Below are 53,747 nucleotides of genomic sequence, written 5' to 3'. Positions count from 1 at the left end.
TCGAGCAGGCCGCCGCCCAGGCCGGCTACCCCGCCAAGGTGCTCTCCCTGATGGACGAACTGACCCTCACCCTGCCGCGCAAGATCCGCGACGAGTACCGGCACTCGGTGGAGTCCACCGGTGGCACCTGGACCCCGCACCCGGCGGACGCGGTGGTCGACCGGATGGTCGACGAGTTCGGCCGCCCGGGGCGCAGCGGCGGCGCGGGCTTCTACGAGTACGGCGAGGACGGCAAGCGCGGGCGGCTCTGGCCGGGGCTGCTGGAGCACTTCGGTGCCTCGTCCGGGGCTCCCTCGGACGTTCCCTTCGAGGACCTCAAAGAGCGGATGCTGTTCAGCGAGGCGCTGGACTCGGTGCGCTGCCTGGAGGAGGGCGTGCTGACCTCGGTCGCCGACGCCAACGTGGGCTCGATCCTCGGCATCGGCTTCCCGGCCTGGACGGGCGGCGTGTTCCAGTACATCAACGGGTACCGGGGCGGCCCGGCCGGCTTCGCGGCCCGCGCCCGGGAACTCGCCGCCGCGTACGGCGAGCGGTTCGCGCCGCCGGCGCTGCTGGAGCGGGTGGCGGCCGAGGGGCGGACCTTCACGGACTGACCGGCGGGCCCGCCCGGGGTTCCCGGAGGGGTTGCTGTCCGGGTTCCCGCCCGGGCTTCTGCCCGGGTCCCGGTGAGGCCGTGCAGCGCACGGCCTCACCGGGCTCCCGCCTCCCGCTACCGCTCCTGGCGCAGTTCCTCGCCCAGCTCCTCCCGCAGGTACCGCTGGAACGCCGTGACCAGCGCCTGCGCCACCATCGGCTGGATGTGGTCCGTCAACGCCTTCATCCGGGCCAGCTCCGCCGGGGCGGGCTCGCTCTCCCGGTACGGCTTCCACACCGTCTCGCGGAACAGCCGCTGCAACTCCCGGGCCGTCGCCCGGCTGTGCTCCAGCACCACCGACCGGGCGGCCAGCAGGGTCTCCAGCGGGATCGGCACGTCCAGGATCCGCACGCCCAGGGGCAGCAGCCCCGGATCCACCCGGAACACCTCCGGATCCGCCGTCCGCTCCAGCGCGCCCATCGCGGCGAGGCGCTCGACCTGCTCCTCCGTCAGCCCCCGCCCGGCGCGCCGCTCCAGTTGCGCCCTGGTGGCCTCCTCCGGGGTCTCCGGTGTCCAGGACGCCACCAGCGCCCGGTGGATCGCCAGGTCGAGCGGCGTGCTGTCCTCCGGCAAGCGCGCCAGGTACCGCTCGATCGCGGCCAGCGTCAGCCCCTGCCGCTGCAACTCCTCGATCAGCCCCAGCCGGTCCAGGTGCGCCTCCCCGTACAGCCCCACCCGCCGGGGGCCCAGCTCCGGCGGCGGCAGCAGGCCCTTCGTCCCGTAGAACCGCACCGTCCGCACCGTCACCCCGGCCCGCGCCGCCAACTCGTCCACCGTCAGCCGCACCCCGGCCTCCACGCCGCCGAGCTCCCCCATTCGCCGCCTCCCGCGCTGGCACACTCCCGCTGTGACAGCAGCAGTGTGACAGTGCCGGGCGCACCGGTCCACCGATGGGCGCGCCGATGGGCGCGCCGATGGGGGCGCCGATGGGGGCGCCGACGGGGGCGCCGACGGGGGTGGCGGCGGGGGTGGCGGCGGGGGTGGCGGCATGGCGACGCCCCCGCGGTCGGCCGGCCGCAGGGACGGGCTTCGGGCAGGGGCGTCGGGGCAGCAGCCGGGCTGGATGGGATCCGGGGGCTGCGCGGGGCAGCAGCCGGGCGGGGTGGGGTCAGGCGGGGGTGGGGTGGTGGAGGCGGGTGACTTCGGGATGGGCCCGGGTGTAGCCCTTCCACTCGTTGAGGCCGAAGTCGGCGAAGAGCGGGTTGTCCGGGTCCTCGGTGGCGCCGGGGGCGTGGTGGGCGAGGGGGAAGTCCAGCGGCTCGATGTGGGCGTCGAGACGGGGGTTGTAGAAGAACGGCACGGAGAAGCGCTCGCGGGCGCCGGGCGGGCTGACCACCCGGTGGCTGGTGGCCTTAAGGTAGCCGTCCGTGGCCACCTCCAGCAGCTCGCCGAGGTTGACGACGAAGGCGCCGTCGAGCGGCGGAATGTCCAGGAAGACGCCGTCCGCGCGCTCGACCTGGAGGCCGCCGACGGTGTCCTGGAGCAGCAGGGTGATGAAGCCGTAGTCCTTGTGGGCGCCGACGCCCTGACCGGCGCCGTTCGGGGCGGTGCCGGGGTAGCGGACCAGCTTGAGGCGCAGGTGGGGGTGGCCCGCGAAGGCCTCGTCGTAGAAGTCGGGGCGGGCGCCGATCGCGGTGAGGAGTTCGTGCAGCAGACGGCGGGCGACCGCCCCGAGGTGGTCGATCCAGCCGAGCGCGGCGCCGCGCAGCTCGGGGAGTGCCTCGGGCCACTGGTTGGGCCCCTCCAGCCACCAGTACGGGGGCTCCCCGGTGCCGGGGACGTGCGGGGGCAGTTCGGCGCCGATGTCCAACTGGTCGCGCCAGTCCTGGCTGCCGCCGGTGCGCTCGTCGCCGGTGCGGGTGTAGCCCCGGTAGTGGGGGGAGTTGAGGTTGCTCACGGCGAGGCGGTCCGCCTCGGGGAGCGCGAAGAAGGCGCGCATGGCCCGGGTGAGCGCGGTGGTCTCCTCCGGGGTGACCCCGTGACCGACGAGCTGGAAGAAGCCGACGCCGGTGGCGGCGGCGCGGAGCTCGTCGTGCAGTCGGCGGCGGTCGTCCGGGCTGCCGTCGGCGAGTGACAGGTCGATCACCGGGAGGGCGTCCGCAGGGGTGGAGCCGGAGCCGGTCTCGGGTACGGGCGTGTGCTGCTGCGTCATGTGTGACATCCGCTGGGTCTCGTCCCGACCGGTCCCGGTGGTCGACCGTGGACGGCCGGAGCAGCCGCCTGGTGCGGTGGGTGCTCCGGGAGTCGGGAGGCGGTGGCGGCCTGCGGGGCCGCCGTTGAGGGTGGGTGGCGCGAGGTTCAGCCGGAGCGTCGACAGGACATGGTCGTCACGCGGAGCAGGTCCACATGGCGGCGGCGAACAAGGATGAGCACCCCTCCAGCCTAATTGACCGGTTCTGCGGCAGGCGAGCCCCATGCGGTGGAGGGCCACTCGCCACTTGCCGGTGATCCAGCCCGTGGTGATCCGGCTCGTGGTGATCCAGCACACGGTGAGGTGGTGGAGGCGGGCGCGATGGCGGCTCCTTCCCCGGGGTGGCAGGGGCAGGGACAGGTCATGGGACGGGTCAGGAGTTGTTGAGGTAGGCCAGGACGGCCAGGACGCGGCGGTTGTCGTCGTCGGAGGGCTGGAGGTCGAGCCGGACGAAGATCGAGGCGGTGTGCTTGGCGACGGCCCGCTCGGTGATCACCAGCTGCTGGGCGATCGCCGCGTTGGACCTGCCCTCCGCCATCAGCCCCAGCACCTGCCGCTCGCGCGGGGAGAGGGTGGAGACCGGTCCGGCCGAGGAGTTGTGGGTGAGCAGCCGGGTGATCACCTCCGGATCCATCACGGTGCCGCCTCGGGCGACCCGCTGGACGGCGTCGATGAACTGGGTGCCGTCCATCACCCGGTCCTTGAGCAGGTAGCCGATCCCGCCGGTGCTGCCGGCCAGCAGCTCGCGCGCGTACAACTGCTCCACGAACTGCGACAGAACCAGGACGGGCAGGCCCGGGTGGGCCTGACGGGCCGCCAGGGCGGCCCGCAGCCCCTCGTCGGTGAAGCTCGGCGGCAACCGGACGTCGACCACGGCGATGTCGGGCCGGTCCGCGGCCACCGCGGCGAGCAGTTGCTCGCCGTCCTCCACCGCCGCGGTGACCTTCATGCCGTTGGCCTCCAACAGCCTGGTCAGGCCGTCCCGGAGGAGGAAGAGGTCTTCGGCGATGACAACGCGCACGGGATCTCCAGGTTCACGATGGTCGGCCCGCCGGGCGGGCTGCTGATCGCGAGCACCCCGTCGAAGGCGGCCAGTCGGCGTTCGGTTCCGCTGAGGCCGGTTCCCCGGGACGGGTCGGCGCCTCCGCGCCCGTCGTCGGTGACCGATATCCGCAGCAGCCCGTCACTGTGCCCTATCTCGATCCACACGTGCGAGGCCACGGCGTGCTTCACCACGTTGGCCAGCAGTTCCGTCACCGTAAAGTAGGCGGCCGACTCCACCGGCGCGGGTGCCCGGCCGGGCAGGCTGCCGGTGAAGCTGACCGGCAGCGGCAGGTCCAGTGCCGTCGCCCGCAACGCGTCGGCCAGGCCGCGGTCGGCGAGCACCGGTGGGTGGATGCCGCGGACCAGGTCCCGCAGTTCGCCGAGTGCCTTCACCGAGGACAGCCGGGCCTCGGCCAGCAGCGGTCCGACGGCGTTCGGGTCGTCCTTCAGCTGCTCGGCCACGGTCAGCAGCATGCCCAGTGCCACCAGCCGGGCCTGTGCTCCGTCGTGCAGGTCCCGCTCGATCCGGCGCAGTTCGGCCGCTCCGGCGTCGATGGTGTCCGCCCTGGTCCGTGCGAGGTGGTGGATCTGGCGGGCGAGCTCTGTCCGCCGGGACGGCCCGAGCAGGGCCCGGGCGGCCCCCTCGTGGATCCGCAGGGCAGGCGGGGCGGCCCACAGGGCGGCCAGCGGAGCGATGGACAGGCCCATCCCGTAGATGACGCCCAGCCCGACGAACGGCCCGTTCCGGCCGAAGACCTCGATGGTGACGGGAGCCAGCAGGACGGCCACCGCGGTGACCAGGACGGCGCCGCCGGCGAGCAGTGTCCACGCGAAGTCCCGCCAGGTCGCCGGGTCGGTGAGCCAGCCGCCGGCCCGCAGCCGCTGCCAGGGCCCGGCGCCGGGCGGCCGGCGGTAGGGCACCGGGATCGGCCGCCCGCTCCACTTCCCGACGATCCGCCTGGTCTCCGCCGCGCTCCAGCGGGCGCCGAACAGCCCGAGGAGCAGCAGCGAGGGCGCCAGCCCGGCCGAGACCGACCGGCCGCCGGGCGCGGCACCGCCGTAGAGGTGCGTCGCCATCAGCGCTATCGTGCCCGGGGCGAACAGCGCGGCGCCGACCGCCCGGCCGCCGCCCCCGGTGGCCCAGCACAGAGCCCAGAGGGCGACGGGCGCCATCGGCACCGCCAGGATCAGCGGCCCGCCCGGGTGGAAGTCGGGACGGGGATCGTCCGGGCCGAGCAGCGCGGCGGCCAGCAGGACCGGCGCGGCCAGCAGTGCGAGGAAGCCCGTCACCACCAGCGTCACCGCGTACCAGGCGCGCACCCCGTCCACGCAGGCCCGGCCGGCCCGTACGGCCGGCCCGCTCAGTGCTCCCGCGTCCATGACGTGCCTCCTGTCCCTTCCGGAGCCCCCGTCCGGAGGCTCGAAGCCACGGCCCGGAGCCCCCCGTGGACCCCGGTTCCGATCTTTCGATGGGTCAGTCTGCCCGCCCGGGCCGCCCGGCGCTCTAGGCCTGAACACCCAGTTCGGGGTGTATCTGGATACACCCCGCAGAGGCCGTCCAGACGGCTGTCGGCACCCCGCCGCCGATTCGTAGCGTGATGTTCCGTCAGCCGGTCCGGGGTGCCCCCGCACCGGACCTCGAACCATGGAGTGCCCGTGAACGCGCCGATCATCCGGATCCGCGGCGTCAGCAAGACGTACGACCGATCCGACGCCGCCCGCCCCGCCCTGGCCGGGCTCGACCTGGAGGTCCGGGCCGGCGAGGCGCTGGCCGTGCTCGGCCGCTCGGGCAGCGGCAAGTCCACCTTGCTGAACCTGATCGCCGGCCTCGACCGCCCGAGCGAGGGCGAGGTGGAGGTGGACGGCGTGGCCGTGCACCGGCTCGGCGAGGCCGCGCTGGCCGAGTACCGGCGGCAGCGGATCGGCATGGTGTTCCAGTTCTTCAACCTGCTGGACGACCTGAACGCGGAGGACAACGTGCTGCTCCCCGCCCAGCTGGCCGGGATGCGGCGGGAGCAGGCCCGCGCCCGGGCGGGGGAGCTGTTGGAGCGGCTGGGGGTGGCGCGGCACGCCAAGGCCTTCCCCGGCAGGCTCTCCGGCGGTGAGCGCCAACGGGTCGCGGTGGCGCGGGCGTTGATGAACCGCCCGCCATTGCTGCTGGCCGACGAGCCCACCGGGGCGCTGGACACCGCCTCGGCCGCCGACGTCCGCGACCTGCTGCGCGGGCTCAACGCCGAGGGCCAGACGATCCTGCTGGTCACCCATGACACCGCGCTCGCCGAGGCCTGCGCCGGCCGGACGATCGAACTGCTCGACGGCCGACTGGTCCGGGACACGGCGGCCGTGCCGGCGCCGGGCGGTGGCCGATGAGCGCGCTCGGCAAGGTGGTGCGCGCCGGGGTCGGCCGCCGGCGGGTGCAGACCCTGGTCATGGTGCTCACCACGATGATGTCCGTGACGGCGTGCATCCTCGCGCTCGGGCTGCTGGTCGCCGCCCAGGGCCCGTACCAGCGGTCCTTCGCCGCCCAGCACGGCGCCCACCTCAACGTGCTGTACGACCAGGCCGAGGCGGGCCCCGCCGAGCTCGCCTCGACGGCCCGCGCGCCCGGTGTGACGGCCTCGGCCGGCCCCTACCAGGCGGTCGCCGTCCAGCCGCGCTCCGGCGACGGCACCCGGATCCCGCCGCCCGGGAGCCTGCTGCCGCCGGTGACGCTGGTGGGCCGCGCCCGGAGCGGCCCGCTGGACGACCTGCGGATCACCAAGGGCCGCTGGATCGCGGGCCCGGGAGAGGTGGTGTTCCTGGACGGGCACTCCCCGCTGGCGGTCGGCGACAGCATGGCGTTCCCGGACCTGCCGGGGCACCCGACGCTCAAGGTCGTCGGCCTGGCGGCCTCGGTCTCCTGGAGCGCGGACGGCTGGGTCGCCCCGGAGCAGGTGGCCGGGCTGACGCCCCCCGGCACCACGCCGGCCGCCCAGTACCTCTACCGCTTCGCCCACGCCGACAGCGACGCCGAGGTGGAGGCCGACCGTGCCGCGCTGGCCGCCGCGGTTCCGGGCGGAGCGCTCACCAGGGCCACCTCCTACCGGCCCGCCCAGGAGGAGGCGAACCGGACGGCCTCGACCTTCGTCCCCTTCGTCACGGCCTTCGGGGTGCTCGGTCTGGCCATGTCGGTGCTGATCATCGGCGTGGTGGTCAGCGGCGCCGTCAGCGCCGCGACCCGCCGGATCGGCATCCTCAAGTCCCTGGGCTTCACCCCGGCCCAGGTGGCACGCGCCTACGTCGCCCAGGCGCTGATCCCCGCCGGGGTCGGTACGGGGCTGGGCGTGCTCCTCGGCAACCTGCTGTCGGTGCCGGTCCTCGGGCTGGCCCACAAGGCGCTGCGCGGCGGGCTGCTCGGGATACCGCTCTGGGTGGACGTCGTGGTCGCGGTGGCGGCCCTGGGGGCGGTGGCGGCCACCGCGCTGGTACCGGCGCTGCGGGCCGGGCGGCTGCGGACGGTGGAGGCGCTCGCGGTCGGCCGGACGGCGCCCGGCGCCAAACGGGCGGCCGCCCGCGCCGGGGCCGCCGGGGCCGGGCTCGCCGGCCTGCTGTCCCGGGCACAGGATCTGATCGGGCGGCTGCCGCTGCCCCGGGCCCTCGGCCTCGGGCTGGCCTCCCCGCTCAACCGGCCGGGCCGCTCGGCGACCACCCGTGCCGCCGTGGTGCTCGGTACGGTCGGGGCCACCCTCTGCGTCGGTCTGACGCTCTCGCTGAGCTCCCTCCAGGACGGCCTGGCAGCCGACCGGGCGGGCAAGGTGGTGGTCCAGCTCCCGATCGAGGGCGCCACGCAGCCCGTCGACCACGTGGACGAGACGGCCGTGGCCAAGGCGATCGACTCCCGCCCGGGCACCCGGGCCTGGTACAGCAGCGTCCCGACCCCGGTCGCCCTCGCGGGCAACACCGGACGCTCCGAGGTGGTGGCGTTCAGCGGCGACGCCTCGTGGAGCGGGTTCCAGCTGGTCTCCGGCCGCTGGTTCCACGGCCCCGGCGAGGTCGTGGTGGCCGCCGCCTACCTGCGGGCCAACCAGGCGAAGGTCGGTGACACCGTCACCCTCACCGACCACGGGCGCGGCACCCCGGCGAAGATCACCGGAGAGGTGCTGACCACCAAGGACCTGGTGTTCACGGACCGGTCCACGCTGGAGCCGCTCGGCGGTGCGGTCCACCCCGAGGCGCTCTCCTTCCACATCGACCTCACCCCCGGCACCGACGTGCAGGCCTACGCCGACGGGCTGGACCAGGCCGTGAAGCCGTTGGGCCTGGGCGCCGAACCCGGTGAGGAGCACATCAACATCGTGGTGCTGGCGATGAACACCCTGGCGGGCGTGCTCACGCTGCTGCTCTCGGTGGTGGCGGGGCTCGGGGTGCTCAACACCGTGCTGCTGGACACCCGGGAACGGGTGCACGACCTCGGAGTGTTCAAGGCGCTCGGGATGTCGCCCCGGCAGACCGTCGGCATGGTGCTCACCTCGGTCTGCGGCAGCGGGCTGGTGGCCGGACTGATCGGAGTCCCGATAGGCATCCTGGTGCACCACCAGGTGATGCCCGCGATGGCCCGGGCCGCCGGGATCGGAGTGCCGGACGCCGACCTCACCGTGTTCGGCCCGTCGGTGGCGGGGCCGCTGATACTCGGCGGCTTGGTGCTGGGCCTGCTCGGTGCCGTCCTCCCGGCCACCTGGGCGGCCCGCACCCGGACGGTCACGGCGCTGCGGACGGAGTGACGGCGGGGAGGGAGAGCCGGGAGAGGAGCACGGCGGACGCCTGAGGTCCTGCTTGGGAGCCCCCCGTAAGGCTCCCAAGCAGGACCAGTCCAGGAAGGCTCGGTCCAGGCCTGGTCGGGCCACCTCGGTCGACCTGACCTGACCTGACCTGATCCGGCCTGGTTTGGCCCAGGCCGCCGGCCAGGGGTGACTCAGGACAGCCGCGCCGCCGCGTACGCCTCCATGGCGGCACGCTGGAACGCGGCCAGGCCCGGGGCTATGGCCTCGTACGCGGCGCTCCACTGCTCGTTCTCGGTGCAGGAGCGGGCGATCGCCAGGTACTCCTCGGTCGGGACCGGCCGGATGGTGCCGAGCAGGCGGTACTCCTCGTCGATCGTGCTCTGTACGGTCTCGGCGTCGGCCGGGTGGCCGGCCGCCATCAGCTCCGCCAGGCGGATCATGCGGGCGGTCCGCTCGCGCTGTCCGGCCTCGATCTCGGCCGGGGTCATCGCGGCGGTCGCCAGCCTGGCGGCCTCGGCGTGCTCGGGGAAGTCGCGCAGGCTCGTGTCGACGTCCTCGGGCTGGATGCCCTCGAACAGGTTCTCGGGGCGGTTGATGGTCATGGGCGTGCCGTCCTTCCGGGCGCGTTCCAGGTCGGCGATCGTGCGGGACACGGTGGCGGCCAGGGCATCGAGCCGGTCGCGCTCGGCGACCAGCTGCCGGCGGTGGCCCCGCAGGGCCTCCAGCTCGTCCACCTGATCACCCAGAATCCGGGCGATCTCGGTCAGCCCCACACCCAGGGCCCGCAGCACCAGGATCTGTTGCAGCTGGAGCAACTGCCGTTCCTCGTAGTAGCGGTGGCCGTTGGAGCCGACCCAGGCCGGGGGCAGAAGACCGATCTCGTCGTAGTGCCGCAGGGTTCGGGCGGTCACGCCCGACATCCGGGCGACCTCCGCGATCGGCCAGGCCATGCGCTGCCTCCCTCGTTCCCGCGTCAGGATGTCCTGACGTCCTGACGTCCTGACGTTCGCTTGGACCGGGGCCGGTTCTCCGGCCCTGGTCACGACGGTAGAAGTTGCCGCTGCGGCAGCTTCAAGCCCGAGGCTCGTCGCGACCGTCGTCCGTTCCGCTGGCTCTGCTCCACCCCATTCCACCCCACCCCGCCCCACCTCACCTCACCCCGTTTCGCCCTGCCCGCGGCCTACCCCTCGCCGAACCAGTCCAGGGACTGCCCGTGCGGCCCGGTGAAGGCGACCGGTCACTCGTCCAGGGCGAGCGCGAACAGCCCGGAGTCGGCCGGGGCCGGGCCGGCCGCACCCACCTCGTTCCGATGCGGCTCGGTGTCGAGCGGCCGACGGTGGCCGGCGTCGTGAAGCTTGCTCAACGCCGAATGGTCATTGGCCACCAGCACCTGGGCCAGCCGCGCCGCCTCGGCGACCACGGCGGACCAGCCCGGCGCGTCCAGGTAGACCTCGTCGCGGGCGGCAGCCCCGACCGAGTCCTGCACCGCGCCGTAGGCGGCACCAAGGCGCGCCATCAGTTCGACCTCCTCCTCGCTGCGAAGGCACTGTCCGAGCCAGGGCGGAGGGCCGTCCGCATCGCAGAAGTCGTCGAAGAGCACGTGCACGGTGTAGCCGAGGTCCTCGAACCGATCCGGATCGAGCCACACCTCTCGCTGCCAGGTCGGGCTGGTCAGTGCCACGACCGCAGGTACGACATGGAGGCGGTAGTGGGGGAGGGCAACGCCGTGATCGACCACGAGCCCAGGGTGCGTACGTAGGGTGGGGGAATGAAGTGCTACCTGCTGACCGGCACTCCGGGGGCCGGCAAGACGGCGATCCTGCGCCGGCTGGAGTACGAGGGCTACCCGGTGGTCGAGGAGGCCGCCACGGACGTCATAGCGCTGCGGCAGGCCCAGGGCGAGCCCGAGCCGTGGACGGACCCGTCGTTCGTGGACGCGGTGGTCGCCCTGCAGCGGCGGCGGCAGGAATGGGCCGTCGGCCCGCCGGGGGAGGTGCGGTTCTTCGACCGCTCGCCGGTGTGCACGTACGCCCTGGCGGTGTACCTCGGCCATCCGGTGACTCCGGCCCTCGCCCGGGAACTCGACCGCGTCCGGGCGGAGGAGGTCTACGAGCGCCGGGTGTTCTTCGTGGAGAGCCCGGGCTTCGTCACCCCGACCGAGGCGCGGCGCATCTCGTACGAGGAGTCGCTGCGGTTCGAGCGGATCCACCGGGAGGCCTACGCCCGGTTCGGGTACGAGTGCGTCCCGATCGCCCCGGGCCCGCTCGCTGGCCGGGCCGCGGCCGTCGTGCGACACCTCGGCGCGGTCACTCCGTAAACGCGGCCACCCTGCAACACAGGCCCCCGTGCCGCAGCCGTCTTGGGCCGAGGCCGTCCCGTACCACAGCCGTCCCGTGCCGCGGCGCCCGCACCCGCCCCGGCACAGAGCCCGCCCCGGCACAGCGCCCGCCCCCGCTGCGCCGCACGCCCGGTCGGATGGCTGAGGTCCGCGGCTCGGGACGTGGGCTCAGGTGAGTCCGCCGGCTTCCAGCGCCGCCTGTTCCACGCGGTCGTGGTGGGCCCGCCACCAATCGGCGTCGCCGGGGGCGGTGTTGGCGCCGTCGGAGCGCTGGCCGGTGGCGCCGTCCACGAGTTCGCGGACCAGGTCGGCGTGGCCGACGTGGCGGTGGGTCTCGGCGATCATGTGGACGAGGACCCGGTGCAGGGTCTGCTCGTGGCGGGCGCCGAACGGCACCTTGCCGACGGCGTCCAGCGGCAGGGCCTCGATGGTGGCGTCGGAGTGCGCCCAGACCCGCCGGTAGCGCCCGGCGATCTCCTCGGTGCTCTCGTCCGCCCGCGCCCACATGTCGCCGTTCGGCTCGGTCTGGCCGGTGATCCACACCGGGGCCGGCTCGGGGAAGGGGCGGCCGAAGGTGTCGCCGAAGTACAGCGCTTCGGCGCCGGTGACGTGTTTGACCAGGCCCAGCAGGTTGGTTCCGGTGGGTGTGAGCGGGCGGCGCAGGTCGTACTCGGAGAGGCCTTCGAGCTTCCAGAGCAGGGCGTCGCGGGCGTCCTGGATGTAGATCCGCAGATCGTTCTTGTCATCTGTAGCTGTCATGGGATCAGTCTGTTGATCACAGGACGCCTGTCCATCGATTTCCGATCCGATCAAGCCGCGACAAGGCGTCAAGTCGTGACAAGGTGTCAATGAGTGCCACGATCAGGAGCTTTCATCAGCGAACGGAACCTGGCAGAAGATAGGGGAGTGGCGATGACCGGCGACACCTGGTCCTGGGACGAGACGCTGTTCGCCGGAACGGCCGCCCACTACACGCGCGGCAGACCCCCGTACGCCCCCGGGCTGGCGCGGGCACTGGCCGAGGCGTTGGGGCTCGACGGGCGGGGGCGGCTGCTTGACGTGGGGTGCGGGCCGGGGACGCTGGCGCTGGGGCTGGCGCACCTGTTCGCCGAGGTCGTCGGGGTGGACCCGGACGCGGGGATGATCGCCGAGGCGCGGCGGGCGGGTGCGGGCGAGCCCAAGGCCACCTGGGTGCGGGCCCGGGCCGAGGAACTGCCGCCGGGCCTCGGCACCTTCACCCTGGCGACCTTCGGTCAGTCCTTCCACTGGATGGACCGCGACCTGGTGGCGGCGACCGTACGGGGCCTGCTGCGGCCCGGCGGGGCCCTGGCGCACATCTCGGACCTGAAGGGCGAAGCGCGGCCCACCGAGGGGTTGCCGCACCCGCCGGTGCCGCACGCCGAGATCGGCGAGCTGGTCCGGCGCTACCTCGGCCCGGTGCGCCGCGCCGGGCAGGGACTGCTGCCGCACGGCACGCCGGACGGCGAGGCCGCCGTCCTCGCCCGGGCGGGCTTCAACGGCCCGCAACGGATCGTCGTCCCGGGCGGGCGACCGCTGGAGCGTACGGCCGACGACGCGGTCGCGGGCGTCTTCTCGCTCTCCTTCTCGGCCCCGCACCTCTTCGCGGAGCGCGGCCCGGCCTTCGAGGCGGACCTCCGCCGCCTCCTCGCCCGGGCCTCGCCGTCGGGCCTCTTCTCGGAGCGTCAGCCGAGCAGCGAAGTGTTCGTCTGGCGCACCACGCGGGAGCGTTGACGGGCCGGACCGCATCGGGTCGCGCCGCTCCCGCTGAACCTCATGGGCTGCGCCGCACCGGACCGCGCCGCGCCGCATCGGACCGTACTGGACCGGACCGCGCTGGACCGCATCGGGCCGAGTCAGGCCGACCGCACGACGGTACCGGCTCGGCCGGGCGGTCAGCGGACGACGTCGAAGACCTGCTTCTGGAGGCCGTTCCCGTACGTCTCGTGCTCGACCAGCTTCAGCTTCTGGGTGTCCTTGTCCGTGGTGCTGAACAGGCGCTTGCCGGCGCCCAGCAGCAGCGGGAAGACGAGCAGGTGGTAGCGGTCGATCAGGCCGGCGTCCGAGAGGGCGCGGTTCAGGGCGGCACTGCCGTGGACGATGATCGGGCCGCCCTCGGTCTCCTTCAGCGCGGCAACCTCGTCGAGCGAGCGCAGGATGGTGGTCTCGCCCCAGTTCGACACCAGGTCGTCCTCGGTGAGGGTGGTCGAGACGACGTACTTCGGCAGCGTCTTGTAGCGGGCGAACTCGGGCATGTCCGGCCAGACCGGGCTGAACGCCTGGTAGCTGACCCGGCCCAGCAGCATCGCCGCGGCCTCCTCCTGCTCCCGCCCCTTGATCTCGAACGCCTCGGGAAGGAAGTCGATGTCCTTGAAGGTCCAACCGGAGTTGCGGTAGCCGGGTTCGCCGCCGGGGCCCTCGACGACGCCGTCGAGCGAGATGAAGGCGGTGCTGATCAGGGTGCGCATGGGTGGTTCCTCGGTTCTCGTGCGGGTCTGTGACGCTCTGAAGGGTCTGAAGGGGCTGGAAGGTCTGCCGGGTCGTCGGGTCGTCGGGTCGTCGGGTCGCCGAGTGGCCGGGGTCCGGAAGGTCAGCCGAGGACTTCGGCCAGCCACCCCTGCCAGGCGGCCTCCGCCCCCTCCGGAGCCGGGTCGCCGAAGAGGTGGTGGAACATCAGCACCAGGCCGGAGCCGTGGTGGAAGGTGTGGAGCCCGTCGGCGCCGCGGACCCCGAAGCGCTCGTCGTCCGCCCAGACCACCTCGCCGTCCAGTGGTGGCAGGCCCGCCGGTCCGCCGTGCACCCGCGCGCCCACGGCGATCGGCAGCGGCAGCGACAGGGCGCGGGCGAGGACGGCCCGGACCTCCGGTTCCGGCCGGCCGGCGGACGGTGCGGCGGCGAAGACGGGGACGGCGGTGCGCCCGGGGAAGTGGGCGAGGTACTCGCGGAGCGTGTGGAGGTGGAAGGGCCAGCCACGGCGCAGCGCGTCGTACTCGTCCTGCCAGTCGTCGCCGAGCAGGCCGCTGTGGACGACCCGGAGCACGGTGGCGGCGCCGTCCCGGCCCTCGATCAGGTACTCGAAGGCCATGAACCGGCCGTCCTCGCCGGTGGCGGTGCGGGTGGCCAGGCGCTTGCCGGGTTCGTAGGCGGTGACGACCGCCTCCGTGCGGTGGCCCCCGGTCTCCATGACGGCGGTGCCGCCCTCGCGCGGGTCCAGCTCGTTGCGGCCCATGAACCAGGAGTCGATGCCCGGCCCGGTGGCGATCGCCTCCCAGACCTGGTCCGGGCTCGCCGGCAGGGAGGTCTCCAGCTCGATCTCGAACGGATGGGTCATCGCGGGTTCTCCTGGTTCGGCGCGGCCCCTGCTTCGGTTCCGGCCCCGGCCCCGGCCCTTGCTTCGGCCCCTGCCCCGGCCCTTGCTTCGGCTCCTGCCCTGTCCTCCGCTCCGGCTTCCTCCGCCCCTGATCCGGCCTGCGCGGCGGGGATCTGGTGGAGTCCGACGACCACCCGGTGGCTGCGGCCGCCGGGGGCGGACTCGTCGTGGTAGCGGCTGACGAGGGTGGCCACCGACTGGGCCAACTCCTCGGCGAAGGCGGCCCGGTCGGCCGCGGAGGCGAACCGCACCTGCGCGTCGATGCCGAAGGTGGCGACCCGCCGCCGGGCCCGGGAGGCGCCAGTCAGCAGGGCCCCGACCTCCTGCACCAGCCGGGAGCCGAGTGCCAGCAGCCAGCGGGCGGAGAGCTGGTCGGGGGAGCGGGTGGGGTCCGGGCTCACGGCGGCCAGGACGCTGGGGGAGATCACGTACGAGGCTGCGGTGGAGCGGTAGACGCGTTCGGTGACGTTGCCCTTGCGGCGTTCCTCGGCGAGTTCGACGAGGCCGTGCCGCTCCAGTTCCTTCAGGTGGTAGTTGACCTTCTGCCGGGGCAGCCCCAGCCTGGCGGCCAGCATGGCGGCCGAGGCGGGCTCGGTCAGGGCGGCGAGGAGGCGGGACCGCATCGGGTCCAGCGAGGCCTCGGCCGCGGCGGGTTCTTCGATCACGGCGACTTCCAGCACCGTTCCAGCCTGCAGCCGACAAAAAAATTTGTCAAGGAAAAAACACTTGTCGGTAGTCCGTCCGGGCGAGTGCCGGCGCCCGCCCGGACGAGCGCCGTCACCCGTTCGGGGGTGCCGCCACGGCGGGCGCGGCCTCGCCCTGTGGCCAGGTCCGCACGTGAACCGGCCTTGCGGCGATGACGTGTACGGAGAGTGGCGAAGGGGGTGGATGGGTCGGACTTGAATCTTTACGAACGAATGTTCGATCCTGGGGTTGTGCCCGTTTTCGAATCTGTTTTCGAATCCACCGCCGAGCAGCCCGCACGCCCCGTGCTCCGCCCGGTGGCGCCCCCGGCTGCCGCGCCGGGGGAGCGGGGGGAGCGGGGGGAGCGAGAAGGGCGGTCGGCGGAGCCCAGGGGCCTGCTGCCGGTGCCGTCCGCACTGCGGGAGGTGCTGCCCGAGGCCGGTCTGCGCCGGGGGACGGCGGTGTCGGTGGCGGGCGGGGACACCGGGCTGCTGCTGGCGCTCGCCGCCGGGGTGAAGGAGACCGAGGGCGGCTGGGCTGCGGCGGTCGGACTGCCGGACCTGGGACTGGCCGCCGCCGAGGGGTACGGGCTGGACCTGCGGCGGCTGCTGGTCGCGGACGACCCGGGACCGCACTGGGCCGAGGTGGTGTCGGTGCTGGCCGGCGCGGTCGAGCTGATCATGCTGCGTCCGTCCGGGCCGGTGCCGCCGAAGCTGGCGGCCCGACTGGTGGCGGTGCTGCGGCGCAGTGGCTGTGTCCTGCTGGTCGCCGGTCCGTGGCCGGGCGCGGCGCTGCGGCTGGGGGTGCGCTCCGGGCGCTGGTTCGGGCTGGGCGACGGCCACGGGCAACTCGTCGGGCGGCAGGTGGAGGTGGTGGCCGAGGGGCGCGGCTCGGCGGTGCGCGGCCGGACGGCCCGGCTCTGGCTGCCGGACGAGAACGGCGCGGTGCGCCTGCTCCAGGAGCAGCCGTTCGAGGAGCGGCCGCTCCAGGAGTTGCCGTTCCGGGAACAGCCACAGCCAGGAGCGGAACCGGCGGCGCGGACGGCACCCCGAGTACCTCAAGTTCCTCAAATACCCCAAGTGCCCCAAATGCCCAGAGTGGCGGCGGTGGTCTGAGATGGCGGACGACAGAACCCCTCGGGTGCTGGTGGTCTGGTGCCCGGACTGGCCGGTGGTGGCCGTCACCGGCGACGACCCGGTGGCGGTGACCGAAGGCGGGCGGATCCTCGCCTGTTCGGCGGGCGCCCGGGCGGCCGGGGTCCGGCAGGGGCAGCGGCTCAAGCTGGCCCAGCGGCTCTGCCCGGAGCTGGAGCTGCGCGACCGCGACCCGGAGGCGGAGGCCCGCCGCTTCGAGCCGGTGGTCGCGGCGGTGGAGGCGTTCACGCCCCGGGTGGAGGTGATCCGCCCGGGCCTGTGCGCGATCCCGGTGAAGGGCCCGGGCCGCTACTTCGGCGGGGAGGAGGCGTTGGCCGGCAAGGTCGGCCGGGCGGTGGCGGACGCGCTCGGGCAGCCGCTCCTCCCGGACGCCTCCCCGGGCGCGGTGGCCGTCCCGGACACGGACACCACCCAGGCCCCGAACACGGACACGGACACCACCCAGGCCCAGCACCCGGACACCGCTACAGCCGAGGCCACAGCCACAGCCGCAAGCGCAGTCCAGGAACAGCGGGCGCCCGCTCCGCAGGCCCAGGTCGGCGTCGCCGACGGCCTGTTCGCCGCCGTGCTCGCCGCGCGGGCCGGGGTGCTGGTCCCGGCCGGCCGGACGGCGGAGTTCCTCGCCCCGTACCCGGTGAGCGTGCTGGGCGACGAGGCGCCGGCCGAACTGCTCGGGCGGCTCGGCCTGCCCACCGTCGGGGCCTTCGCCGCGCTGCCGGCCGAGTCGGTCGCGGACCGCTTCGGCCCGTCCGGGACGGTCGCGCACCGGCTGGCCCGCGGCTTGCAGCCGCGCCCGTTGGTGCCGCGCGACGAGGAGCCGGACCTCGCCGTCGAACAGCGCTTCGACCCGCCGGAGCCGCTGGCCGAACCGCTGGTGTTCGTCGCCCGCGCGCTGGCCGAGCAGTTGCACCAGCGGCTGGCCGGGGCCGGGCTGACCTGCCACCGGGTGGCCGTCGAAGTGGCTTGCGCGGACGGCCGGGCGGCTTCCCGGCTGTGGCGGCACGAGGGCGGGCTGTCCGCGACGGCGCTGGCCGAGCGGGTCCGCTGGCAGCTCCAGGCCTGGCAGGGCGCGGGCACCTTCGCGGACGGTGGCCGGGCGGGTGGCCAGTCGGGTTTCACCCTGCTCCGGCTGGTCCCCGACGGCCTCTCCCCGGATCAGGGCCGTCAGCTCGCGCTGTGGGGCCAGGCCGTCGCGGACGACCGGGTGGAGCGCGCGGTGGCCAGGGTGCAGGCGGTGCTCGGGCACGCAGGGCTGCGCCGGATCGAGCCGGCCGGCGGGCGCGGTCCGGGCGAGCAGGTGGTCAAGGTGCCGTGGGGCGAGCCGTACGAGGCGGCGGTGCCGGCCGACGCGCCCTGGCCCGGTCGGCTGCCCGAGGTGTGGCCCGCTGTGGTGCTGCGGGAGCCGGCGCCGGTGCGGGTGCTGGACGGGGCCGGGCAGCCGGTGACGGTGGACGGCCGGGCGGGGGTGTCGGCCCGGCCGGCCCTGGTGGTGGCCCGGGGGCAGGAGGAGCGGGTGGACGGCTGGACCGGGCCCTGGCCGGCGGTCGAGTACTGGTGGGACCAGTCCTCGGCCCGCCGGCGGGCGCGGTTCCAGGTCGTGGTGGGCGGCGGCCGGGCGCTGCTGCTCACCGTGGAGGGGGGTGCCTGGTACCTGGAGGCCGGCTACGACTAGCGGTCCCACAACCCGGAACGCAGGGCCCGGAACGCGGGGCCCGGAGAACGGGACCCGGCACCCAGGGGGAGCAGGACGAGCACGAGAACGACGAAGGCACCCCCCGATGGGCTTCACCAGCCACCCCACCCTCCCCTGGAGCGAACTGCACCGCCGGCTGACCGGCGCGGCGTCGGACCGTACGGTCGTCCCGCTGCGCGGCCCGGCTCCGGAGCAGGAGCGGCCCCCGGCCCGGGAACGCACCCCGAAGGACTCCCCGCAGGCCCCTGCCGAACCCGAACCCCACCCCGGGTCCGTGCCCTGGGCCGAACTGCACGTCCACTCCGCCTTCAGCTTCCTGGACGGCGCCAGCGACCCGGAGGACCTGGTCGCCGAGGCGCTCCGGCTGGGCGTGGAGACCCTCGCGATCACCGATCACGACGGCTTGTACGGCGCCGTCCGGCTCGCCGAGGCGGCCCGGGGAACGGGCCTGGCCACCGCGTTCGGCACCGAACTGACGGTCCGTCATGAAAACTCGGTGGAGCACCTGTTGGTCCTCGCCCGCGGCCCGGCGGGCTACCGCCGCCTGTCCGCCGCGATCGCCGCCGCCCAGTTGGCCGGCGGCGCCAAAGGCAATCCGGTGTACGACCTCGCGGCGCTCGCCGAGGCGCACCGGGGTCACTGGGCGGTGCTCACCGGCTGCCGGCTCGGCCGGGTCCCGGCGGCCCTGCCCGACAGCGCCGAAGCGGAGCGCCGGCTCCACACCCTCGCCGAGGCGTTCGGCCGCGAGAACGTGTACGTCGAGCTGATCGACCAGTGGCTGCCCGGCGACGACCGGCGCAACGACGCCCTCGCCGCCCTCGCGGCGACGGCGCGGCTCCCCGTCGTCGCCTCCACCAACGCCCACCACGCCGGCCCGGCCCAGGGCCGCCTCGCCCAGAGCCTCGCCGCCCTGCGCGAGCGCCGCACCCTCCAGGAGGCGGTCGGCTGGACCAGGGCGGCCGGCACCGCGCACCTGCGCTCGGGCCGCGAGATGGACGCCCGGCTGGCCCGCTTCCCCGGGGTGCGGCGGGCCACCGTCGACCTCGGCCGGGCCTGCGCCTTCGACTTCGCCAAGCTGGACCCGGAACTGCCCGGCTTCCCCGTCCCCGCGGGCGAGACCGAGATCGGCCACCTGCGCGCCCTGGTCGCGGCCGGCGGCCCGGCCCGCTTCGGCCCGGGCAACGCCGCCGCCCGCCGTCAGCTCGCCAAGGAGCTGGACGTGATCGAGGACCTCGACCTGGCCGGCTACTTCCTGATCGTCCACGACATCGTGGACTTCTGCCGGAGCCGGGAGATCTGGTGCCAGGGCCGCGGCTCGGCCGCCAACTCGGCGGTCTGCTACGCCCTCGGGATCACCGCCGTCGACCCGATCCACTACCGGCTGCTGTTCGAACGCTTCCTCTCCACCGCCCGGGACGGTCCGCCCGACATCGACCTGGACATCGAGAACCGCCGCCGCGAGGAGGTCATCCAGTACGTCTACGGCCGGTACGGGCGCGAGCACGCCGCCCAGGTCGCCAACGTGATCACCTACCGGCCCCGGCTGGCGATCCGCGACGCCGCCCGGGCGCTCGGCTACCCCCAGGGGCAGGTGGACGCGTTCAGCCGGCAGACCGATTTCCGCTCCGCCCCCGGCGCGGACGCCGTCATCCCCGCCGACGTGCTCCAGCTCGCCACCCAGCTCCACGGCCTGCCCCGCCACCTGGGCATCCACTCGGGCGGCATGGTGCTCACCCGGGAGCCGATCGGCGAGATCTGCCCCACCGAGTGGGCCCGGATGCCGGGGCGCTCGGTGCTCCAGTGGGACAAGGAGTCCACCGCCGGCGCCGGGCTGGTGAAGATCGACCTGCTCGGCCTCGGCATGCTCGCCGCCCTGCACGACGCCTGCGACCTGGTCGCGGAGCACCACGGCCTGCGCTACGACCTGGCCACCATCCCGGACGACGACGCGGGCGTGTACGGGATGCTGCGCCGGGCCGACACGGTCGGCGTGTTCCAGGTGGAGTCCCGGGCCCAGATGGCGACCCTGCCCCGGCTCAGACCGGACCACTTCTACGACCTGGTGGTCGAGGTGGCGCTGATCCGCCCCGGCCCGATCCAGGGCGGCTCCGTCCACCCGTACCTGCGCCGCCGTGCCGGGGCGGAGCCGCCGGGCTGCCCGCACCCGCTGATGGAGAACGCGCTCGGCAAGACCCTGGGGGTGCCGCTGTTCCAGGAGCAGATGATGCAACTCGCCATCGACTGCGCCGGGTTCACCCCCGCCGAGGCCGACCGGCTGCGCCAGGCGATGGGGGCCAAGCGCTCGCACGAGCGGGTCGCCCGGCTGCGCGAGCGGCTGCTCACCGGGATGGCCGAGCGTGGCATCCCGCCGGAGGTGGCCGATGACGTCTACGGCAAGATCGAGGCCTTCTCCAGCTACGGCTTCCCGGAGAGCCACGCGATCAGCTTCGCCTACCTGGTGTACGCCAGCGCCTGGCTCAAGTACCACTTCCCGGCGGCCTTCACCTGCGCGCTGCTGGCCAACCAGCCGATGGGCTTCTACTCGCCGCTCAGCCTGGTCGCGGACGTCCGGCGGCACGGCGTGCGGGTGCGCGGGGTGGACGTCAACGCCAGCGGGGCCAGGCCCACCCTGGAGCCGTACCGGGGGCCGACCCCGAAGCCGCCGCTGACCGCCGGGCGCCCGCAGCCGGCGATCCGGCTCGGCCTGGAGACGGTGCGCGGCATCCGTACCCCGCAGGCCGAGGCGATCGTGGCCGGGCAGCCGTACGCCGATCTGGAGGACTTCGCCCGTCGCACCGGCCTGCCCGGGCCCGTCCTGGAGGCGCTGGCGACGGCGGGCGCCTTCGACTGCTTCGGACTGACGAGACGTCAAGCCCTGTGGACAGCCGGTGCGTTCGCGGGGATATCGGCGGACCTGATCCCCGGCACCACCCCCGGAACCGAGGCGCCGGAGCTGCCCGGGATGAGCCCGGTCGAGGAGACCATCGCCGACCTGTGGGCCACCGGCACCTCCGCCACCGGCCACCCGCTCCGGCACCTGCGCGGCCACCTGGAGCGCGGCGGCGCCCTCTCGGCCGCCCAACTCCCGGACGTGCCACCGGGAACGGCGGTGGTGGTCGGCGGCCTGGTCACCCACCGGCAGCGGCCGCCGACGGCCGGAGGGGTGCTCTTCCTCAGCCTGGAGGACGAAACCGGGCTGATCAACGTGATCTGCGACCGCCCGGTCTGGGAGTCCCAGCGCCGCACCGCCCTGGACCGGGCCGGTCTGCTGGTCCACGGCCACATCGAGCGCGACCGGGGCGCCACCAACCTGATCGCCACCCGGCTCACCCCGCTGCGGATCGGCCTCTGAGCGGGGTGGGAGCTCATCGGCCTCCGAGCGGGGTGGGCGCGGGCCGGGTCAGTTCGGGTAGCCGATCTCCGCGAGGTCCTCGGCGAGCTCGTCGAGGCCGGTGTCCGGGTTGAGCGCCGCCACCACGGCCGGGGTGAGGGGGTGCAGCGCCAGGACGTGCTCGACCGCGCCGAGGTCCAGCTCGTGCTCCGGCTCGAAGTAGTCCTGGGCCCAGGCCCGGTAGGCCTCGGCCGGGCCGTCGGGCAGCATGGCGAAGTCCAGCATGGCGAACAGGTGCTCGCCGCCGCGCTCGGCGGCCACGCCCCGCCAGCCGTCGTCCCCGGGGGCGCGCCAGAAGCAGCGGGTGACCGTCGGGCCGTCCTCGTCCCCGAAGGCGGGCTCCTCGGCGAAGCGGCGGAACTCCTCGGGCACGGACCCGAGCAGCTCCGGGGCGTTGGGTGCCTCGTGGTCGAAGCCGCGCCCGTAGGCGCCGACGGGGGAGAACACCACGAACCAGTCGTCTCCCTGGCCGTTGCGCATCGAGGCCAGCTCCTCGCCCTCGCCCCAGCCGGAGTCGAAGGAGTGGTAGCGCGAGTCCCAGTCGTCCGGGCAGAGGATCGCGTCGAGGGTGGCCAGGGCGCGGCAGCGGTCGCGCAGGTCGGAGATCGGGGGCAGGGCGCTGAGCAGGGCGTTCATGCCGCCATTCAACCCCGGCGGTCGGACGGCGCATCCCCCGGGCCGGTTCGGGCCCCTGGCTGCCGCCCCTTGCCCGGCGCCCCGGCGAAGGCCTGGGCGATCGGCAGCCAGGCGGTGGCGACCGGGCCGGTGGTGGTGAGGGCGAGGTCGTCCCGGTGGCGGCGCTGGGTCACCAGCAGGCAGAAGTCCAGGGCCGGGCCGGCCACCACGTCCTCGGCTCCGTCCGGGCCGATGGACCAGGTCCCGCCGTCGGGCGCGGTCAGTTCGAGCCGGACCGGGTGCTCGGGCGCGGGCAGGCCGCGCAGGGTGAAGGCGAAGCCCAGGGTGCGCAGCCCCAGGTGGGCGATGTGCCGCAGCCGGTCGGTGGGCTCGCGGGTGGCGCCGAGCGCGTCCGCGACGTCCTGGCCGTGCGCCCAGGTCTCCATCAGCCGGGCGGTCGCCATCGAGGCGGGCTTCATCGGCGGGCCGAACCAGGGCAGCCGGGTGCCGGCCGGGGCGGCGGCCAGCGCGGCCCGTACCTCGGCCCGCCCGGTCCGCCAGCGGGCGAGCAGTGCCGCGGGCTCGGCGGTCGCGCCTTCGCGGGCGCCCTCCTCGACGGGATCGGCGCCGGCCGCCGACAGTTCGGTGAAGCGCCCGCCGAGCGAGGCGCCGAAACCCGCGGGGTCGCGCGCGGCCAGCGTGGTCCAGTGGTCGGTCCAGGCGAGGTGGGCGATCTGGTGCGCCACCGTCCAGCCCTCGGCGGGGGTCGGGCGGGCCCAGTCCTCGGCCGGCAGTGTGGCGACCAGCCCGTCCAGCACCGCGCTCTCGGCCCGCAGGTCCGCCAGCAGCCCGCCCAGGACGTCGTCCGCGGCGTTCGGGCCGGCCATCGGCTCTCCCCCCGACCCCGGTTCTCCCCCCGACCCCGGCTCTTCCTTCGGCATCGGATCCCCTTCCGGTCACGGCAGTTGCTACCAGCCGGTAGTGTTCGGCGTACCCTACGCCCGGCCGGGCGCCGGCGTCCGCCACTCCACGAAACACGCACGTCAGGACTCTCGCCACCGGCCCCACCGCGTGTGACAATTCCGCGATGACAAGGGCTGCGGACCCCCACCTTGCGCAACCCCCCGGCGACGCTGCGCAACCCGATGATCCCGAACTCACCGCCCGCGCCGCCGAGCTGGTGCGGGACGCCGTGCTGGGCGACCTCGCCCGCCGGGTGGTGGCCGAGTGCGGCGCCGACGTCGGCCTGGTCGGAGTGCCGGAGCCGCTGCCCGGGAGCCGCCCCGGCAGCGAGGGCATGGTGCTGCGCCACTGGGCCGGCACCCGGACCGACCTGCTGCACGACGTGCCCGTCCCGGCCGGACTCGGCCTCGGCGGCCGGGCGCTCGCCGAGCGGGCGCCCACCTGGGTGCCCGACTACCGCGCGGCGACGACCATTTCGCACCACTACGACGCGGCCGTGGCCGCCGATGACCTGTACGCGATGCTCACCGTCCCGCTGATGGACGGCGACACCGTGCACGGCGTGGTGTACGCCTCGCTGCGCGCCGTCGTCCCGTTCGGCGACGTGCGGATCTCCGCGGTCGGCAAGCTGGCCCGAACCGCGACCAGGGCGCTCGCCGGGACGGCCTCCTGGAGCCGCGCCCAGGCCCGACAGGCCGCCCCCGTACCGCCGTTGACCCCGCGCGAGCACGAGGTGCTGCGATGGGCGGCGACCGGCCGGACCAACCCGGAGATCGCCGCCCACCTGGGCCTGACCTGCAACACGGTGACGGGCTACCTCAAGTCCGCGATGCACAAGCTCGGTGTCCGCAACCGGACCGAACTCGCCCTCGCGGCACGGGAGTCGGGGCTCGTCAGTTGACCTGTCGGTCCCGCCCTGCCCAGTACGGCTCGCGCAGCCGGAACTTCTGCAGCTTCCCGGTGGCGGTGCGCGGCAGGACGTCCCGGAACTCCACCGTGGTCGGCGACTTGTAGCCGGCCAGCCGCTGCTTGCAGTGCGCGATCAACTCGGCCTCGGTGACCGCCCCGTGGCCCTCCCGGAGCACCACCAGCGCCTTCACCGTCTCGCCCCACTTCTCGTGCGGCACACCGATCACCGCGACCTCGGCGACCGCCGGGTGGTCGTACAGGCAGTCCTCCACCTCGATCGAGGAGACGTTCTCCCCGCCGCTGATGATGACGTCCTTCTTGCGGTCCGAGATGGTCAGCTGGCCGTCGGTGAGGCTGCCGCCGTCGCCGGTGTGGAACCAGCCGTCCCGCAGCGCCTCCGCGCTCGCCTCCGGCTGCTGCCAGTAGCCCTCCAGCACGGTGTTGGAGCGCACCAGCACCTCCCCGGAGGGGTCGATCCGCAGCTGGGTGCCGAGCGCCGGAGCCCCGGCCCGCACCAGTTTCTCGGCCCGCTCGGCGGCCGGCAGCGCGTCCCACTCGGCCCGCGAGCGGTTGACCGTGACCACCGGGGAGGTCTCGGTCAGGCCGTAGAGCTGCATGAACTCCCAGCCGAGCTGCTCCTCGACCTGCTGGATCACCGAGGTCGGCGGCGGGGCGCCGGCCACCACCATCCGCACCCGGTCCCGGCCGGGCACCGGGCCGTCCCAGTCGGCGGCCGCGTCCAGCACCATCTGGACCACGGCGGGCGCGCCGGACAGGAAGGTCACCCCGTGCCGCTCGACCCGGCGCAGGATCTCCGCGCCGTCCACCTTGCGCAGCACGATGTGCCGGCCGCCCACGCCGGTGATCGCGAACGGCATGCCCCAGCCGTTGGCGTGGAACATCGGCAGGGTGTGCAGGTAGACGTCCCGGTCGCCGGCGCCGTAGTGCAGGGCCATCAGCGTCGCGTTCAGCCAGGCGTTGCGGTGGGTGACCTGAACGCCCTTGGGGCGTGCGGTCGTTCCGCTGGTGTAGTTGATGGTGGCGGTGTCGTTCTCGTCCACCGCGTAGCGCCGCGGGGTGCCGTCGAAGTCGTAGAGCACGGCGTCGCTGTCGGCGCCAAGCACGAACTTGTGCTTGGCCACCACCCCGCTCAGGGAATCGGCCACCTCGGGGTCGACCAGCAGCACGGACGCGCCGCTCTGCTCGACGATGTACGACACCTCCTCGGCCCGCAGCCGGAAGTTGACCGGCACCAGCACCCGGCCGTGCCCGCTCACCCCGAAGAAAGAGGTCAGCAGCCGGGCCGAGTTGTGGGAGACGACCGCGACCCGCTCGCCCGGCCCGACACCGAGCCGGTCCAGCCCGGCCGCCTGGGCCCGGGCCAGTTCGGCGACCCGCCGGTAGCTCAGCTCGCCCCAGGATTCGGCCGGCTGTACCGGCTCGTCGACGATGCCGACCCGGTCGCCGTAGACCAGCTCGGCCCGGTCGAGGAAGTCCATCACGGAGAGTGGAATCTGCATGCGGCCCACTGTCCTCTCCCACCAGCCCCCTGCACACCCCCGATCGGGGGTGTCACCCCTCCGCGCCCACCCCGGCCGCCGCCAGCGCCGCCACCAGCCGGTCCCGGCGCGAGCGGCGGGCCCGAGACGAAAGCCCCGGGCGTCCGCCTGCTGGGAAGATCACGACACACGATCACCACCTGCGGGGGAGTGCGCCCATGAACGACCAGCCGACAGCCGACGGCCTGCTGCTGCGCCCCTTCGAGGACGCCGACGCGCCCGCCCTGATCGAGGCCTACCGGGACGAGGCGCTGCGCCACTTCACCCGCACCCCGGTGAACGACCCCGAGCAGGCCGCGCACTGGCTGCGCCTCCAGTACGAGGGCCGGGCGGCCGGCACCCGCTACGGCTTCGCCGTCCTGGAGGGCGGCGAACTCGTCGCCAACGTCGCGCTCAAGTACCCCACCCCCGGTGGCGAGGCGGCCGAGGTGGGGTACTGGACGGCGGCCCCGGCCCGCGGCCGGGGGGTGGCCCCGCGCGTGGTGGAGGCCCTCACCGCCTGGGCCTTCGCCACTTTCGCCGCCGACGGCCTGCGCCGGATCGACCTGCTGCACCAGGTGGACAACCCCGCCTCCTGCCGGGTCGCGGAGAAGGCCGGCTACTCCTTCGAGGAACTGCTCCCGGCCCATCCGCCGTATCCGCTGGACGGCCACCGGCACTCCCGTAAATGGCTGGACGGATCCCGATGACGTCGGTCACAGTGACCGAATGGCTTCTCTGGTACGACATGTGACGATCGACTGCGCCGACCCGTACGCCCTGGCCGGCTTCTGGGCCCAGGCCCTGGACGGCACCCGGGGCGAGGACGACCACCCGGAGGACCCGGTGGCCGTGGTGGAGTCCGCCGGGGCCTCGCTGCTCTTCATCCGGGTGCCCGACACCAAGTCGGTGAAGAACCGGGCCCACCTCGACCTCCAGCCGCAGGACCGCGGCCGGGAGGAGGAGGTGGAGCGCTTGGTCGCCCTCGGCGCCACCGTGCTGGCGGACCACCGTCTGCCGGACGGCAAGGGCTGGGTCACCCTGGCGGATCCGGAGGGCAACGAGTTCTGCGTCGAGCGCAGTCAGGCCGAGCGGGCCGTCACCGGCGACGCCTGAGCGCTGCTCGACCCGGCTCACTCGGGCCACTCACCCCTGGCCGCCCGCCAGATCCACGAGGACTCGCGCGGGCGGCCGTTCAGTTCCCCGCGCCCGGTGCACCAGAGCAGCACCTCCGCCGGGTGGGCGTCCGGCTCCTCCGGCGCGTGCGGGAAGAGCCGGTCGAGGACGAGGCGGCACAGCTCGGCGGGCGGCTGCCAGGGCAGGCCGAGGCCGCGGGTGATGTCGTGGGTGTGCAGCAGGGTCTCGGCGACCCCCATCGCGGCGAAGCCCGGGGGGTCGCAGGGCCCGTGGTGGTAGGCGCGCAGCCCGGGCGGGGCGGCGTCCAGGGCGGTGGCCAGCAGCTGCCCGGCGGCGTTGACCACGGTGAGCACCTGGGCCGGGCCGGCCTCGGGCCGGACGGTGAGGTCCAGCGGCAGGTAGCGGTCCCGGGGGCGGGCGGCGAGCTGGCCGGCGTAGGCGAGCAGGTCGTGGGCGATGTGGGCGGCCGTGTCGCGGCAGCTCCACTCCAGGGGCCCGGCGGGCGCGTCCCAGCCGCGGTCCCCGGTGTGCGGGGTGAGGACGGCCAGCGAGACGTCCAGGGCGGTTCGTACGGCGTCGCCGGTGCGCATGATCACTCCTTGGGAGGGGTGTCACACGATAGGCCCAACGCCGGGGCCCCGTGCCGGGAGTCCGTCCGATAATCGACCCTGTCCGACGCGTCTGCCGTCCCGTCCGCGAGCACCCAGGCAGGTACCCATGGCCAGAATCGCCGTGATCGGCGCCAACGGCACCATCGGCGGCGCCCTCGTCACGGAGGCGGCGGCGCGCGGGCACGAGGTCACCGCCGTGGTCCGTGACCCGGACCGCTACCGGGGCGGGGCCGCCGCCGTGGAGCGTGCGGACGTTCTGGAGCCGACGGACGTGGCCCGGGTGGCGGCCGGCCGGGACGTCGTGGTGAGCGCCGTCGGCGGCGGCGACGGCCCGGGCCACCTGGCACTGATCGAGCCCGCCGCCCGCTCCCTGGTCGAGGGCCTGCGCCGGCTGGGCGGGGCGGCGCCCCGGCTGATCGCGGTCGGCGGGGCGGGCAGCCTGGAGACCGCGCCGGGGGTGCGGGTCTGGGACGCCCCGGGCCTGCCGGAGCCGGTCCTCCAGATCATGCACGCGCACGGCGCGGCGCTGGACTACTACCGGACGGTCTCCGACCTGCCCTGGACGGTGCTCAGCCCGGCCGCCGAGATCGGCCCGGGGGAGCGGACCGGCCGCTACCGCACCGGCCTGGATCAGCTGCTCACCGACGCCGAGGGGCGCAGCCGGATCTCGGTGCCGGACTACGCGGTCGTTCTGGTGGACGAGATCGAGCAGCCCGAGCACATCGGCGAGCGCTTCACCTGCTGTTCCTGGTGAGGGCGCCGCTCCTGGTGAGGGCGCCGCTCCCGGTGAAGGCCCCGAGTGCGTCAGCCCAGCTGGACCGAGCGCTTGGCCAGGCCCATCCAGAACCCGTCGATGACGCTGCGCTGGCTGTCCAGGTCGGCCTCGCCGGCCCCGAGGGTGACGAACAGCGGCGCGAAGTGCTCGGTGCGCGGGTGGGCGAGGCGCCCGGCGGGGGCCTTGTGCTCGAAGTCGAGCAGGGCGTCCAGGTCGTGGGCCTCCAGGGCGCGCCGCCCCCAGTCGTCGAACTCGGCCATCACGGAGCTGATCCGCCCGTCGTTGCTGAGCGCCCGCAGGTTGTGGGTGAAGAAGCCGCTGCCGACGATCAGCACGCCCTCGTCGCGCAGCGGGGCGAGCTTGCGGCCGATCTCCATCAGCCGCCGCGGGTCGAGGGTGGGCAGCGAGATCTGGAGCACCGGGACGTCGGCGTCCGGGTACATCTCCACCAGGGGGACGTACGCGCCGTGGTCGAGTCCGCGGTCGGGGATGTCCTGGACGGGCGTGCCGGGGGCGCGCAGCAGCTTGCGCACGCGCTCGGCGAGCTCCGGTGCGCCGGGGGCGGCGTACCGGACCTGGTAGTAGTGCTCCGGGAAGCCCCAGAAGTCGTACACCAGCGGGAGGGTGGTGACGGCGCCGAGGGCGAGCGGGGCCTCCTCCCAGTGCGCGGAGACCATCAGGACGGCCTTGGGCTTCGGCAGCTCGGCGGACCAGGCGGCCAGTTCGCCCGGCCAGATCGGGTCGTCGGCCAGCGGCGGAGCGCCGTGCGACAGGTACAGGGCGGGCATGCGCTCGGGGGCCGCGGCGCTCATGGCGTCCTCCTCGGAGGTTCGGAGAGGTGGTCGGGGGTCCGGAAAGTTTGTTCAAATTTGAACGTCTATCGAGGTCGACGGTACACCTTCGTTCGAATTTGAACAACAGGAGTAGGATCCACCCCATGTCCCCACTGAGCGAACCCCGTTGGCTGGACCCGGACGAGGCGGCTGCCTGGCGGGGCTTCGTCACCGCGAGCAACCTGCTGAACCGGCGGCTGGAACGCCAGCTCAAGGAGGACTCCGGCCTCTCCCACCAGCAGTACGAGATCCTGGTGCACCTGTCCGCCGCCCCCGGCGACTCGCTGCGGATGACCGAACTGGCCGACAACCTGGTCACCTCCAAGAGCGGTCTGACCTACCAGGTCACCCAACTGGAGCGGATGGGCCTGGTCGCCCGCCGCTCCTGCCCCAGCGACGTCCGCGGCGTCATCGCCGAACTCACCGACCAGGGCCGCGAGACGCTGCGCCAGGCCGCGCCCGGACACGTCGCCCTGGTGCGGGAGCTGCTGATCGACGTGCTCAGCCGCGAGCAGCTCGCGGTGCTCGCCGAGGGCCTCGGCGCGGTCAGCGCCCGGCTGCGCCTGGAGGAGTGAGAACCGGCGGGAATGGTGAGACACGGCCTACTCCCGCAGGCCCGCCGCCCGCTCCAGCAGCAACTCCCGCTCCCGCTCGTTGCGGGTCAGCCCCGCCGCCCGCTCGAACTCCGCCCGGGCCTCCGCCGCCCGCCCCAGCCGGTCCAGCAGGTCGCCCCGCACGCTCGGCAGCAGGTGGTAGCCGCGCAGTGCTGGTTCCGCGGCCAGCTCGTCCACCAGCTCCAGCCCGGCCGCCGGACCCCGGTCCATCGAGACCGCCACCGCCCGGTTCAGCGCCACCACCGGGGACGGCGTCAACGCCAGCAGCCGCTCGTACAGCGCGGAGATCGTCGCCCAGTCGGTGTCCGCGTAGCGCCGCGCCTTGGCGTGGCAGGCGGCGATCGCGGCCTGCACCGCGTACGGACCGGCGCCCGCCCGCTGGAGGGCGTCGAAGCCGCGCCGGATCAGCAGCCAGTCCCAGCGGGCCCGGTTCTGCTCGGCCAGCAGCACCGGCCGGCCGTCCGGCCCGGTCCGGGTGGCCGTGCGCGAGGCCTGGAACTCCAGCAGCGCGGCCAGCCCGTGCGCCTCCGGCTCGGCCGGCACCAGCGCGGCCAGCACCCGGGCCAGCCGCAGGGCGTCCTCGCACAGCCGGGGGCGGAGCAGGTCGTCCCCCGCGGTCGCCGAGTAGCCCTCGTTGAAGATCAGGTAGATGACCTCCAGCACCGAGGAGAGCCGCCGCGCCCGGTCCTCCCCGTACGGCACCTCGAACGGCACCCCGGCCTTCGCCAGCGCCCGCTTCGCCCGGACGATCCGCTGCGCCACCGTCGGCTCGGGCACCAGGAAGGCCCGGGCGATCTCCGGGGTGGCCAGCCCGCCGAGCAGCCGCAGGGTGAGCGCGATCCGGGCCTCCGCCGAGAGCACCGGGTGGCAGGCGGTGAAGATCAGCCGCAGCAGGTCGTCGTCGATGTCGTCCGGCCCGGCCGGCTCCGGTGCCGGTACGTCCTCCAGCGACCGTCCCACCTCTGCGAGCTTGCGGGCGTAGACCTCCCGGCGGCGGACCAGGTCGATCGCCCGGTGCTTGGCGGCGGCCGTCAGCCAGGCGCCGGGATTGTCCGGGACGCCCTCGCGCGGCCACTGTTCCAGCGCGGCCACCAGGGCGTCCTGGGCCAGCTCCTCGGCGATGCCGACGTCCCGGACGATCCGCGCGGCCCCCGCGATGATCCGCGCGGACTCGATCCGGAACACCGTCTCGACGGCCGTCGCCGCCTCCCTCTGCGTCACGGCCACCCATCAGAGCAGCCGGGGCGGAGGGAGGCAAACGCGGGCACGGCCGTTACTTCGGCTACTTCGGCGGCTCCGGCATCTCGTCGATCTGCCGGACCTCCGCCTCCACCGGCCAGTGCACGGGGTGGGCCTGGAGGAAGCGCCGGGTCCACTCCAGGGCCTCGGCGCGGTCCTTGCACTGGAGGAGGGCGTAGCCGCCGACGACCTCCTTGGTCTCGGTGAACGGCCCGTCGGTGTAGCCGATCTTCCCGTCGTTCCAGGACAGCCGGGTGCCCTGGGAGGTCGGGGTCAGCCCGGCGGTCTCCAGCATCACCCCGGCCTTGGTGATCTCCTCGAACAGGGCTCCCATCCGCTGCTCGAAGCCCGGGTCCGGCGCCCAGCCGGTGCGGGCGTTCTCGTCGATGCGGATCAGCGTCATGAAGCGCGGCATGGTGACTCCTCGGTCGTGCGGGCGGGGCCTCTCCCCGCCTCTCACCCCTGCGTCGAACGGGTCGGCGCCGGATCGACACCCGTCGCGAAGAATTCTTCCGCCACTTTCCGATCCCCGCCCGGGGCCAGCAACTGCGAGCCGAATAGGACTCCATCCATCGCATCTGCGAATGGTGGGGCCATGGACCGGGTAGTGCTCCTGCGGGTCACGGCGCGGTGGCCCGGAGGAGGGAGCGCCCATGTCCCCGGTGAGACCGACCGTCCGCCTGCACGGCCACCTCGACCGCCCCGCCGAGCTGACGGTCGCCGAGCTGCGGGCCCTGCCCGCCCACCGGGTCGAGGCCGGCTTCGACTGCCTGACCTCGGGCGAGCAGCGTCACGGCTACGAGGGCCCGGCGCTGCTGGACGTGCTGCGCGAGGCCCGGCCCCGGATCGACTTCTCCGGCCGCAAGCAGCGGCTGCGCTTCCTGCTCTCCGTGGTCGGCGCCGACGGCCACCGGGCGGTGGTCTCCTGGGCCGAGATCGACCCGGACTTCGGAGGGCAGCGCATCCTGCTCGCCACCAGCGCGGACGGCGCCCCGCTGGACGCCGTCGGCCCGCAGCTCGTGGTGCCCGGCGACCACTGCGGCGCCCGCTACGTCAGCGCCGTCACCGAGGTCTGGCTCGGCCCCCTCGGCGACCGGGCGCACCCCACCGTCTGACGCCCGGCCGCTCGTGCGGGCCGACCCGCCCCGGTGGCCCCGCCCGCCCCGGTGGCTCGCCCGGCACGGGTCGGACGGGCTGCGAAGGCGCCGCGGGGGACGGCCGAACGGGCGTGGGCGGAAGGGCCGGACGGCAGTCCCAAATCACTCGCCGGAGCCGGATTTCCGTGCCAACATGCCCCATATGGGGACGATTCTGCACGGCACCTTGGTCACGCTCCGCCCGGCCACCGGCGAGGACATCCCGGTCCTCGCGGCCATCCGCGGCACGCCCGAGGTGTTCGCCCGCTGGCGGGGTGGCGACGACCTCGCCGACGAGGTCGCCAACGACCTGGAATCGCCCGGCACCGAGACCTTCGCGATCGACCTCGACGGCAAGGTGATCGGCGCCATCCAGTGGTACGCCAACAACGACGACGAGTACCGTCACGCCGGCATGGACCTCTACCTCGACCCGACGGTGCACGGCATGGGCCTGGGCACCGACGCGGTGCGCACGATGGCCCGGCACCTGGTGCACGACCACCACTACCACCGCCTGGTGATCGACCCGGCCGCGGACAACCTCGCCGCCATCCGCTGCTACGCCAAGGTCGGCTTCCACACCGTCGGCACCATGCGCCAGTACGAGCGCGGCCCGGACGGCACCTGGCACGACAACCTGCTGATGGACCTGCTGGCGGACGAACTGCGCGAGGAGTGACGAGCGAGGAGTGACGAGCAGGGGGCGCGGCCCCGGCCTCAGGCCGGGGTGGCGGGCGGCGGGCAGCCGCAGGAGCGGCGGACCACCAGCTTGGCCGGGAAGGTCCGGGCGCCCCGGGCCCGGCGCTCCGGCCCGCCGAGGACGAGCTCCAGCGCGGCGCGGGCCATCTCGTCCTGCGCCGTGGCGACGGTGGTCAGCGCGGGCCCGGCGATCACCGCCTCGGCGATGTCGTCGAAGCCGGCCACCGCGAGGTCCTCCGGCACCCGGATGCCGAGGTCGTCGGCGGCCCGCAGCAGGCCGATCGCCTGGTCGTCGGTCGCGCAGAACACCGCGGACGGCCGGTCCGGACGGGCGAGCAGGGCGAGCGCCTCGCGGTGCGCCCGGACCCGGTCGAACGGTGCCGGGACGAGCCGTCCCCCGGTGGGCAGCCCGGCCTCCTCCAGCGCGGCGGCCCAGCCGGCCGTGCGTCCGGTGACCGGGTCGTGCGGGCTGAGCGCCAGGGTGCCGCCGAAGCAGTGCACCTCGGAGTGCCCGTGCCCGAGCAGGTGGCGGACCACCTCGCGGGCGCCGCCCTCGTCGTCCGCGACCACGGCGACGCCGTCCTCGCTCTCCGCGCGGTGGTGCAGCAGCACCACCGGGGTGCCGTCGGCCACGTCGAAGCCGGTGAGCCCGGGGGTGGCCGGGTCCTGGGTGACCAGGATCAGACCGTCCACCTGCATCCCGAGGAAGGCCCGGATGTAGTGGGCCTCGCGCTCGTCGGCGTAGTCGGAGTTGCCGATCAGCAGCAGCCGGCCGTGCTCGGCGGCGGCCTGCTCGACGGCGTGGGCGAGCCCGGCGAAGAACGGCTGGCGGGCGTCCGGCACGACCATTCCGAGCAGGTCGGTCCGCCGCCGGGCCATCGCCTGGGCGACCCGGTTCGGCCGGTAGCCGAGCTCCTCGACCGCCGCGAGCACCCGCGCCCGGGTCGCCGGCGCCACCGGCCGCGGCCCGTCGTTGATCACATAACTCACGACCGCCGTGGACGTCCCCGCCACCCGCGCCACATCGTCCCGCGTCACCCTCGCCATGACCGTTGAGCCTACACAGCCCGTCGATCGGCTCCGATCAGCGCGTTTGCCGCCCCGGCGCGGGGGCCGCGCGAGGTCCCGGGAGTCAGTAGGCATAGTCCGCCGTGACGTCCGCGGAGAGGCCGAGGGCGCGTTCGGCGCGGGGGCCGCGCAGGGCCAGCAGGGTCTGGGCGAGCGCGTCCACGGCGGCCAGGTGGGCGAGCCGGCTGGCGGTGGTCTCCAGGCCGAAGACCAGGTCCTGCCCGCCCGCGACCAGGGTCAGGGTGGCCGTCCCGGTCAGCGGCGAGCGGGCGTAACTGGTGAGCGCCAGCACCTCGGCGCCGGCCTCGCGGGCCAGCCGGGCGGCGTCCACCACGCTGCGGGTGGCGCCGGTGTGACTGACGGCCAGGCAGACGGTGCCGGGCCCGAGCCCGGCGGCGGCCAGCTGGGCGGTGATCGGGTCGGCCGGGGCGTCCACCAGCACGCCGAGCGCGCGCAGCCGGTAGGCGAGGTCGAGCACCACCGCGCCGGACAGCCCGGCGCCGAGCAGCACCACCCGGCCCGCGCCGTCCAGCAGTTCGGCGGCGGCCCGGAGGTCGGCCGCGGGGAGGGTGGCGGTGAGGCCGTCCAGGGCGGCCCGGGCGGCGCGCAGCGTCTCGGCGAGCGCCCGGGCCGCCGGATCGCCCTCGTCGTCGGCGGGAGCGGGCGCGGCGGCGGGAGCCTGCCGGGCGGCGGCGATCTTCAGCTCCTGGTAGCCGCGGAAGCCCAGCCGCTGGCAGGCCCGGACCACCGAGGAGGGTGCGGTGCCGGCCAGCGTCGCGACGTCGCTGACGCTCAGGTGCACCAGGTCGGCGCCCCGGTCGAGCACCACCTGGGCGACCCGGGCCTCGGTGCCGCGCAGCTCGCCGAGCCGGGCCCGGATCTGCGCCGCCAGCCGGGATTCCAGGGGCGTGAAAAATTCGGAACGCTTTTCCATGGATCCAGGGTAGCGTGGAATCCTGTTCCGAGCCCGCCGGTTTCCGGCGGGCCGTTCGAGGGAGGCTCGTGATGTCCGGAGGCGTTCCGGCCGTGCCGGTGGCGGTGCTCGCGGCGGCCGTGCTGCACGCCGTCTGGAACGGGCTGGCGCACCGCCTCCCGGACAAGCTGGTCGGCTTCACGCTGATCAACCTGACGTACACCGCCTGCGCGCTCGTCCTGGTGGCGCTCAACCCGCTGCCCGCCGCCGCCTCCTGGCCGTACCTGCTGGCCTCGGTGGCGGTCCAGGTGACGTCCACGGTGCTGCTGCTGCGGGCCTACCAGCTGGGGGACTTCGGCCAGATGTACCCGGTCGCCCGGGGCAGCGCGCCGCTGCTGGTGGCGCTGATATCGGTCACCGTGCTCGGCCGGCACCTGGGCGTGGGCGAGCTGCTGGGCGTGCTGGTGATCTCCTGCGGTCTGATCGGGCTGGCCTTCGCCCGGGGGATACCCGGGCGGGCGCAGCTGCCCGCTCTCGGGGCCGCGGCCGGCACGGGCGTGATGATCGCCGTGTACACCGTGCTGGACGGCAGCGGCGTGCGGGAGTCCGGGACGGTCGGCGGCTACGTGGCCTGGCTGTTCCTGCTCCAGGGGCCGCTGCTGGCGCTGATCGTCCGGGTCCGGCGCGGCCGTTCGCTGCTCGCCGGGGCGGGCCGGGCGGTGCCGTTGGGGATCCTCGGCGGGGTGCTCTCGCTGACGGCGTACGGGCTGGTGGTCTGGGCACAGTCCCGGGGCGATCTGGCGGCGGTGGCGGCGCTGCGCGAGACCAGCATCGTGATAGCCGCGCTGATCGCGACCGTGGTGTTCCGCGAGCGCCTCGGCCGGCTGCGGCTGACGGCCGCGCTCACCGTGCTGGGAGGGATAGCCGTCCTGGAACTCGCCCGGCCCTGAGCGGCACGAGCCGTCGGGGCGCGGGCGAGGTCCGGGGTCGTTGAGGTCCGGGGTCGTTCAGGTGAGAGGACCTATGCCGCGTCGGGCACGACCACCGTCAGCGAGGTCTCCTGGTGCAGGAAGCCCAGCGCCTCGTAGACCCGGCGGGCCGGGTTGCCCTCGCTCACCACCAGGGTCATGTCGGAGAGCCCGCGGGCGGTGGCGTCGCCGATGGCCCGGCGCAGCAGGTCGGCGCCGAGGCCGCGGTAACCGCGTTCCGGGTGGCGGAAGACATCGGCGACCCACGGCCGGCCGTCACGGTCGGTGATGACCAGCCCGGCGACCACGCGGTCCTCGGCGTCCACCGCGAGGAGACTGGAGGGCAGCACCGGGCCGATGACGTTGCCGGCGAGCAGCGGGGCGATCCGCTCGGCCAGCACCTGGGCGTCCTCGCCCGGGTAGTGGTCGACGTGGTCGGAGCCGAAGGCCGCCCGCCAGGCCTCGTACAGCTCTCCGGGCGCGCGGTCGCAGGGCACCGCCCGAAGCCCTTCGCGCAGCGGCGTCCCGGCCCAGTCGGCGGGCGGGGGGTCGGCGCGCAGGTCGCGGCTGAACGTGTGGGCGTGCCGCAGCACCCGTGCGCCGTGCGCCACCAGTTCCTGCCCGAGCTCCGGGGAGCCGGAGACCACCCAGCCGGGCAGCTCGGCGCGGATGAATCCGGCGGCGTCCACCGACTCGTCCAGGACCTCCAGCAGATCGGCCCAGGGCCGCCCCTCCCGCTCGTCCAACAGGTAGCGCAGCACCGGCTCGCCGTCGGCACCCCGCCTGACCACCCAGTCCTCGGCCATGGCCCACCCCACAATCCTGTGATCGTCCGTCGGCGGCCCATGCTCACCGAGGCCCCGTCCGCGGGCAACCGGTTTTCCGTGGCGCACCGGCCGAGGGCCTTCCGGACCGCCGGCCGACGGTCCGGAAGGCCCTCGGTCACATGCGCGTCAGGTCACAGGAGCGTCAGGCCACGAGTGCGTCAGGCCACGGGTGCGTCAGGACACCACCGCCGCCCGGAGGCAGAGCACGTCCGGCAGGTGGGAGATCAGCAGTGACCAGCTCTCGCCCTCGTCGTGGCTGCCGTACACGTCGCCGGTCCGGTTGCCGAAGTAGATCCCGGCCGGGTCGGCGTCGTCGGTGCGCAGGGCGTCGCGCAGCACGATGCCGTAGTGGTCCTCGCCGGGCAGGCCCTGGGCGAGCTGCTCCCAGCTGGTGCCGCCGTCGGTGGTGCGGAAGACCCGACAGCGGCGGCCGGGCGGGATGCGGTCGTCCGCTCCGCCGAGCGGGAAGAGGTAGGCGGTATCGCCCCGGCGCGGGTGGGCGGCCACGGCGAAGCCGAACTCGGCGGGCAGCCCGTCCACGATCGAACGCCAGCTGCCGCCCCAGTCGTCGCTGCGGTAGACGCCGCCGTGGTTCTGGAGGTAGAGCCGGTCCGGATGGACCGGGTCCGGGGCGATCTTGTGCACGCACTGGCCGAACTCGGGGTACCGGCTCTCCTCCGGGAAGAACTCGGCGCGCAGGCCGGTGTTGGAGGGCTCCCAGCTGTCGCCGCCGTCCTTGCTGCGGTAGACGCCGCCGCTGGAGACGGCGACCAGCAGCCGCTGCGGGTCGCGCGGGTCGGTCAGGACGGTGTGCAGGCCCTGCCCGCCGTAGCCGGCGCCCCACTGCGGCCGCTGCGGGTGGTTCCAGAGCGGCTCGACCAGCGCGAAGGTCTCGCCGCCGTCGGTGGAGCGGAACAGCGCGGCGGGCTCGGTGCCGGCGTAGACGACGCCGGGGGCTTCCGGCCCGGCGGGCTGGAGCTGCCAGACCCGGGTGAGCGAGGCGCCGGTGGACTCCGGGAAGCGGATGGCCGGCCGCGGCGGCTCGAACCAGCTCGCGCCGAGGTCGTCGGAGCGCCAGACCGACGGACCCCAGTGACTGCTGTCGGCCCCGACCAGCAGTCTGGTCCGGCCGTCCCGGCGGTCGACGGACATCGAGTAGATCGCGTTCATCGGGAAGTGCGGCCCGCTGAAATCCCACGTCAGCCGGTCGCGGCTGCGGCCGAGAAAGAGGCCCTTCTCGGTTCCGACGGCCAACAGCACCTCGTTCATGCCACACACCACCTGGTCACGATCACGGCCCCCCGGGACGACCCCCGAATGCCAGTGTCCCGCCGACCACCGATGGCCACATCTCGCCGCGCCGGTCACCCGGGAGGCCGGCCGGCGCAGCTGCCCGGAGCCCGGAGGCGGGTGGGAGCGCAGGGGCGGGCGGGCGCGCCGGTCGGCTCCCGGCACCCGCCCGCCCGGGTTCACCCCCGGCAGTCCTCCAGCAGCCGCAGCCACACCTCGCTGATCGTCGGGTACGCGGGCACCGCGTGCCAGAGCCGGTCGATCGGCACCTCGCCGACCACCGCGACGGTCGCCGAGTGCAGCAGCTCGGCCACCCCGGGGCCGACCAGGCAGGCACCGACGATCACCTCCCGGTCCAGGTCGAAGACCACCCGGGCGCGGCCGCGGTAGTCGTCGCCGTAGAGCGAGGCCCCGGCGACGGAGCCGATCTCGTGGTCGACGGTCTTCACCCTGAGTCCGGCCTCCTCGGCGGCGGCCCTGGTGAGGCCGACGGCGGCGACCTCCGGTTGGGTGAACACCACCTGGGGAGCGCCCGCGAGGTCGGCGGACGCGGCGTGCGCGCCCCAGCGGGAAGTGTCCAGAGGGTGCCCCTGAACGCGTGCGGCGATCGCCGCGCCGGTGATCCTGGCCTGGTACTTGCCCTGGTGGGTGAGCAGTGCCCGGTGGTTCACGTCCCCGGCGGCGTAGAGCCACTCGCCGTCGACGCCCAGCACCGTGCAGCTGTCGTCCACCTCCAGCCAGTCGCCCGGCTTCAGGCCGACCTGCTCCAGCCCGATGTCGGCGGTGCGCGGGGCCCGGCCGGTCGCGTACAGCACCTCGTCGGCCGTCAGCGTCCCGCCGTCGTTCAGGGTGAGGGTCACCGGCCCCGAGCCGTCGGCCCGCTCCAGCGCGGTGACCTCGGCGCCGAAGCGCACGTCCACCCCGGCCGCCCGCAGGCCGTCGGCGACCAGCTCGCCGGCGAACGGCTCCATCCGGGGCAGCAGGCCGCGGCCGCGCACCAGCAGCACCACTTCGGAGCCGAGGGCCCGCCAGGCGGCGGCCATCTCCACTCCGACGACCCCGCCGCCGACCACCGCCAGCCGCCCGGGGACGCTCTGCGCGCCGGTCGCCTCCCGGTTGGTCCAGGGGTGGACCCCGGCGAGCCCGGGGACGTGCCCGGGCAGCACCGGGCGGCTGCCGGTGCACACCGCGACGGCGTGCCGGGCGGTGAGCACCCGCTCGCCGCCGTCCTCGGCCTCCACCGTCACCGTCCGCACCCCGGCGAGCCGGCCGTGGCCGCGGACGAGCTCGATGCCGGTGTCGCGCAGCCACCGCACCTGGCCGTCGTCCTTCCAGTCCGAGGCGAAGGAGTCCCGCCGGGCCAGCACCGCGTCCGGGTCCAGCCGCCGGTCGCCGACCGCCTCCCGGGAGCCGGCCACCGCCCGCGCGTCGGCCAGCGCGGCCACCGGGCGCAGCAGTGCCTTGCTCGGCATGCAGGCCCAGTACGAGCACTCGCCGCCGACCAGTTCGGCCTCCACGATCACGGTGCGCAGCCCGGCGGCGACGGTCCGGTCGGCCACGTTCTCGCCGGTCGGGCCCGCCCCCAGGACGATGACGTCGTACTCCTCGGCGGTGCTGGTCATGCCCGGTCCTCCGTCGTCTCGATGGCCGCCCCGGCTCGTGCGGCGGGGGCGGTGGGCGGGTGCCCGCAGTGGTCGGACAGCCGGGAGCCCCCGCGGCGGAGCGGGCCGCGGCCGGTTGCGGTCACGTACCCGAGCCTGGCCCGGACCGCCTCCGACGGCCACTTCTCGCGGTGGCCGCGCGACCGGGCGACCGGTCCGAGGCCCCGGCCCGCCCCGAACTCCGGCACGGCGGCGGACGGTTCGGTACGGCTCGGCTGTTCGCTCACGGGGCCCGCTCTCCGCTCGGGTACGGCTCGGGCCCCATCCTGCCGAACCGGGCGCGGTCGCGCGACGGACGGACACCCCGAGGGCGCCGTCGGAACAGCGGCGGACGCGGACGGAACAGGCCGTGCGCTCCGAGCCGGACCGGGTCGTCCCCGAGCCGGACCGGGTCGTCCCCGAGCCGGAGCGCCCGGCCGGGACGGGGCTCAGAGCTCGGCGAGCTCCGCGAGCACCGTCGCGGTGTCGGCCGGTCGGGAGAACATCGGCCAGTGCCCGGTGGGCAGTTCGCGCAGTTCCCAGTTCGGACCGGCCAGCCCGGCGAAGAACGGGTGCCCGGAGGCGATCAGCTCACGGACCTGGTCGAGCGGGAAGGAACAGGAGACCAGTGCCTGCGGCAGCTTCGCCCCGGCACCGGTCAGCCGCAGCCGGTCGCGGAACGCCCCGGCCGGTTCCGGGGTGGCGAGGGAGCGGACCCGGGCGAGGGCCGCCCCGTCCAGCCCGGCCACGCTCGAACCGTGCTCGGCCAGGTACTCCCAGGACGGCAGCGGGAGCCGTCCGTCCACCATCGAGCCGTCCGCCGTCCGCCGGAAGTCCGGCTGCCACAGCTCGTACACCGACGAGCCGTCGGCCATCGGGCCGCTGTCCAGGTACACCACCCGGCGGATCCGCTCCGGCATCCGGTCCGCGAGCCCGCCCACCGGGGCGCAGGCGCCGCTGTGGGCGACCAGCACGACCTCCCACAGGTCCTCCCGGACCAGCAGCTCGGCCAGGTCGGCGATGTGCTCCTCCAGTCCGAACTCGCCTTCTTCGCCGGCCCGTTCGGCCAGCCCGGGCAGGCTCACGGCATGGACGCGGTGCCCGGCCGCGCGCAGCGGCGCGGCCACCTCGTCCCAGGCCCAGGCGCCGAGCCAGAACCCGGGGACCAGTACGAACGTGCTCATGGTGGATCGCTCCTTCATCGGTGGGATGTCCGGGACGTGCCGGGGGAGGCCGGCGCCCGCCTCCTCCACCGCCGACTCTAGGATCGAATCCGGACAGAAGTCGCCCGGATTTCGGGCGGCGGGCGGCACGAGACGGGAAGGAGCGCATGGTGGAGCATCCGGTCAGTCGCGTCCTCGCCCTGCTGGAACTGCTCCAGGACCGCCCCGGCCTGACCGGCGGCGAACTGGCCGCCCGGCTCGACGTGGACGAGCGCACCGTCCGCCGCTACGCCGCCCGGCTGGCCGAACTCGGCATCCCCGTGGAGGCCGACCGCGGCCGCTACGGCGGCTACCGCCTGCGGCCCGGTTACCGGCTGCCGCCGCTGATGCTCAACCCGGACGAGGCCGCCTCGGTCGTGCTCGGCCTGCTGGCCGGCCGCAGCTCCGGCCTGTCGGTGGGGGAGGGGGCCACCGAGACCGCGCTCGCCAAGATCCAGCGGGTGCTGCCCCCGCCGCTGCGCGAACGGGTCGCGGCCGTCGAGCAGACCCTCGGCCTGACCGCCATCCCGGCGGCCGGCCCCGGCCCGGCCGCCACCGCGCTGTTCACCCTGGCCGAGGCCGCCCGCAGGAGGCGCCGGGTGCGGCTCGGCTACCGGGACCGCGAGGACAGACCCAGCGAGCGCGAGTTCGACCCGTACGGGCTGGTCTTCCACTCCGGCCGCTGGTACACCACCGGGCTCGACCACCGCAGCGGCGAGCCGCGCACCTTCCGGCTGGACCGGATCATCCGGGTGGAGCAGGGCGAGGCGGGGTTCGAGCCGCCCGAGGACTTCGACCCGGTCCAGCGGGTGGTGGAGTCCCTGGCCGCGGCGCCCTGGCGGTACCGGGTGGAGGTGGAGCTGGAGACGACCCTCGCCGAGGCCCGCCGCCGGCTGCCGCCCGCCGCCGGAACGCTCACCGAACTCGCCGGGGGCCGGGTGCTGCTGCGGGCCCGGGCGCAGAACCTGGACGGCGTCGCGGCCCTGCTGGCCGGCCTCGGGTGGCCGTTCGTCGTCCGTGAGCCCGCCGCGCTGCGCGCCGAGGTCAGGGCCCTCGCGTCCCGGCTCGCCGCCTGGGGCGCGGAACCGGCCTGAGACCGGCCCGACCACCGCCTCGGCGCGGCGTGGGACCGGCCCGACCACCGCCCCGAACCGGCCTGGGACCGCTCCGGGCGGGGCTTCGGACACGCCGGAGGCCCGGGGGGGCGACGCTCCCCGGGCCTCCGCCGTACCGGAACCGGATCAGGCCTGGCCGCCGGCCGCCTGCTCCTCGGCGACCTTGCGCTTCACCTCGGCCATGTCCAGGCCGCGGGCCTGCCCGATCAGATCCTCGAACACCGCCTCCGGCAGCGCGCCGGGCTGGGAGAAGACGAGCACGCCCTCGCGGACGATCGCCAGCGTCGGGATCGACTGGATGCCGAACGCGGCGGCCAGTTCCTGCTGCGCCTCGGTGTCCACCTTGGCGAAGACCAGGTCCGAGTGGCGCTCGGCCGCCTTCTCGTACACCGGGGCGAACTGGCGGCACGGCCCGCACCACCCCGCCCAGAAGTCGATGAAGACGAAGTCCTTGCCCTCCGGGCCCGGGACGATGTCGTCGAAGTTCTCCTTGGTCAGCTCGACCGTGTTGCTCATCTCGTGATTCCTTCCCTTCCGGAAGTGGTGGCGGCCAGGCCATGTAGCCGCCACAACGGTCCCGGTCGGCGGGGTATTCCGCACACTGCCGACGGCCGGTTGAGCAGTCGGCGGCCGCCGCCCGTACCGGAGGGTGTCCGGCCCGACCCCTTCCCACCGCGGGAGGCACCCCATGCACGGCACGACCCGCACCCGCCGGACCGTCCTGCTCACCGCGTCCGGCCTCGCGGCGGCCGCCCTGATCGCCGGCTGCGGATCGTCCGGCGGCTCCTCGGGCCACTCGGCGGCCCCGAGCGCCCCGGCGAGCTTCACCCTGCGGACCGAGCGGGACCCCAGACTGGGCACCGTCGTCACCGACAGCGCCGGCTTCACGCTCTACCGCTTCGACCAGGACGGGCACAACCCGCCGGAGTCGTACTGCAACGGCGGCTGCGCCGTCGTCTGGCCGCCGGAGCACGCGAGCGGCGACGTCACGGTCAAGGGCATCGACGGCAAGCTGGTCGGCACCGTCACCCGGTCCGACGGCACCAAGCAGGTCACCCTGAACGGCTGGCCCGCCTACCGCTACTCGCCGGACACCAAGCCGGGGGACACCAGGGGCCAGGGCGTCGGCGGCACCTGGTTCGCGCTGACCCCGAGCGGCGGCAAGGCCGGCGCACCGGGCGGCTCCACGCCGAGCCCCTCGATGCCCGGCACCTCGGGCTACTGACCGGTGCCGACCGTCGCCCAGGAGGCCCGGGTGCGCAACGATGAAATGGTGACCGAGGAGCACCCCGTCGGCCGCGCGGGCGGCCACGGCACGGGAGCGCCGGACGAGGACCTGATGCGCGCCCTGTACCGGGAGCACGCCGGACCGCTGTTCGGGTTCGTGCTCCACCTGGTCGCCGGGGACCGGCAGCGGGCCGAGGACGTCGTGCAGGAGACGCTGGTCCGCGCGTGGCGGAACATCCACCGGCTCGACCCGGCGGCGGGCTCACTGCGGCCCTGGCTGGTCACGGTCGCGCGGCGGATCGTGATCGACGGCCACCGCAGCGCGCTGGCCCGCCCGCGCGAGGTGGACGCGGCGGTGCTGGAGCAGTTGCCCGCCGAGGACGAGATCGACCGGGCGCTGCGGATGATGACCGTCGCGGACGCGCTCGGCGACCTCTCGCCCGCGCACCGGGAGATCATCGTCGAGACCTATCTGAAGGGCTGCACGGCCAACGAGGCGGCCGCCGAACTCGGCATCCCGGCCGGGACGGTGCGCTCGCGGGTGTTCTACGCACTGCGCTCGCTCAGGCTCGCCCTGGAGGAACGGGGAGTGACATCGTGACCAAGCACCCCGGCCCCGAGCACGACGCCGGCCCCGGGCCCGAACGCGACCCTGGCCCCGCCCCCGCCCCCGCCCCCGGCCCAGGCCCGGAGCACGCCGACGCCGGCGCCTACGTCCTCGGCCTGCTGGAGCCCGCCGAGCACGCCGCCTTCGAGCGGCACCTCGCCGACTGCCCGCAGTGCGCCGGGCAGGTGCGGGAACTCGGCTTCACCGAGCCCCTGTTGGCCGAGTACGCGGCCTCCGCCCGGGCCGTCGGCGCGGACCCGGCCGGCCCCGCCCCGCGGCCGGACCCGCGACTGCTGGACCGGCTGGTCGCCGAGGCCGGCGCCGCCCGGCACCGCGGCCGGGTGCGGCGGCTGGTGCTGGCCCTGGCCGCGACCGCGATGGTGGCCGCGGGCCCCGCCGTCACGGCCGCGGTGCTCACCGCCGACAACGCCCCCTCCGTGGTCGCCGCCGCCGAGCAGTTCAGCGCCACCGACCCGGCCACCGGCGCGCACGCCACCGTCGGCCTGGACGGCACCACCTGGGGCACCCGAGTGAGTCTCCGACTGTCCGGCGTGCAAGGCCCGTTGACCTGCCGGCTGGTCGCCGTGGCGCGTGGCGGAGAGCAGCAGACGGTCACCACCTGGTCCGTCCCGGCGGGCGGCTACGAGGGCGGGGGCGCCACGGTGCGCACCACCGGCGGTGCGGCGCTCCAGCCGGGCGACATCGACCACTTCGAGGTCCGCGTCCAGGACGGCGGCGCGCTGCTCGTCGCGGTCCCGGCGCACCACACCTGACCGCCGGCGGATCGCGGGCCGAGCGGGACGACGGCTCCCGTGCCGAGCAGGAGCGGCAGGTCGACCGGCTCCGCGGTGGCCTCACCCATGGCACCCACCCCTCCGTGAACGCGTTCGGCTCGCCTCGGGAGCCACCTCCGTCACGGCTGGCCTGGTGTTCACCGGGGGTGCGGCGCACTCTGGAGGAGTAACCGATGGAGGTGATCCGCCATGAAGACTCTGGTCGGTTGGCACATCGAGATGGAGTTCCGCGAGGAGGGGGCGCGGACCAGCGCGGCCGCGCTGCTGCGGCTCGGCGACGGGAGCGAGCTGCGAGCCCACGGCTACAGCAGCAGGCACCCCTCCGACCCGGAACAGCTGAGGGTCGGCGAGGAGATCGCGGGGGCCCGCGCGCTCAACGAGCTCGCCTCGCAGCTGCTCACCAAGGCCCACGGCGAGATCCAGGACGTCAGCCCGGTCCCGACCCACCCGCTGTTCTGACCTCCCGGCGGCCGGGCGCCGGTCCCGGAGACGCCGGGCGCCGGGGCCGCCCGTCCCTGGGCCCCCGGCGCTCGACGAGTTCATCGGCCAAGCGATTCCGGTGAGCTGATGATCCGTCAGTTGGCGCTGTAGGTGGCCGGTGGCAGCCACTCCGGCCCCACCAGCCGCTGTTCCAGTTCGTTCGGCGTGATCCGGATGCCGACCGTCCCGGCCAGCCCCACCCGGAACCGGCTGCGGGCCAGTGCGATCAGCGCCGTCAGGCCGTACTTGTTGATCAGCGAGGTGCGGTAGCGCGCGGTGTCGTCGGCGTCGCAGAACCGGGCCCGGGCCGGGACCGCCCGGCCGGTGGGGCGCCCGTGGGCGTCGCAGGGGCCGATCAGCACCCGCGGGTGGTGGCGGATGCGTTCGGCCTCGCCCGAGTGGGCCGGGGTCCAGACCCCGAGGGCGGCGCCGTCCGGCACCACCCAGAGCTGGGACTCGATTCGGCTGCCGTCCTCGCCGAAGGTGGTGAGCAGGAGGTACCTGCTGTCGGCGAGCCGGTCGGTTCGGTGGTGCACCTGTCCTCCCTGTGCCGTCGGGGGGTGCGGGTCGGTGCCCGTGGCCCTCGGTGATCTCGCGGGAACTCCTCGGCGGTGGGCTTGGGGATCGGGCCGCCCTCGCCGTGGAAACCGCGGGAGGACCGGCTCCGGGTGCGGGTGAGCACCCCCGCCGGGCGGGCCACTCCATTCTCGTCCACCGGGGCGGGCAGTTCGAGGGGGCGGGGCTGTTCGTGCGCCGCGAGCCGGTGCGGTTCCGAACTTTCACCCGGGGGCCTTCTCCGTGAAGCCCGGTCCGGAACCGGCGAGCGGGCCGGCCGGAAACGGCGAGCGGCCCGCCCGGTGTCGTGGAAGACACCGGACGGGCCGCGTACGCACCCGAGAGGACGGGACCCCCTGGGGGTCAGTGCGCCATCACCGGCACCTCGTTCTTCGCCTCCGAGCCCGTCGCCGAGCCGGCCGCGGCACCGGGCCGGCCGGCGTTGACGAAGGTGAAGGCGACCACGGCCGCCGCCGCCAGGATGCCGAAGGACACCCAGATCGCGGTCGAGAAGCCGTGCACCATGCCCTGGAACTGGAGCGCCCTGGCGGCCTCCGGAGAGGTGGCCGAGGCGATCGCGTGAGAGGCCAGCCAGCTGGTGGTGGCGCTCGCCGCGATGGTGTTCAGCAGCGCGGTGCCGATGGCGCCGCCGACCTGCTGCGAGGTGTTGACCATGGCCGAGGCCACGCCCGCGTCGCGCGGCTGGACGCCGTGCGTGGCGAGGCTCATGGCCGGCATGAACGCGGTGCCCATGCCGAGGCCCATCAGGACCAGGCCGGGCAGGATCAGCGCCGGGTAGGAGGTGTCCACGCCGATGTGGGCCAGCAGGAACATTCCGGCCGAGGCGACCAGGAAGCCGGGAGCCATCAGGTACCGGGCCGGGACCCGGGTCATCAGCCGGGCGCCGATCTGGGTCGAGCCGGTGATCATGCCCGCCACCATCGGAAGGAAGGCGACACCGGTCAGCACCGGGCTGTAGCCGAGCACGATCTGCAGGTAGTAGGTCAGGAAGAGGAACAGGCCGAACATGCCGATCACGGCCATGCCCAGCGACAGGTACACCCCGCCGCGGTTGCGGTCGAGCACCACGCGCAGCGGCAGCAGCGGGGCCTTGACGAAGGACTCCACCGCCACGAAGGCGGACAGCAGCACGGCGGCCGCGATGAACAGCCCGATGGTGGTGCCGGACGACCAGCCGTCCGACTCGGCCCGGGTGAAGCCGTACACCAGCGAGACCAGGCCGGTGGTCACCAGCAGCACGCCGGGGACGTCCAGCTTGTTGCGGTTGCGGCCCTCGGCGGGCTCGCGGATCACCAGCACGGCGCCGACGGCGGCCACGATGGCGAACGGGATGTTGACGAAGAACGTCCAGCGCCAGTTCATGTACTCGGTGAGCAGACCGCCGAGGATCAGACCGATGGCGCCACCGCCACCGGCGATCGCGCCGTAGATGCCGAACGCCTTGGCGCGCTCCTTGGCCTCGGTGAAGGTCACGGCGAGCAGCGACAGCGCGGCCGGCGCGAGCAGGGCGCCGAACAGGCCCTGGAGCGCGCGGGCGCCGAGCAGCATCGCGGTGTTGGCCGCGGCGCCGCCGAGCGCGGAGGCGAGGGCGAAGCCGGTCAGACCGACGATGAAGGCCCGCTTGCGGCCCCAGAGGTCCGCGATCCGGCCGCCGAACAGCAGCAGGCCGCCGAAGGCCAGCGCGTAGGCGGTGATCACCCACTGGCGGTTGCCGTCGGAGATGCCCAGGTCCCGCTGTGCGGACGGGAGGGCGATGTTCACGATGGTCGCGTCGAGCACGACCATCAGCTGGGCGAGGCCGATGAATATCAGCGCCTTCCAGCGCCGGGGATCGGGCAGCGTCGCCGGTCGGGCGTCGGTTTGAGGCATGGGGGTACTCACTTCACGGTGCGTATGGGCGTGCGCGAACGGTCGACCGCCGTACGGCAACGGCAGGTCGCCGTACGGGCGGGCGTGGTGAAAACGGCGTACGGGGGCGCGGCGGTGCGCCGCCCGGCGGCCGGTGTCGGTGGTCGGTGCTGGTGGCTCGGTCAGTTCTTGTTCTGCTGGAAGTCCTCGAAGGTCGCGGCCCGGCCGGGCAGCGTCGAAGGCGCCGACGCGCGCAGGCCGTCCAGGAAGATCTGCAGGTGCCGGTGGACGAAGTCGTCGAGCAGCCGGCAGGAGGTGTTCGGCAGCGGGCGGGTCAGCTGGCTCATCGCGATGAACAGGTCACCGGGGTCGACGTCCGGCCGCAGCTCGCCCGCGGCCCGGGCGTGCTCCATCAGCCCGCCCACGGCGGACTGGAGGCGCTCCCGGACCTCGGTGAACTCCGGGTCGTGCGGGTCGAGATGGCTGCTGAACAGGGTGCAGAGGCCGCCGACCTTCTCCTCGACGGACGCGTGCGCGAACCGCTGGAGGGCGTCGAACGGGCCGCCGCCGTCAGAGGTGTCCGCCTCCGTCATCGCCAGCTCGGCGCGGGCCAGGAGGCGGTTCTTGACGAACAGCACCACCTCACGGATCAGCGCCACCCGGTCCGGGAAGTTCCGGTACAGCGTGGCGTTGCCGACCCCTGCCCGCTTCGCGATCTCGTCCAGCGGCACGTCCGCGCCGAACTCGACGAACGCGTCCCGGGCCGCCAGGACGATCCGCTCCCGGTTCCGGCTCGCGTCCGCACGCAACTTCGGCGTGCGCGCACTCCCCGTGGGAGGGACCGGCTCGGTGGCGGTGGTCACGACGACTGCTCCTCATCAGGATGCGGGGAACTTCTCCCCGGTTCTTCCAACGTACTCCGAAACGGGGAATCCGTCCCCGGAATTTCCGGCACAGATGTGACCTGCGTCACATTGATGATCGAAGTGTCCGGCTCGGGCATGATCGCGTCGAGAAGCCGCGCGCCTACGCCGAGGCCGGCATCCCGGTCTACCTGCTGATCGACCGCGACTCCGCCGAGGTCGTCGTCCACAGTCAGCCCGACGGTGTCCGCTACGAGACCGTTCGGACCCTCCCCTTCGGCAAGAGCGTCCGGCTGCCGGACCCGGTGGGGATCTCCCTGGAGACCGAAGCGCTCAAGAACCGGGTGCGCTGATCCCGGGCATGGCTTCCCCGGGGTGGCGCGGGCGGCCGCCTAGGCTGTGGGCGTCCCGGGCGGCCGGTGGGCCGTCGGAGCCGGGAGGGGCCCGGCGGCCGGGCGGGCGGAGGAGGTTCGCGATGGGCAGCGGTGAGACGGTCGCCAGGGTGCGCTGTGTGGCGGCCGTGCCGTGCTGGGTGAGCCTGATGGCCCGGGACCTGGAGGACACGAAGGAGTTCTACGGGCCTCTGCTCGGCTGGGAGTTCGAGCCGGGCCCGGACCGCTTCGGGCCGTACCTGCACGCGGTGACCGGCGGTGAGGCGGTGGCCGGGCTGGGCGTCGCCGGGTTCGGCGCGGTCCCGCTCGCGTGGACCAGCTACTTCGGGACGGAGAGCGCCGACGCCGCCGCCGACGCGGTGCGTGAGCGCGGCGCGACGCTGGCGGTCGGCCCGCTGGCCTTCGACGCCGGCCGGGTGGCCTTCGCGGCGGACCCGGCGGGCGCGGTGTTCGGCATCTGGGAGGGCCCGCTGGGCCGCGCCCGGAGGCTGGACCTGCCCGGGGCCCCGGTCTGGATCGAGCTGCGCACCCCGGACCCGTTCGCGGCAGCGCTGTTCTACGGCGAGGTGTTCCGCTGGGACGGCCGCGACCCGGAGCGCTTCGACGTCCGCTGGGAGCACGACCGGGTGGTGCTGCGCGCCGAGGGCCACAGCGTCGCGGCGCTGGCCAAGGAGCAGGCGGGCGGCCCGGCAGGGATGCCGCCGCACTGGGAGGTGTCCTTCGCCGTCCCGGACACGGACCGGGCGGTGGCCCGGGCCGCGGAGCTGGGCGGCGGGGCGTTCGGGCCGGCCTTCGACTCCCCGTACGGGCGGGTGGCCCGGCTGCGGGACCGCGAGGGCGCCCGGTTCGCGGTGATCAGCCCGAAGGGCTGAGTCCGCGGCGCCGGGCCCGGAGCGCCGTTCGGCCCGGAGCGCCGTTCAGCCCGGAGCGCCGTCAGTCAGGGGCGTCGAACTCCGCCCGTTCCGCCCGCAGCCGCTCGCCCAGTGCAGCCCGGGCAGCGGCGGGAAGGGCCTTGCGGGCGGCCGGGAACAGTTGCCTCTCCTCGCCGCGCAGGTGCCGTCGCAGGGTTTCGGCGAGGCCGCCCAGCAGGGTGTCGAAGGCCGGGTCACCCGGCGCGAGCCCCTGGAGGTCGGAGAGGTACTGCCCGATCGCCAGGTGGTCGTGGATGCTGTCGAACACCAGCGCCCCACCGTCGGGCACGTCGTGCTGCACCAGCGGGAAGAGGTGTTCCTCCTCGTCGGCGCAGTGGGTGAAGAGCAGGTCGGTCAGCCGGGACACCAGCTCGCCGCGTTCGGGGTCGCCGGACGGCGCGGCCTCGATCCGGTCGAGCAGTTCGACGGCCGCCCGGTGGTCGGCGGTGAACTCGCCGAGGATGTCCGGCCTGCGGTTCATGGCCGGCCCGCCTCTCGCACGGAAGACTGCCCCCGCCGCTTTCCAGTATCCGGCGTCGGACCACCCGCCGGGGAGGCGAGCCCAGTCCGCGAGGCGCGCTCCGCCGGCGAAACGTCCCAGGCCCGCGAAACCCCCCACGCCGACGAGGCGCGCTCCGCCCGCGAGGCGTCCCACGCCAGGAACGTGCGCCCCCGTCCGAGGATCGCGCCCCGGGAACACGCCGGTCACCCGCCGTCCCGTCGCCCGGCGAGGGCGAGCAGCCGGGTCTGCGGGCCGGCGTCCGGGGGCACCGGCAGCGGCGGGTCGAAGAGCCCGCTGCCGGAGAGGTCCCCGTACCCGGCGAACTCGCCGAGCGCGAACTCGACGAGTTCGGCCGGGAGCCGGGTGAGCCGTCCGGTGCCCTCGGCGAGGTCCCAGGAGTGGATCACCAGGTCGGTGGTGAGCTGGTCCAGGTAGTACTGGCCCGAGGCGTCCGCGAAGGAGAGGTGGACGGTCAGCTCGGTGGCGCCGGGCACGGCCCAGGCCTCCCGGGCGGCTTCGGCGGCCTCCGTCCAGGCGGTGACCGGGTCGTCGCCGAGCACGTCGCCGTCGAAGCGCCCGCCGACCTCGCCGATGGTGGCACCCATCAGCAGCTCGGGCACCCAGAGCTGTTCGCCGGTGAGGTGGTTGACCAGGTCGCGGACGGACCAGTCGGCGCACGGGGTGGGGGAGTCCCACTGGTCGGGGGTGATCAGCCGGACGCGCTCGCCGAAGGCGGTCAGCGCCTCGGGGTACGGGGTGCCGTTCCGTGCCGCCCGTCGGGGTTGCCTGCGTTGAGCCATGTCTCCACCCTCCCCGGCCCGCGCGGGGCCCGCGAGTCGCCGATGGAGCGTCAGTTGTTCAAATTCGAACTTCGCGGTACGGTCGGGAGAGCGGCAGGTTCAAATTTGAACAATGGCCTCGGGTGACGACCCGCGCCGGCCGCATCACCACATCCCTCGCACGCGTCCGGCCCGTGCCGGACGGCGACCGAACCCCGATCGATGGAGACGCGCATGCCGAGCAGCAGCCCGAGCACGACCGCCGCCACCACCACCGTCAGCCCGGCCCGGGACACCTCCGGGCCCGCGACGACCTCCCCGCACGCCTATGACGCCGGACTCCTGCTCCTGCGCCTGGTCCTCGGCCTGACCATGGCCGCGCACGGCAGCCAGAAGCTGTTCGGCTGGTTCGGCGGTGGCGGGATCGACGGCACCGGTCAGTTCTTCACCATGAGCGGCTACCCGGCCGGCCACGCCATGGCCGTGGTCGCCGGACTCACCGAGACGCTGGGCGGACTCGCCCTCGCCGTCGGCCTGTTGACCCCGTTGGCGGGTGCCGCGATCGTCGGCACGATGGTCAACGCGGTGGCCGTCACCTGGGGCGGCGGCTTCTTCGCCCCGAAGGGCAGCGAGTACGAGCTGCTGCTGACGGCCGGTGCGGCCGCGCTCGCCCTGACCGGCCCCGGCCGTTACGCCGTGGACCGCTTCCTCCCGGTGGTGCGGGCGCACCGCCTGGTGTACGGCGTGGCCGCCGTCGTGGTCGGCCTGGTGACGGCGGGCGTGATCCTGCTGCTCCGCAAGTAGTGGTCCTCGCGAGGAGGGCCAACCGGCCGTCCTGGCAGGGGTCTTGAGGCTCCGCCGGAACATCGGCCCGGAGGTCGTGGTGGCGAACCGTCACCACGGCCTCCTTGCGTTTCCCCCGCAATCCGCGCACAGCGCCCAGGGTTCCCAAGGCCATGTGGGATGTGCAATGGTACATGTCACACCCCCCACCGTGTTCACGGCGGATCCGCCCCACGCGGCGCCGCCGCCAACGGTCCTCGACACCCCCACCGGCCGCGCCCCAACTCGCGGCCGACGACGGCCCGGAGGCCCCCACGTGAGCCCATCCCGTCTGCCGCGATTCCCGCGGCCGGCAAGCTTGTTGACGTTGCTGCTGTCCCTGTTCCTGGCGGTCGGACTGTTCGCCCCGCAGAGCCAGGCCGCTCCCGCCGCTCCCGGTGGCGCCCCCACCGCCGGCACCCCCGCCGGACCGGCCCCGCAGCCCGCCACCGATGCCCCCCGACTCGCCGACGGCGAGCGGAAGTCGGTCTCGGCCGACCGTCGCGCCCCGCTGCCGCTGGACACCCGGCCGGCCGAGGTGCGCCGGTCCGCCACACCCAACGGCCTCGCCGCGACGGCCCAATCGGCCTGCGCCACCGGTGACTTCACCGGTCGGACCGGAAGCGACCTGGTCCAGCACGTCAAGGCTGCCGACATCTCCTGCATCAACAGCCTGTTCCAGCTCGCCGGCGGCGACGCGCGGGGAGCGTTCCGCGAGGAGCAGATGACCACGGTGGCCTACGCGCTGCGCGACGCGGCGGGCAGCTACCCGGGCGACAACTCCACCTCCGTCGAGCAGTTGGTGCTGTTCCTGCGCGCCGGCTACTACGCGCAGTGGTACCACCCGGGTGACGTCGGCACGTACGGCACCGCCCTCCAGACCGCGATCCGCTCCGGTCTGGACGCGTTCTTCAACAGCGCCCACTCCCGAGACGTCAGCCAGGGCAACGCGCCGATCCTGGGCGAGGCCGTCACCCTGATCGACAGCGCGCAGGAGAACATCCGCTACCTGCCGGTGGTCAAGCGGCTGCTGGCCGACTACACCGGCTCCACCTGGAACCCGGCCGGCATGGCCTGGGGCCTGAACCCGGTGTTCACCGTGCTGTTCCGCGGCCACCAGGTGACCGGCTTCGACGCGGCCGTCGAGGCCGACCCGAGCGTGCTGGACGCGCTGTCGGGCTTCGCCGCCCGCAACAACGACCTGCTCGGCGGCGACTACGGGGTGCTGGTCTACAACGGGGCCAAGGAACTGACCCGCTTCCTGAAGGACACCGCGCTCCAGGCCAAGGTCCGTCCGCTGGCCAAGGCGCTGGCCGACACGTCGGCGCCGAACGGACGCACCGTCTTCCAGTGGGCCGCGGTCGCCGAGGCGGTCGGCTACTACGACGCCGCCAACTGCTCGTACTACGGCACCTGCAACGCCCCCGACCGGCTCAAGGCGGGCGTGCTCACCGTGAACTACACCTGTAGCCCGAGCATCAAGCTGATCGCCCAGGCGCTGGACACCACCCAGCTGGGCACCGCCTGCACCAGCCTGACCGGCCAGGACGCGTTCTTCCACTCGGTGGTCAAGGACAACGGCCCGGTCAAGGACGACCTGAACACCACGATCGAGGTCGTGGTCTTCCACTCCTCGCTCGACTACCAGGTGCTGGCCGCCGCGATCTACGGCATCGACACCAACAACGGCGGCATGTACCTGGAGGGCAAGCCGGCCACGGTCGGCAACCAGCCGCGCTTCCTCTGCTACGAGGCCGAGTGGGTCCGCCCGTCCTTCCAGATCTGGAACCTCAACCACGAGTACACCCACTACCTCGACGGCCGGTTCGACATGTACGGCGACTTCGACGCCGGCATGACCACCCCGACCGTCTGGTGGGTCGAGGGCTTCGCCGAGTACGTCTCCTACTCCTACCGCAAGGTGGCCGACGACGGCGCCATCGCGGCGGCCGGGCGGCACACCTACAAGCTGAGCGACCTCTTCGACACCGGCTACGGCGACCAGGACCGGGTCTACCGCTGGGGCTACCTCGCCGTCCGCTACATGCTGGAGCAGCACCGCTCCGACGTGGACGCCGTCCTCGCCAAGTACCGGACGGGGGACTGGGCGGGGGCCCGCACCCTGCTGAAGACCACCATCGGCACCCGCTACGACGCCGACTTCGACAGCTGGCTGACCGCGTGCGCGAACGGCGCCTGCGCCACCACCCCGACCGTGCCGCAGGTGCCCGAGTGCACCGCGGCCGACACCCGCCGGCTGGACGCCGACTGCGCCCGCAGCAACGTCGCGGCCACCACGGGCAACTACGCGCACTTCTACCTCCTGGTGCCGGCCGGCACCCAGCAGGTGAAGGTCACCACCAGTGGCGGCACCGGCAACGGTGACCTCTACTACAACCCGACGAGCTGGGCGTACACCGGCAGCAACACCGCGCGCTCGACCGGCCCGGACAACTCGGAGACGCTGACCGTCACCAACCCGCCGGCCGGGTACGTCTACTTCAGCCTCTACGCCCAGCAGGGCTTCAGCGGGGTGAGCGTCACGACCACCATGTGAGCCGAACCGTTCCGCTC

General features: G+C 74.3%; 54 protein-coding genes and 1 pseudogene (1 of these 55 running past the window's edge). 25 read left to right on the top strand and 30 right to left on the bottom strand.

All coding sequences use genetic code 11. The annotated features are described in order from the left end of the window. On the top strand, positions 1-593 hold the 3' end of the coding sequence (locus tag ACFRMQ_RS02465) for a 3-hydroxyacyl-CoA dehydrogenase NAD-binding domain-containing protein (protein WP_380726040.1). Its footprint begins 1,594 nt before the window's first position; only the last 593 of its 2,187 coding nucleotides appear in the window; its start codon lies beyond the left edge, outside the window; the stop codon is at positions 591-593. 116 nt (positions 594-709) lie between these two features. Here the strand turns inward: ACFRMQ_RS02465 and ACFRMQ_RS02460 are convergent, their stop codons facing one another. From ACFRMQ_RS02460 to ACFRMQ_RS02445, 4 genes are all read right to left on the bottom strand, one after another. Then, positions 710-1,450 carry a MerR family transcriptional regulator gene (locus tag ACFRMQ_RS02460; protein ID WP_380726038.1) on the bottom strand — a complete coding sequence of 247 codons (741 nt, stop codon included), beginning with the start codon at positions 1,448-1,450 and terminating at the stop codon, positions 710-712. A gap of 292 nt (positions 1,451-1,742) precedes the next feature. Beyond that, positions 1,743-2,786 (bottom strand): isopenicillin N synthase family dioxygenase, encoded by a 1,044-nt coding sequence (locus ACFRMQ_RS02455; protein ID WP_380726036.1) that lies wholly within the window; start codon positions 2,784-2,786, stop codon positions 1,743-1,745. A 412-nt stretch (positions 2,787-3,198) separates the two neighbouring features. Then, positions 3,199-3,846, bottom strand: a complete 648-nt coding sequence (locus ACFRMQ_RS02450) for a response regulator (protein ID WP_380726034.1) — start codon at positions 3,844-3,846, stop codon at positions 3,199-3,201. Beyond that, on the bottom strand, positions 3,798-5,249 hold the full coding sequence (locus tag ACFRMQ_RS02445) for a histidine kinase (RefSeq protein WP_380726032.1): 1,452 nt from the start codon (positions 5,247-5,249) through the stop codon (positions 3,798-3,800). Before ACFRMQ_RS02445 ends, ACFRMQ_RS02450 begins: the two co-directional genes overlap by 49 nt. Positions 5,250-5,525: 276 nt before the next feature. On the opposite strand from ACFRMQ_RS02445, the gene ACFRMQ_RS02440 reads away from it, so the two are divergent. Further along, complete coding sequence (locus ACFRMQ_RS02440; protein WP_380726030.1) at positions 5,526-6,239, top strand: ABC transporter ATP-binding protein; 714 nt, start codon at positions 5,526-5,528, stop codon at positions 6,237-6,239. Beyond that, positions 6,236-8,629 (top strand): FtsX-like permease family protein, encoded by a 2,394-nt coding sequence (locus ACFRMQ_RS02435; RefSeq protein ID WP_380726028.1) that lies wholly within the window; start codon positions 6,236-6,238, stop codon positions 8,627-8,629. The genes ACFRMQ_RS02440 and ACFRMQ_RS02435 overlap by 4 nt, the downstream gene beginning before the upstream one ends. A 191-nt stretch (positions 8,630-8,820) precedes the next feature. Here the strand turns inward: ACFRMQ_RS02435 and ACFRMQ_RS02430 are convergent, their stop codons facing one another. Together ACFRMQ_RS02430 and ACFRMQ_RS02425 are read right to left on the bottom strand one after the other, a co-directional pair. Next, positions 8,821-9,579: a MerR family transcriptional regulator gene (locus tag ACFRMQ_RS02430; RefSeq protein ID WP_380726026.1), complete on the bottom strand. Its 759-nt coding sequence runs from the start codon at positions 9,577-9,579 to the stop codon at positions 8,821-8,823. Positions 9,580-9,866: 287 nt separating this feature from the next. Next, positions 9,867-10,310: a hypothetical protein gene (locus tag ACFRMQ_RS02425; RefSeq protein WP_380726024.1), complete on the bottom strand. Its 444-nt coding sequence runs from the start codon at positions 10,308-10,310 to the stop codon at positions 9,867-9,869. An 87-nt stretch (positions 10,311-10,397) separates the two neighbouring features. Between ACFRMQ_RS02425 and ACFRMQ_RS02420 the strand changes: the two genes are divergently transcribed. Continuing rightward, positions 10,398-10,946, top strand: coding sequence for an ATP-binding protein (locus ACFRMQ_RS02420; RefSeq protein ID WP_380726022.1), 549 nt, complete (start codon positions 10,398-10,400; stop codon positions 10,944-10,946). 189 nt (positions 10,947-11,135) lie between these two features. Here the strand turns inward: ACFRMQ_RS02420 and ACFRMQ_RS02415 are convergent, their stop codons facing one another. Then, on the bottom strand, positions 11,136-11,726 hold the full coding sequence (locus tag ACFRMQ_RS02415; RefSeq protein WP_380726020.1) for a DinB family protein: 591 nt from the start codon (positions 11,724-11,726) through the stop codon (positions 11,136-11,138). Positions 11,727-11,879: 153 nt separating this feature from the next. On the opposite strand from ACFRMQ_RS02415, the gene ACFRMQ_RS02410 reads away from it, so the two are divergent. Beyond that, positions 11,880-12,719, top strand: coding sequence for a class I SAM-dependent methyltransferase (locus ACFRMQ_RS02410; protein ID WP_380726018.1), 840 nt, complete (start codon positions 11,880-11,882; stop codon positions 12,717-12,719). 161 nt (positions 12,720-12,880) lie between these two features. Here ACFRMQ_RS02410 and ACFRMQ_RS02405 read toward each other — a convergent pair whose 3' ends face one another. The 3 genes from ACFRMQ_RS02405 to ACFRMQ_RS02395 all read right to left on the bottom strand — a co-directional run bounded on the left by ACFRMQ_RS02405 (position 12,881) and on the right by ACFRMQ_RS02395 (position 15,035). Continuing rightward, positions 12,881-13,453: a dihydrofolate reductase family protein gene (locus ACFRMQ_RS02405; RefSeq protein WP_380726016.1), complete on the bottom strand. Its 573-nt coding sequence runs from the start codon at positions 13,451-13,453 to the stop codon at positions 12,881-12,883. A gap of 122 nt (positions 13,454-13,575) precedes the next feature. Continuing rightward, a complete protein-coding gene (locus ACFRMQ_RS02400; RefSeq protein WP_380726014.1) occupies positions 13,576-14,316 on the bottom strand; it encodes an SRPBCC domain-containing protein in 741 nt (246 codons plus the stop codon). After that, positions 14,313-15,035 carry an ArsR/SmtB family transcription factor gene (locus ACFRMQ_RS02395; RefSeq protein ID WP_380726012.1) on the bottom strand — a complete coding sequence of 241 codons (723 nt, stop codon included), beginning with the start codon at positions 15,033-15,035 and terminating at the stop codon, positions 14,313-14,315. Before ACFRMQ_RS02395 ends, ACFRMQ_RS02400 begins: the two co-directional genes overlap by 4 nt. 408 nt (positions 15,036-15,443) lie before the next feature. On the opposite strand from ACFRMQ_RS02395, the gene ACFRMQ_RS02390 reads away from it, so the two are divergent. From ACFRMQ_RS02390 to ACFRMQ_RS02380, 3 genes are all read left to right on the top strand, one after another. Continuing rightward, positions 15,444-16,154: a hypothetical protein gene (locus ACFRMQ_RS02390; protein ID WP_380726010.1), complete on the top strand. Its 711-nt coding sequence runs from the start codon at positions 15,444-15,446 to the stop codon at positions 16,152-16,154. A gap of 1 nt (position 16,155) precedes the next feature. Beyond that, positions 16,156-17,865 carry a DNA polymerase Y family protein gene (locus tag ACFRMQ_RS02385; protein WP_380726008.1) on the top strand — a complete coding sequence of 570 codons (1,710 nt, stop codon included), beginning with the start codon at positions 16,156-16,158 and terminating at the stop codon, positions 17,863-17,865. 106 nt (positions 17,866-17,971) lie between these two features. After that, positions 17,972-21,238 carry an error-prone DNA polymerase gene (locus tag ACFRMQ_RS02380; RefSeq protein ID WP_380726006.1) on the top strand — a complete coding sequence of 1,089 codons (3,267 nt, stop codon included), beginning with the start codon at positions 17,972-17,974 and terminating at the stop codon, positions 21,236-21,238. Between the two features lie 48 nt (positions 21,239-21,286). Here ACFRMQ_RS02380 and ACFRMQ_RS02375 read toward each other — a convergent pair whose 3' ends face one another. Next, positions 21,287-21,913 (bottom strand): hypothetical protein, encoded by a 627-nt coding sequence (locus ACFRMQ_RS02375; protein ID WP_380726004.1) that lies wholly within the window; start codon positions 21,911-21,913, stop codon positions 21,287-21,289. Between the two features lie 8 nt (positions 21,914-21,921). Next, positions 21,922-22,779: a TIGR03084 family metal-binding protein gene (locus ACFRMQ_RS02370; protein ID WP_380726002.1), complete on the bottom strand. Its 858-nt coding sequence runs from the start codon at positions 22,777-22,779 to the stop codon at positions 21,922-21,924. A 200-nt stretch (positions 22,780-22,979) separates the two neighbouring features. On the opposite strand from ACFRMQ_RS02370, the gene ACFRMQ_RS02365 reads away from it, so the two are divergent. Further along, the gene (locus ACFRMQ_RS02365) at positions 22,980-23,756 is read left to right on the top strand and encodes a LuxR C-terminal-related transcriptional regulator (protein WP_380726000.1); all 777 of its coding nucleotides are present in this window, start codon (positions 22,980-22,982) and stop codon (positions 23,754-23,756) included. Here ACFRMQ_RS02365 and ACFRMQ_RS02360 read toward each other — a convergent pair. Further along, positions 23,749-25,284: an AMP-binding protein gene (locus tag ACFRMQ_RS02360; protein WP_380725998.1), complete on the bottom strand. Its 1,536-nt coding sequence runs from the start codon at positions 25,282-25,284 to the stop codon at positions 23,749-23,751. The two genes, ACFRMQ_RS02365 and ACFRMQ_RS02360, sit on opposite strands and share 8 nt — an antisense overlap. Positions 25,285-25,481: 197 nt before the next feature. Here ACFRMQ_RS02360 and ACFRMQ_RS02355 point away from each other — a divergent pair, with 197 nt between their 5' ends. Both ACFRMQ_RS02355 and ACFRMQ_RS02350 read left to right on the top strand, forming a co-directional pair. Next, a complete protein-coding gene (locus ACFRMQ_RS02355; protein WP_380725996.1) occupies positions 25,482-26,012 on the top strand; it encodes a GNAT family N-acetyltransferase in 531 nt (176 codons plus the stop codon). Between the two features lie 19 nt (positions 26,013-26,031). Beyond that, positions 26,032-26,418, top strand: a complete 387-nt coding sequence (locus ACFRMQ_RS02350; RefSeq protein ID WP_380725994.1) for a VOC family protein — start codon at positions 26,032-26,034, stop codon at positions 26,416-26,418. 17 nt (positions 26,419-26,435) lie between these two features. Here the strand turns inward: ACFRMQ_RS02350 and ACFRMQ_RS02345 are convergent, their stop codons facing one another. After that, entirely contained in the window at positions 26,436-27,029 is a 594-nt protein-coding gene (locus tag ACFRMQ_RS02345; RefSeq protein WP_380725992.1) for a maleylpyruvate isomerase N-terminal domain-containing protein, read from the bottom strand. Between the two features lie 127 nt (positions 27,030-27,156). Here ACFRMQ_RS02345 and ACFRMQ_RS02340 point away from each other — a divergent pair, with 127 nt between their 5' ends. Then, on the top strand, positions 27,157-27,804 hold the full coding sequence (locus ACFRMQ_RS02340) for an NAD(P)-dependent oxidoreductase (RefSeq protein WP_380725990.1): 648 nt from the start codon (positions 27,157-27,159) through the stop codon (positions 27,802-27,804). 50 nt (positions 27,805-27,854) lie between these two features. On the opposite strand, the gene ACFRMQ_RS02335 is transcribed toward ACFRMQ_RS02340, so the two are convergent. Beyond that, a complete protein-coding gene (locus tag ACFRMQ_RS02335) occupies positions 27,855-28,637 on the bottom strand; it encodes a dioxygenase (RefSeq protein ID WP_380725988.1) in 783 nt (260 codons plus the stop codon). 134 nt (positions 28,638-28,771) lie between these two features. Here ACFRMQ_RS02335 and ACFRMQ_RS02330 point away from each other — a divergent pair, with 134 nt between their 5' ends. Then, positions 28,772-29,233 carry a MarR family winged helix-turn-helix transcriptional regulator gene (locus ACFRMQ_RS02330; RefSeq protein WP_380726060.1) on the top strand — a complete coding sequence of 154 codons (462 nt, stop codon included), beginning with the start codon at positions 28,772-28,774 and terminating at the stop codon, positions 29,231-29,233. A gap of 27 nt (positions 29,234-29,260) precedes the next feature. Here ACFRMQ_RS02330 and ACFRMQ_RS02325 read toward each other — a convergent pair whose 3' ends face one another. Together ACFRMQ_RS02325 and ACFRMQ_RS02320 are read right to left on the bottom strand one after the other, a co-directional pair. Further along, positions 29,261-30,493, bottom strand: a complete 1,233-nt coding sequence (locus tag ACFRMQ_RS02325; RefSeq protein ID WP_380725986.1) for an RNA polymerase sigma factor — start codon at positions 30,491-30,493, stop codon at positions 29,261-29,263. A 61-nt stretch (positions 30,494-30,554) separates the two neighbouring features. Next, the gene (locus ACFRMQ_RS02320; RefSeq protein ID WP_380725984.1) at positions 30,555-30,926 is read right to left on the bottom strand and encodes a YciI family protein; all 372 of its coding nucleotides are present in this window, start codon (positions 30,924-30,926) and stop codon (positions 30,555-30,557) included. 238 nt (positions 30,927-31,164) lie between these two features. Here ACFRMQ_RS02320 and ACFRMQ_RS02315 point away from each other — a divergent pair, with 238 nt between their 5' ends. Next, positions 31,165-31,626 carry a molybdopterin-dependent oxidoreductase gene (locus ACFRMQ_RS02315; protein WP_380725982.1) on the top strand — a complete coding sequence of 154 codons (462 nt, stop codon included), beginning with the start codon at positions 31,165-31,167 and terminating at the stop codon, positions 31,624-31,626. Positions 31,627-31,810: 184 nt separating this feature from the next. Next, positions 31,811-32,329 carry a GNAT family N-acetyltransferase gene (locus ACFRMQ_RS02310; protein WP_380725980.1) on the top strand — a complete coding sequence of 173 codons (519 nt, stop codon included), beginning with the start codon at positions 31,811-31,813 and terminating at the stop codon, positions 32,327-32,329. A gap of 38 nt (positions 32,330-32,367) precedes the next feature. On the opposite strand, the gene ACFRMQ_RS02305 is transcribed toward ACFRMQ_RS02310, so the two are convergent. Together ACFRMQ_RS02305 and ACFRMQ_RS02300 are read right to left on the bottom strand one after the other, a co-directional pair. Beyond that, positions 32,368-33,396, bottom strand: coding sequence for a LacI family DNA-binding transcriptional regulator (locus ACFRMQ_RS02305; RefSeq protein ID WP_380725978.1), 1,029 nt, complete (start codon positions 33,394-33,396; stop codon positions 32,368-32,370). A gap of 85 nt (positions 33,397-33,481) precedes the next feature. Next, positions 33,482-34,351 (bottom strand): MurR/RpiR family transcriptional regulator, encoded by an 870-nt coding sequence (locus ACFRMQ_RS02300; RefSeq protein ID WP_380725976.1) that lies wholly within the window; start codon positions 34,349-34,351, stop codon positions 33,482-33,484. Positions 34,352-34,422: 71 nt separating this feature from the next. On the opposite strand from ACFRMQ_RS02300, the gene ACFRMQ_RS02295 reads away from it, so the two are divergent. Continuing rightward, the gene (locus ACFRMQ_RS02295) at positions 34,423-35,280 is read left to right on the top strand and encodes an EamA family transporter (protein ID WP_380725974.1); all 858 of its coding nucleotides are present in this window, start codon (positions 34,423-34,425) and stop codon (positions 35,278-35,280) included. A gap of 71 nt (positions 35,281-35,351) precedes the next feature. Here ACFRMQ_RS02295 and ACFRMQ_RS02290 read toward each other — a convergent pair whose 3' ends face one another. The 5 genes from ACFRMQ_RS02290 to ACFRMQ_RS02270 form a co-directional block, all read right to left on the bottom strand. Beyond that, complete coding sequence (locus ACFRMQ_RS02290; RefSeq protein WP_380725972.1) at positions 35,352-36,104, bottom strand: GNAT family N-acetyltransferase; 753 nt, start codon at positions 36,102-36,104, stop codon at positions 35,352-35,354. A 195-nt stretch (positions 36,105-36,299) separates the two neighbouring features. After that, complete coding sequence (locus tag ACFRMQ_RS02285; RefSeq protein WP_380725970.1) at positions 36,300-37,394, bottom strand: WD40/YVTN/BNR-like repeat-containing protein; 1,095 nt, start codon at positions 37,392-37,394, stop codon at positions 36,300-36,302. Positions 37,395-37,594: 200 nt separating this feature from the next. Then, positions 37,595-39,037, bottom strand: coding sequence for a dihydrolipoyl dehydrogenase family protein (locus tag ACFRMQ_RS02280; RefSeq protein ID WP_380725968.1), 1,443 nt, complete (start codon positions 39,035-39,037; stop codon positions 37,595-37,597). After that, positions 39,034-39,303 (bottom strand): hypothetical protein, encoded by a 270-nt coding sequence (locus ACFRMQ_RS02275; protein ID WP_380725963.1) that lies wholly within the window; start codon positions 39,301-39,303, stop codon positions 39,034-39,036. The genes ACFRMQ_RS02280 and ACFRMQ_RS02275 overlap by 4 nt, the downstream gene beginning before the upstream one ends. 201 nt (positions 39,304-39,504) lie before the next feature. Continuing rightward, on the bottom strand, positions 39,505-40,239 hold the full coding sequence (locus tag ACFRMQ_RS02270) for an alpha/beta fold hydrolase (protein ID WP_380725961.1): 735 nt from the start codon (positions 40,237-40,239) through the stop codon (positions 39,505-39,507). 146 nt (positions 40,240-40,385) lie between these two features. Here ACFRMQ_RS02270 and ACFRMQ_RS02265 point away from each other — a divergent pair, with 146 nt between their 5' ends. Further along, the gene (locus ACFRMQ_RS02265) at positions 40,386-41,351 is read left to right on the top strand and encodes a helix-turn-helix transcriptional regulator (protein WP_380725959.1); all 966 of its coding nucleotides are present in this window, start codon (positions 40,386-40,388) and stop codon (positions 41,349-41,351) included. Positions 41,352-41,498: 147 nt separating this feature from the next. Here the strand turns inward: ACFRMQ_RS02265 and ACFRMQ_RS02260 are convergent, their stop codons facing one another. Beyond that, positions 41,499-41,888 carry a thioredoxin domain-containing protein gene (locus tag ACFRMQ_RS02260; RefSeq protein WP_316520422.1) on the bottom strand — a complete coding sequence of 130 codons (390 nt, stop codon included), beginning with the start codon at positions 41,886-41,888 and terminating at the stop codon, positions 41,499-41,501. 172 nt (positions 41,889-42,060) lie between these two features. Between ACFRMQ_RS02260 and ACFRMQ_RS02255 the strand changes: the two genes are divergently transcribed. The 4 genes from ACFRMQ_RS02255 (at position 42,061) to ACFRMQ_RS02240 (ending at position 44,459) form a co-directional block, all read left to right on the top strand. After that, a complete protein-coding gene (locus ACFRMQ_RS02255; protein ID WP_380725957.1) occupies positions 42,061-42,597 on the top strand; it encodes a hypothetical protein in 537 nt (178 codons plus the stop codon). Positions 42,598-42,642: 45 nt separating this feature from the next. Beyond that, a complete protein-coding gene (locus tag ACFRMQ_RS02250) occupies positions 42,643-43,200 on the top strand; it encodes a sigma-70 family RNA polymerase sigma factor (protein ID WP_380726058.1) in 558 nt (185 codons plus the stop codon). Next, on the top strand, positions 43,197-43,979 hold the full coding sequence (locus ACFRMQ_RS02245) for a zf-HC2 domain-containing protein (RefSeq protein WP_380725955.1): 783 nt from the start codon (positions 43,197-43,199) through the stop codon (positions 43,977-43,979). The genes ACFRMQ_RS02250 and ACFRMQ_RS02245 overlap by 4 nt, the downstream gene beginning before the upstream one ends. A gap of 210 nt (positions 43,980-44,189) precedes the next feature. Continuing rightward, positions 44,190-44,459 carry a DUF1876 domain-containing protein gene (locus tag ACFRMQ_RS02240; RefSeq protein ID WP_380725953.1) on the top strand — a complete coding sequence of 90 codons (270 nt, stop codon included), beginning with the start codon at positions 44,190-44,192 and terminating at the stop codon, positions 44,457-44,459. A gap of 116 nt (positions 44,460-44,575) precedes the next feature. Here the strand turns inward: ACFRMQ_RS02240 and ACFRMQ_RS02235 are convergent, their stop codons facing one another. The 3 genes from ACFRMQ_RS02235 to ACFRMQ_RS02225 all read right to left on the bottom strand — a co-directional run bounded on the left by ACFRMQ_RS02235 (position 44,576) and on the right by ACFRMQ_RS02225 (position 47,767). Then, positions 44,576-45,016, bottom strand: coding sequence for a PPOX class F420-dependent oxidoreductase (locus tag ACFRMQ_RS02235; RefSeq protein WP_380725951.1), 441 nt, complete (start codon positions 45,014-45,016; stop codon positions 44,576-44,578). Positions 45,017-45,398: 382 nt separating this feature from the next. Beyond that, positions 45,399-46,925, bottom strand: coding sequence for an MFS transporter (locus tag ACFRMQ_RS02230; RefSeq protein WP_380725949.1), 1,527 nt, complete (start codon positions 46,923-46,925; stop codon positions 45,399-45,401). 161 nt (positions 46,926-47,086) lie between these two features. Then, on the bottom strand, positions 47,087-47,767 hold the full coding sequence (locus tag ACFRMQ_RS02225; protein WP_380725947.1) for a TetR/AcrR family transcriptional regulator: 681 nt from the start codon (positions 47,765-47,767) through the stop codon (positions 47,087-47,089). A gap of 140 nt (positions 47,768-47,907) precedes the next feature. Between ACFRMQ_RS02225 and ACFRMQ_RS02220 the strand changes: the two are divergent. Together ACFRMQ_RS02220 and ACFRMQ_RS02215 are read left to right on the top strand one after the other, a co-directional pair. After that, positions 47,908-48,120, top strand: a pseudogene (locus ACFRMQ_RS02220) (Uma2 family endonuclease); the annotation flags it as partial. A 122-nt stretch (positions 48,121-48,242) separates the two neighbouring features. Then, positions 48,243-49,031, top strand: coding sequence for a VOC family protein (locus ACFRMQ_RS02215; RefSeq protein ID WP_380725945.1), 789 nt, complete (start codon positions 48,243-48,245; stop codon positions 49,029-49,031). 61 nt (positions 49,032-49,092) lie between these two features. Here the strand turns inward: ACFRMQ_RS02215 and ACFRMQ_RS02210 are convergent, their stop codons facing one another. Further along, on the bottom strand, positions 49,093-49,551 hold the full coding sequence (locus tag ACFRMQ_RS02210; protein WP_380725943.1) for a hemerythrin domain-containing protein: 459 nt from the start codon (positions 49,549-49,551) through the stop codon (positions 49,093-49,095). Between the two features lie 224 nt (positions 49,552-49,775). Further along, positions 49,776-50,372, bottom strand: coding sequence for a TIGR03086 family metal-binding protein (locus tag ACFRMQ_RS02205; RefSeq protein ID WP_380725941.1), 597 nt, complete (start codon positions 50,370-50,372; stop codon positions 49,776-49,778). A 213-nt stretch (positions 50,373-50,585) separates the two neighbouring features. Between ACFRMQ_RS02205 and ACFRMQ_RS02200 the strand changes: the two genes are divergently transcribed. Both ACFRMQ_RS02200 and ACFRMQ_RS02195 read left to right on the top strand, forming a co-directional pair. Further along, positions 50,586-51,155: a DoxX family protein gene (locus ACFRMQ_RS02200; RefSeq protein WP_380725939.1), complete on the top strand. Its 570-nt coding sequence runs from the start codon at positions 50,586-50,588 to the stop codon at positions 51,153-51,155. A 346-nt stretch (positions 51,156-51,501) separates the two neighbouring features. After that, the gene (locus ACFRMQ_RS02195; RefSeq protein ID WP_380725937.1) at positions 51,502-53,730 is read left to right on the top strand and encodes a M9 family metallopeptidase; all 2,229 of its coding nucleotides are present in this window, start codon (positions 51,502-51,504) and stop codon (positions 53,728-53,730) included. Positions 53,731-53,747 lie beyond the last annotated feature (17 nt).

The organism is Kitasatospora sp. NPDC056783 (genome assembly GCF_042789895.1).
Taxonomy (GTDB): Bacteria; Actinomycetota; Actinomycetes; order Streptomycetales; family Streptomycetaceae; genus Kitasatospora.
The sequence above is the reverse complement of the archived record's forward strand: the minus strand, read 5'-3'. Positions and strand labels throughout refer to the sequence as shown.

Coding starts and splice junctions, on each gene's coding strand:
- ACFRMQ_RS02460 (WP_380726038.1), bottom strand. CDS start 1,450: ATGGGGGAGCTCGGCGGCGTGGAGGCCGGGGTGCGGCTGACGGTGGAC.
- ACFRMQ_RS02455 (WP_380726036.1), bottom strand. CDS start 2,786: ATGACGCAGCAGCACACGCCCGTACCCGAGACCGGCTCCGGCTCCACC.
- ACFRMQ_RS02445 (WP_380726032.1), bottom strand. CDS start 5,249: ATGGACGCGGGAGCACTGAGCGGGCCGGCCGTACGGGCCGGCCGGGCC.
- ACFRMQ_RS02435 (WP_380726028.1), top strand. CDS start 6,236: ATGAGCGCGCTCGGCAAGGTGGTGCGCGCCGGGGTCGGCCGCCGGCGG.
- ACFRMQ_RS02430 (WP_380726026.1), bottom strand. CDS start 9,579: ATGGCCTGGCCGATCGCGGAGGTCGCCCGGATGTCGGGCGTGACCGCC.
- ACFRMQ_RS02420 (WP_380726022.1), top strand. CDS start 10,398: ATGAAGTGCTACCTGCTGACCGGCACTCCGGGGGCCGGCAAGACGGCG.
- ACFRMQ_RS02415 (WP_380726020.1), bottom strand. CDS start 11,726: ATGACAGCTACAGATGACAAGAACGATCTGCGGATCTACATCCAGGAC.
- ACFRMQ_RS02410 (WP_380726018.1), top strand. CDS start 11,880: ATGACCGGCGACACCTGGTCCTGGGACGAGACGCTGTTCGCCGGAACG.
- ACFRMQ_RS02405 (WP_380726016.1), bottom strand. CDS start 13,453: ATGCGCACCCTGATCAGCACCGCCTTCATCTCGCTCGACGGCGTCGTC.
- ACFRMQ_RS02400 (WP_380726014.1), bottom strand. CDS start 14,316: ATGACCCATCCGTTCGAGATCGAGCTGGAGACCTCCCTGCCGGCGAGC.
- ACFRMQ_RS02385 (WP_380726008.1), top strand. CDS start 16,156: ATGGCGGACGACAGAACCCCTCGGGTGCTGGTGGTCTGGTGCCCGGAC.
- ACFRMQ_RS02380 (WP_380726006.1), top strand. CDS start 17,972: ATGGGCTTCACCAGCCACCCCACCCTCCCCTGGAGCGAACTGCACCGC.
- ACFRMQ_RS02375 (WP_380726004.1), bottom strand. CDS start 21,913: ATGAACGCCCTGCTCAGCGCCCTGCCCCCGATCTCCGACCTGCGCGAC.
- ACFRMQ_RS02370 (WP_380726002.1), bottom strand. CDS start 22,779: ATGGCCGGCCCGAACGCCGCGGACGACGTCCTGGGCGGGCTGCTGGCG.
- ACFRMQ_RS02365 (WP_380726000.1), top strand. CDS start 22,980: ATGACAAGGGCTGCGGACCCCCACCTTGCGCAACCCCCCGGCGACGCT.
- ACFRMQ_RS02360 (WP_380725998.1), bottom strand. CDS start 25,284: ATGCAGATTCCACTCTCCGTGATGGACTTCCTCGACCGGGCCGAGCTG.
- ACFRMQ_RS02355 (WP_380725996.1), top strand. CDS start 25,482: ATGAACGACCAGCCGACAGCCGACGGCCTGCTGCTGCGCCCCTTCGAG.
- ACFRMQ_RS02350 (WP_380725994.1), top strand. CDS start 26,032: ATGGCTTCTCTGGTACGACATGTGACGATCGACTGCGCCGACCCGTAC.
- ACFRMQ_RS02345 (WP_380725992.1), bottom strand. CDS start 27,029: ATGCGCACCGGCGACGCCGTACGAACCGCCCTGGACGTCTCGCTGGCC.
- ACFRMQ_RS02340 (WP_380725990.1), top strand. CDS start 27,157: ATGGCCAGAATCGCCGTGATCGGCGCCAACGGCACCATCGGCGGCGCC.
- ACFRMQ_RS02335 (WP_380725988.1), bottom strand. CDS start 28,637: ATGAGCGCCGCGGCCCCCGAGCGCATGCCCGCCCTGTACCTGTCGCAC.
- ACFRMQ_RS02320 (WP_380725984.1), bottom strand. CDS start 30,926: ATGCCGCGCTTCATGACGCTGATCCGCATCGACGAGAACGCCCGCACC.
- ACFRMQ_RS02315 (WP_380725982.1), top strand. CDS start 31,165: ATGTCCCCGGTGAGACCGACCGTCCGCCTGCACGGCCACCTCGACCGC.
- ACFRMQ_RS02310 (WP_380725980.1), top strand. CDS start 31,811: ATGGGGACGATTCTGCACGGCACCTTGGTCACGCTCCGCCCGGCCACC.
- ACFRMQ_RS02305 (WP_380725978.1), bottom strand. CDS start 33,396: ATGGCGAGGGTGACGCGGGACGATGTGGCGCGGGTGGCGGGGACGTCC.
- ACFRMQ_RS02300 (WP_380725976.1), bottom strand. CDS start 34,351: ATGGAAAAGCGTTCCGAATTTTTCACGCCCCTGGAATCCCGGCTGGCG.
- ACFRMQ_RS02295 (WP_380725974.1), top strand. CDS start 34,423: ATGTCCGGAGGCGTTCCGGCCGTGCCGGTGGCGGTGCTCGCGGCGGCC.
- ACFRMQ_RS02290 (WP_380725972.1), bottom strand. CDS start 36,104: ATGGCCGAGGACTGGGTGGTCAGGCGGGGTGCCGACGGCGAGCCGGTG.
- ACFRMQ_RS02285 (WP_380725970.1), bottom strand. CDS start 37,394: ATGAACGAGGTGCTGTTGGCCGTCGGAACCGAGAAGGGCCTCTTTCTC.
- ACFRMQ_RS02280 (WP_380725968.1), bottom strand. CDS start 39,037: ATGACCAGCACCGCCGAGGAGTACGACGTCATCGTCCTGGGGGCGGGC.
- ACFRMQ_RS02270 (WP_380725961.1), bottom strand. CDS start 40,239: ATGAGCACGTTCGTACTGGTCCCCGGGTTCTGGCTCGGCGCCTGGGCC.
- ACFRMQ_RS02265 (WP_380725959.1), top strand. CDS start 40,386: ATGGTGGAGCATCCGGTCAGTCGCGTCCTCGCCCTGCTGGAACTGCTC.
- ACFRMQ_RS02260 (WP_316520422.1), bottom strand. CDS start 41,888: ATGAGCAACACGGTCGAGCTGACCAAGGAGAACTTCGACGACATCGTC.
- ACFRMQ_RS02255 (WP_380725957.1), top strand. CDS start 42,061: ATGCACGGCACGACCCGCACCCGCCGGACCGTCCTGCTCACCGCGTCC.
- ACFRMQ_RS02250 (WP_380726058.1), top strand. CDS start 42,643: ATGGTGACCGAGGAGCACCCCGTCGGCCGCGCGGGCGGCCACGGCACG.
- ACFRMQ_RS02240 (WP_380725953.1), top strand. CDS start 44,190: ATGAAGACTCTGGTCGGTTGGCACATCGAGATGGAGTTCCGCGAGGAG.
- ACFRMQ_RS02230 (WP_380725949.1), bottom strand. CDS start 46,925: ATGCCTCAAACCGACGCCCGACCGGCGACGCTGCCCGATCCCCGGCGC.
- ACFRMQ_RS02215 (WP_380725945.1), top strand. CDS start 48,243: ATGGGCAGCGGTGAGACGGTCGCCAGGGTGCGCTGTGTGGCGGCCGTG.
- ACFRMQ_RS02210 (WP_380725943.1), bottom strand. CDS start 49,551: ATGAACCGCAGGCCGGACATCCTCGGCGAGTTCACCGCCGACCACCGG.
- ACFRMQ_RS02205 (WP_380725941.1), bottom strand. CDS start 50,372: ATGGCTCAACGCAGGCAACCCCGACGGGCGGCACGGAACGGCACCCCG.
- ACFRMQ_RS02200 (WP_380725939.1), top strand. CDS start 50,586: ATGCCGAGCAGCAGCCCGAGCACGACCGCCGCCACCACCACCGTCAGC.